The sequence below is a fragment of the Microcoleus sp. S1D4 genome (assembly GCF_036700765.1).
Lineage (GTDB): Bacteria > Cyanobacteriota > Cyanobacteriia > Cyanobacteriales > Microcoleaceae > Microcoleus.
The window spans coordinates 50772-108442 of record NZ_JAUBPP010000017.1 but is presented as its reverse complement, the minus strand read 5'-3'; the positions used below and the strand labels follow the sequence as shown (position 1 = coordinate 108442).

Annotated in this window: 48 protein-coding genes (1 of these 48 only partly in view); 28 read left to right on the top strand and 20 right to left on the bottom strand. The window is 44.8% G+C overall.

Annotated features, from left to right (window positions below; genetic code table 11):
- The 3 genes from QT998_RS18540 to proS all read right to left on the bottom strand — a co-directional run.
- On the bottom strand, positions 1-792 hold the 5' portion of the coding sequence (locus tag QT998_RS18540) for an adenylate/guanylate cyclase domain-containing protein (protein ID WP_333091570.1). Its footprint begins 1266 nt before the window's first position; 792 of the gene's 2058 nt are visible here — the first part of the coding sequence; the start codon lies at positions 790-792; the stop codon falls past the left edge of the window.
- Between the two features lie 151 nt (positions 793-943).
- The gene (locus tag QT998_RS18535; protein WP_333116844.1) at positions 944-3916 is read right to left on the bottom strand and encodes an adenylate/guanylate cyclase domain-containing protein; all 2973 of its coding nucleotides are present in this window, start codon (positions 3914-3916) and stop codon (positions 944-946) included.
- 89 nt (positions 3917-4005) lie between these two features.
- Positions 4006-5811 (bottom strand): proline--tRNA ligase, encoded by a 1806-nt coding sequence (proS, locus tag QT998_RS18530; protein WP_333116842.1) that lies wholly within the window; start codon positions 5809-5811, stop codon positions 4006-4008.
- Positions 5812-5896: 85 nt separating this feature from the next.
- Here proS and QT998_RS18525 point away from each other — a divergent pair, with 85 nt between their 5' ends.
- The 6 genes from QT998_RS18525 (at position 5897) to QT998_RS18500 (ending at position 12417) form a co-directional block, all read left to right on the top strand.
- Positions 5897-6211 (top strand): hypothetical protein, encoded by a 315-nt coding sequence (locus tag QT998_RS18525; protein ID WP_333091575.1) that lies wholly within the window; start codon positions 5897-5899, stop codon positions 6209-6211.
- 260 nt (positions 6212-6471) lie between these two features.
- On the top strand, positions 6472-7446 hold the full coding sequence (locus tag QT998_RS18520; RefSeq protein WP_333116840.1) for a hypothetical protein: 975 nt from the start codon (positions 6472-6474) through the stop codon (positions 7444-7446).
- An 84-nt stretch (positions 7447-7530) separates the two neighbouring features.
- A complete protein-coding gene (locus tag QT998_RS18515) occupies positions 7531-7794 on the top strand; it encodes a hypothetical protein (protein WP_333116838.1) in 264 nt (87 codons plus the stop codon).
- A gap of 367 nt (positions 7795-8161) precedes the next feature.
- Entirely contained in the window at positions 8162-11287 is a 3126-nt protein-coding gene (locus QT998_RS18510) for an MFS transporter (protein WP_333116836.1), read from the top strand.
- A gap of 382 nt (positions 11288-11669) precedes the next feature.
- Positions 11670-12149: an orange carotenoid protein N-terminal domain-containing protein gene (locus QT998_RS18505; RefSeq protein ID WP_333091580.1), complete on the top strand. Its 480-nt coding sequence runs from the start codon at positions 11670-11672 to the stop codon at positions 12147-12149.
- A 106-nt stretch (positions 12150-12255) separates the two neighbouring features.
- Positions 12256-12417, top strand: coding sequence for a hypothetical protein (locus QT998_RS18500; RefSeq protein WP_333091582.1), 162 nt, complete (start codon positions 12256-12258; stop codon positions 12415-12417).
- A gap of 10 nt (positions 12418-12427) precedes the next feature.
- Here the strand turns inward: QT998_RS18500 and QT998_RS18495 are convergent, their stop codons facing one another.
- The 4 genes from QT998_RS18495 to QT998_RS18480 form a co-directional block, all read right to left on the bottom strand.
- On the bottom strand, positions 12428-13102 hold the full coding sequence (locus tag QT998_RS18495; protein ID WP_333091584.1) for an acetoacetate decarboxylase family protein: 675 nt from the start codon (positions 13100-13102) through the stop codon (positions 12428-12430).
- Positions 13103-13435: 333 nt separating this feature from the next.
- Entirely contained in the window at positions 13436-14917 is a 1482-nt protein-coding gene (locus QT998_RS18490) for an S-layer homology domain-containing protein (protein ID WP_333116834.1), read from the bottom strand.
- 180 nt (positions 14918-15097) lie between these two features.
- Positions 15098-16084 (bottom strand): hypothetical protein, encoded by a 987-nt coding sequence (locus tag QT998_RS18485; protein ID WP_333116832.1) that lies wholly within the window; start codon positions 16082-16084, stop codon positions 15098-15100.
- A 4-nt stretch (positions 16085-16088) separates the two neighbouring features.
- Positions 16089-16778 (bottom strand): polysaccharide deacetylase family protein, encoded by a 690-nt coding sequence (locus QT998_RS18480; RefSeq protein WP_333091587.1) that lies wholly within the window; start codon positions 16776-16778, stop codon positions 16089-16091.
- Between the two features lie 80 nt (positions 16779-16858).
- Here QT998_RS18480 and QT998_RS18475 point away from each other — a divergent pair, with 80 nt between their 5' ends.
- The 8 genes from QT998_RS18475 (at position 16859) to QT998_RS18440 (ending at position 21841) form a co-directional block, all read left to right on the top strand.
- On the top strand, positions 16859-17152 hold the full coding sequence (locus tag QT998_RS18475) for a DUF433 domain-containing protein (protein ID WP_333116829.1): 294 nt from the start codon (positions 16859-16861) through the stop codon (positions 17150-17152).
- On the top strand, positions 17149-17520 hold the full coding sequence (locus tag QT998_RS18470; protein ID WP_333116825.1) for a DUF5615 family PIN-like protein: 372 nt from the start codon (positions 17149-17151) through the stop codon (positions 17518-17520). Before QT998_RS18475 ends, QT998_RS18470 begins: the two co-directional genes overlap by 4 nt.
- The gene (locus QT998_RS18465; protein WP_333091590.1) at positions 17513-17698 is read left to right on the top strand and encodes a hypothetical protein; all 186 of its coding nucleotides are present in this window, start codon (positions 17513-17515) and stop codon (positions 17696-17698) included. Before QT998_RS18470 ends, QT998_RS18465 begins: the two co-directional genes overlap by 8 nt.
- Complete coding sequence (locus tag QT998_RS18460; protein WP_333116821.1) at positions 17695-18462, top strand: ChaB family protein; 768 nt, start codon at positions 17695-17697, stop codon at positions 18460-18462. The genes QT998_RS18465 and QT998_RS18460 overlap by 4 nt, the downstream gene beginning before the upstream one ends.
- 224 nt (positions 18463-18686) lie before the next feature.
- Entirely contained in the window at positions 18687-18845 is a 159-nt protein-coding gene (gene rd, locus QT998_RS18455; protein ID WP_333116819.1) for a rubredoxin, read from the top strand.
- A gap of 24 nt (positions 18846-18869) precedes the next feature.
- Positions 18870-20117, top strand: a complete 1248-nt coding sequence (locus tag QT998_RS18450) for an NAD(P)/FAD-dependent oxidoreductase (protein WP_333116816.1) — start codon at positions 18870-18872, stop codon at positions 20115-20117.
- 184 nt (positions 20118-20301) lie between these two features.
- Positions 20302-20979, top strand: a complete 678-nt coding sequence (locus QT998_RS18445; RefSeq protein WP_333091595.1) for a hypothetical protein — start codon at positions 20302-20304, stop codon at positions 20977-20979.
- 88 nt (positions 20980-21067) lie between these two features.
- Positions 21068-21841, top strand: a complete 774-nt coding sequence (locus QT998_RS18440) for a class II aldolase/adducin family protein (RefSeq protein WP_333116814.1) — start codon at positions 21068-21070, stop codon at positions 21839-21841.
- A 111-nt stretch (positions 21842-21952) separates the two neighbouring features.
- Here QT998_RS18440 and QT998_RS18435 read toward each other — a convergent pair whose 3' ends face one another.
- The 4 genes from QT998_RS18435 to QT998_RS18420 all read right to left on the bottom strand — a co-directional run bounded on the left by QT998_RS18435 (position 21953) and on the right by QT998_RS18420 (position 24676).
- The gene (locus QT998_RS18435) at positions 21953-22855 is read right to left on the bottom strand and encodes an Rpn family recombination-promoting nuclease/putative transposase (RefSeq protein WP_333091600.1); all 903 of its coding nucleotides are present in this window, start codon (positions 22853-22855) and stop codon (positions 21953-21955) included.
- A gap of 37 nt (positions 22856-22892) precedes the next feature.
- The gene (locus tag QT998_RS18430; protein WP_333116812.1) at positions 22893-23639 is read right to left on the bottom strand and encodes a HEAT repeat domain-containing protein; all 747 of its coding nucleotides are present in this window, start codon (positions 23637-23639) and stop codon (positions 22893-22895) included.
- 291 nt (positions 23640-23930) lie between these two features.
- Positions 23931-24467 carry a GNAT family N-acetyltransferase gene (locus QT998_RS18425; protein WP_333091603.1) on the bottom strand — a complete coding sequence of 179 codons (537 nt, stop codon included), beginning with the start codon at positions 24465-24467 and terminating at the stop codon, positions 23931-23933.
- Entirely contained in the window at positions 24467-24676 is a 210-nt protein-coding gene (locus tag QT998_RS18420; RefSeq protein ID WP_194009759.1) for a hypothetical protein, read from the bottom strand. Before QT998_RS18420 ends, QT998_RS18425 begins: the two co-directional genes overlap by 1 nt.
- A 135-nt stretch (positions 24677-24811) precedes the next feature.
- Between QT998_RS18420 and QT998_RS18415 the strand changes: the two genes are divergently transcribed.
- Both QT998_RS18415 and QT998_RS18410 read left to right on the top strand, forming a co-directional pair.
- A complete protein-coding gene (locus QT998_RS18415) occupies positions 24812-26182 on the top strand; it encodes an Mbeg1-like protein (RefSeq protein WP_333116810.1) in 1371 nt (456 codons plus the stop codon).
- Positions 26183-26480: 298 nt separating this feature from the next.
- Positions 26481-27839, top strand: a complete 1359-nt coding sequence (locus QT998_RS18410) for a calcium-binding protein (RefSeq protein WP_333116808.1) — start codon at positions 26481-26483, stop codon at positions 27837-27839.
- A 324-nt stretch (positions 27840-28163) separates the two neighbouring features.
- On the opposite strand, the gene QT998_RS18405 is transcribed toward QT998_RS18410, so the two are convergent.
- Together QT998_RS18405 and QT998_RS18400 are read right to left on the bottom strand one after the other, a co-directional pair.
- Positions 28164-29528, bottom strand: coding sequence for an MFS transporter (locus tag QT998_RS18405; protein WP_194070054.1), 1365 nt, complete (start codon positions 29526-29528; stop codon positions 28164-28166).
- 185 nt (positions 29529-29713) lie between these two features.
- Complete coding sequence (locus tag QT998_RS18400) at positions 29714-31726, bottom strand: Eco57I restriction-modification methylase domain-containing protein (RefSeq protein WP_333091610.1); 2013 nt, start codon at positions 31724-31726, stop codon at positions 29714-29716.
- Positions 31727-31877: 151 nt separating this feature from the next.
- On the opposite strand from QT998_RS18400, the gene QT998_RS18395 reads away from it, so the two are divergent.
- From QT998_RS18395 to QT998_RS18380, 4 genes are all read left to right on the top strand, one after another.
- Positions 31878-32120: a CopG family ribbon-helix-helix protein gene (locus QT998_RS18395; RefSeq protein WP_333091612.1), complete on the top strand. Its 243-nt coding sequence runs from the start codon at positions 31878-31880 to the stop codon at positions 32118-32120.
- Positions 32110-32391, top strand: coding sequence for a type II toxin-antitoxin system RelE/ParE family toxin (locus QT998_RS18390; RefSeq protein WP_333091614.1), 282 nt, complete (start codon positions 32110-32112; stop codon positions 32389-32391). Before QT998_RS18395 ends, QT998_RS18390 begins: the two co-directional genes overlap by 11 nt.
- Before the next feature lie 126 nt (positions 32392-32517).
- Complete coding sequence (locus tag QT998_RS18385; RefSeq protein ID WP_333116806.1) at positions 32518-34128, top strand: family 10 glycosylhydrolase; 1611 nt, start codon at positions 32518-32520, stop codon at positions 34126-34128.
- Positions 34129-34399: 271 nt separating this feature from the next.
- The gene (locus QT998_RS18380; protein ID WP_333116804.1) at positions 34400-34984 is read left to right on the top strand and encodes a Uma2 family endonuclease; all 585 of its coding nucleotides are present in this window, start codon (positions 34400-34402) and stop codon (positions 34982-34984) included.
- Between the two features lie 176 nt (positions 34985-35160).
- Here QT998_RS18380 and argF read toward each other — a convergent pair whose 3' ends face one another.
- Entirely contained in the window at positions 35161-36081 is a 921-nt protein-coding gene (argF, locus tag QT998_RS18375) for an ornithine carbamoyltransferase (RefSeq protein ID WP_333091619.1), read from the bottom strand.
- Positions 36082-36307: 226 nt separating this feature from the next.
- Entirely contained in the window at positions 36308-37318 is a 1011-nt protein-coding gene (dusB, locus tag QT998_RS18370) for a tRNA dihydrouridine synthase DusB (protein ID WP_333091621.1), read from the bottom strand.
- Between the two features lie 721 nt (positions 37319-38039).
- On the opposite strand from dusB, the gene QT998_RS18365 reads away from it, so the two are divergent.
- Together QT998_RS18365 and QT998_RS18360 are read left to right on the top strand one after the other, a co-directional pair.
- On the top strand, positions 38040-39632 hold the full coding sequence (locus tag QT998_RS18365; RefSeq protein WP_333116802.1) for a glucose-6-phosphate isomerase: 1593 nt from the start codon (positions 38040-38042) through the stop codon (positions 39630-39632).
- Between the two features lie 72 nt (positions 39633-39704).
- Positions 39705-40418: a response regulator transcription factor gene (locus QT998_RS18360; RefSeq protein WP_333116799.1), complete on the top strand. Its 714-nt coding sequence runs from the start codon at positions 39705-39707 to the stop codon at positions 40416-40418.
- A 183-nt stretch (positions 40419-40601) separates the two neighbouring features.
- Here QT998_RS18360 and QT998_RS18355 read toward each other — a convergent pair whose 3' ends face one another.
- From QT998_RS18355 to murC, 4 genes are all read right to left on the bottom strand, one after another.
- Entirely contained in the window at positions 40602-41096 is a 495-nt protein-coding gene (locus QT998_RS18355; RefSeq protein WP_333091627.1) for a low molecular weight protein-tyrosine-phosphatase, read from the bottom strand.
- A 349-nt stretch (positions 41097-41445) separates the two neighbouring features.
- Complete coding sequence (locus tag QT998_RS18350; protein WP_194009747.1) at positions 41446-41793, bottom strand: YbaB/EbfC family nucleoid-associated protein; 348 nt, start codon at positions 41791-41793, stop codon at positions 41446-41448.
- 62 nt (positions 41794-41855) lie between these two features.
- Positions 41856-42812, bottom strand: coding sequence for a UDP-N-acetylmuramate dehydrogenase (gene murB, locus QT998_RS18345; protein ID WP_333091630.1), 957 nt, complete (start codon positions 42810-42812; stop codon positions 41856-41858).
- Between the two features lie 151 nt (positions 42813-42963).
- Complete coding sequence (gene murC, locus QT998_RS18340) at positions 42964-44517, bottom strand: UDP-N-acetylmuramate--L-alanine ligase (RefSeq protein WP_333116796.1); 1554 nt, start codon at positions 44515-44517, stop codon at positions 42964-42966.
- 1278 nt (positions 44518-45795) lie between these two features.
- Here murC and nadD point away from each other — a divergent pair.
- The 4 genes from nadD to QT998_RS18320 all read left to right on the top strand — a co-directional run bounded on the left by nadD (position 45796) and on the right by QT998_RS18320 (position 50429).
- Complete coding sequence (nadD, locus tag QT998_RS18335) at positions 45796-46518, top strand: nicotinate (nicotinamide) nucleotide adenylyltransferase (RefSeq protein WP_333116793.1); 723 nt, start codon at positions 45796-45798, stop codon at positions 46516-46518.
- A gap of 175 nt (positions 46519-46693) precedes the next feature.
- Positions 46694-47713, top strand: a complete 1020-nt coding sequence (locus QT998_RS18330; RefSeq protein WP_333116790.1) for a type I glyceraldehyde-3-phosphate dehydrogenase — start codon at positions 46694-46696, stop codon at positions 47711-47713.
- A 448-nt stretch (positions 47714-48161) separates the two neighbouring features.
- Positions 48162-49115, top strand: a complete 954-nt coding sequence (locus tag QT998_RS18325; protein ID WP_333116789.1) for a GDP-mannose 4,6-dehydratase — start codon at positions 48162-48164, stop codon at positions 49113-49115.
- Positions 49116-49865: 750 nt separating this feature from the next.
- Complete coding sequence (locus tag QT998_RS18320) at positions 49866-50429, top strand: hypothetical protein (protein ID WP_333116786.1); 564 nt, start codon at positions 49866-49868, stop codon at positions 50427-50429.
- 88 nt (positions 50430-50517) lie between these two features.
- Here the strand turns inward: QT998_RS18320 and QT998_RS18315 are convergent, their stop codons facing one another.
- A complete protein-coding gene (locus QT998_RS18315; RefSeq protein ID WP_333116784.1) occupies positions 50518-54591 on the bottom strand; it encodes an FkbM family methyltransferase in 4074 nt (1357 codons plus the stop codon).
- A gap of 388 nt (positions 54592-54979) precedes the next feature.
- On the opposite strand from QT998_RS18315, the gene QT998_RS18310 reads away from it, so the two are divergent.
- Both QT998_RS18310 and QT998_RS18305 read left to right on the top strand, forming a co-directional pair.
- Complete coding sequence (locus QT998_RS18310; protein WP_333116781.1) at positions 54980-55942, top strand: GDP-mannose 4,6-dehydratase; 963 nt, start codon at positions 54980-54982, stop codon at positions 55940-55942.
- 83 nt (positions 55943-56025) lie between these two features.
- On the top strand, positions 56026-57671 hold a 1646-nt coding region (locus QT998_RS18305; RefSeq protein WP_333218111.1), incomplete at its 3' end, for a sulfotransferase family 2 domain-containing protein.

Here is a 57671-nt window from a genome sequence, read left to right as displayed (position 1 = left end):
GATACAGGATACAATGAAAGATGCTAAAACAGCCCCGATCTGACCGAATTGAATGGTTGCCCAAATTACCAAGGGAAATGGCAAGTATTCGAGGGGATACCCGGAGAGATTACTTTCACTTTTTGAGTTGTAGACGAGCCAACTGACTGTTACTAATAACAGCAGGCATATTCCGGCACTGATTCGATTTACAATTGTTTGACTGCCTGTATTTTGTGGATGGCGTGTGGCTTGTTTTTGGTATATAATCAGCAGCAGGGGAGTAAAAATTACCACTCCCAATGTATCTCCAAGATACCAATTCCAGCGAATTGGCCAATATTCGCTCCACTCAATTAAACCAGTTACACCGAGGCGCAGCGTGCCGAGAGTGGAGTTAATTTGAGTGGCAACTACAGCACCGCAAAAGACTAAATTGACTACATCGATTAGCCGCTCAAGTGAGGGGCGAAAGTTGAGCTTGTGCAGCAAAGTAAAAGCGCACAAAGCTTGTAAACAAGCACAAAAAGCACTAATTGTTGCAAGTGTTAAAGACACATTAAGGTTAATAGTCTCGTAAAAAAATACGCCTAAAGCTATTCCCGGCCAAACTCGCCAACCAAATAATAAAATTGCGGCTTGTGCAATTCCTGCGGGCGGCCAGACGCAGGTAGCTAATTTATTTACGCCGGGGATTGAAACTGCTATTTTTGCTCCTAAAGCGTAAGCAAAGGCAATGGCAGCTATTTTTGCTAAGTATTGCCAATTTATAGATTGAGCAAATCGCAGAAACAGATTTTTGTTTTGGTTCATACTGAGCTTTATATTTTTAACTGGCTATGCCCACAGCCAAGACGATTAGGATCTAATTAATTGCATAAATATGAGCTGAACATTGTTTATTCCTTTTTCCCTCTGTTTTTCCTCTTCCTTCTTCCCTCTTCCTTCTTCCTTCTTCCTTCTTTTACAATTTAATGCCTGTGAGAAAATAAGTGTTCATTTCACCTTTGCCTTTGACTTCGATCGCGCCACGACTTTCAAATACATACTTGTACTGCAATATATCATAAGTTGCAGAAGTGACTTGAATACAGCCCGGTAAGCCGTGGGATTCCATGCGAGAAGCGGTGTTAACGGTGTCTCCCCACAAATCGTAGATAAATTTTTTAATCCCGATGACTCCCGCGACAACTGGGCCGCTGTTGATGCCGATTCTGATGCTGACATCTTGATTTTGGGTGTGGCTGAAATCAATAATTGCCTGCTGCATATCCAGGGCCATTTGGGCGATCGCCTCTGCATGATCGCTGCGGGGCAGGGGCAGCCCTCCAACTACCATATAAGCGTCACCAATGGTCTTAATTTTTTCCAATCCGTGCTTTTGGGCTAGGCGATCGAAGGTGGAAAAAATGTCGTTAAGCAGCGAAACCAATTCCGGCGGAGAAATTTGGGAACTAATTTGGGTAAAACCGACTATATCGGCAAACAATACTGTTACTTCGGCAAAAGTATCGGCGATGATGCTTTGGTCTTGTTTGAGTCTTTCGGCGATCGCTTGTGGTAACACGTTGAGCAGGAGGCGATCGGATTTTTCTTGTTCTAAGCGCAAAGCTGCCTCAGCTTCTTTGCGAGTTGTGATATCTTCAACAGTACCTTCGTAATAAAGCAAATTTCCATGTATGTCGCAGACAGTATAAGCATTTTCGGCAGTCCAAATTATACTGCCATCTTGACGGTAAACTTGAGATTCTAAATCCGATACTTTGCCGTTGATTCGCATTAAATCTATGACTTCAGCGCGCTGTTCTTGATCGACATAGAGCTGGCGATTAATATCAGTTAAATTTGCCATCAACTCCTCGCAGGAACTGTAACCATAAATGCGAATCAAAGCAGGATTGACGCTGAGATATTCCCCATCGGGAGTAGTTTGAAAGATGCCGACGATCGCATTTTCAAAAATGCTGCGGTATTTGGCTTCAGCTTGCCGCAGCGCTGCTTCAGCGCGCTGGCGTTCCCGCGCTTCTACGGCAAAAGTTACAGAGTCTGTTAGAGAAACAGCGAAACTTTGTTCTTCAATAGTCCAATAGCGCGGCATTCCTACGTGTTCCAAACAGAGAACTCCTGCTGTTTCTCCGCCTATTTGAATCGGCGTGTCTAGCATGGAAGTGATGCCCAACGGAATTAGGTAATCTTCCACAAATTCTCTAGTTCTGAAATCTTTTTGCGCGTCAAAAGCAGCAATTGCTCGTTCTTCTTGAAGTGTGTGAAAATAGACAGGATAGTCTGCTTCTGCTAATTCCATACCCTTTGAGTGCTGGTTGGCGGTGCGATCGAACAAATCCAAGCACTCCATCTTAGATTTAGGGCGATCGTACAACCAGACACTCGATCGCGCAACTTCCAGAGTACGGCTAGCAGTCTCAGTAATTTCTTCAAGTGCTTTGGTTAAATCGCCTTGATTCAGCGCTTTATTTTTGGCTAAATCAATTAATGCCGATTTCTGTTTCTGTAGCTGAAGTTCGCTTTGTTTCAGGGCATTTGTCCGCTCTTCTACTCGTATTTCCAGCTTTTCATTCAACTTTTGTAAGGCTATTTCGGCGTTGCGGCGATCGGTGATATCTGTGCCGATGCAGAGGATACCCTGGAGTTCTCCCGCTGCATCAAACAGCGGTTTATTTGCCCAAGATACCCAAATGCGAGATCCGTCACGCCGGATATTCTCATTTTCATAGTTAGTAAAGCGATCGGGATTTTGTAAAATTTCATTATAAACCAACTCTAAGTTATTCCCTTCGTCGTCGGTTTGGGGAAGAATTGTTCCCACTGCATTTTTGCCCAGGATTTCTTTCTGATTGTAGCCAAACAACATTTCGGCAAACTCATTAAAAAAAATAATTTTACCTTTTGGCTCTAATTTGACAATAATACTGTTAGCATTTTCCACCAACTCTCGATATTTGATTTCACTTTCTCGCAGAGAATTTTCGGCCGCTGCGCGTTCGGCTACCGTCGCTGCCAATAACAGCGAAGTAATCGTAACTACAGCCATAAAAGCTTGTAAAAATAAAATAGCCTGACTAATATTTTCTGCTTTGGCTATAAACGGCCCGCCTCCATTAGAACTGCCTAAAATTGCGATCGTTGAGACAACTAACGATGCCAGAACAGCCGCCCGCTGACCGAACTGGAGCGCCGCCCAAATTATCAAAGGAAACGGCAAATATTCAAGGGGATAGCGAGAAATAGAAGCGTCATTTTTCGATTCAAATACAAACCAGCTCACCCCAATTAATAAGAGCAACCATACTCCCCGCCAAATTAAATAATTTTTCGGAAGATATGTTTGTAGTTTTAAACGATCGGCGGTTACTTGAGGACGAAAAAATATCAGGATTAAGGGAGTCAAAATCAAAACTCCCATTGCGTCACCCAACCACCAATTCCACCGAAGCGACCAATATTCTGACAAATCTACTTTACCAGCCAAATATATGGAAAGAGCGCCGATAGTACAACTAATTTGAGTAGAAATTAGACCGCCAAACAAGATTAAATTAACTACATCTTTCAAACGTTCTAGAGAGGGACGAAACCTCAGCCACCGCAGCACAGTTGCTCCAAAACTAGCTTGCAGAATAGCACCAATGTTTCCTCCCAGCCAAACCGCAAATATCTGTTCAGTTGGGTTAACAAAATTGAGTAAAAATATACCTAAAACAATCGCAGGCCAGACTTTTCTGCCAAACAATAAAAGTCCGGCTTGTGCAATTCCTGCGGGGGGCCACACCGAGGCAGCAAACGGATTGACACCTTGAATTGCAAATGCTAGTCTCGCCCCCACGGCGTAAGCGATCGCAACGATAGTTACTTGGGCTAAGTAGCGCCAAATTCGGGATTGAGGGAATCGAAGAAACTGACTTATATTCAGATTCATATCGCACCTTATTACTCGTTAATGTAGGGTGCGCACTGCGCACCTTACCTCTATACGTTGCGCACTGCGCACCTTACCGTTATTAAGGCTTATTTGAGGGCTGCCTCAATCCACTCTTTCAAAGTAGAATTGACTTCCTCAATGAGAATTTCATGGGATTTGTGAGTTGCTCTTTCCACAATTTCAACTTTACCTGATTTCAGCGAACGACCTGTAACAATGCGATAGGGAATGCCGATTAAATCAGCATCTTTAAATTTAACTCCGGCTCGTTCGTCTCGGTCATCTAGTAGGGTTTCAATGCCAGATTGATTGAGTTCTGCGTAGAGTTTTTCGGCGACTTCTACTTGTTGGGCGTCGGAAATGTTGGGGATGCTAATGATGGCGTGATACGGCGCGATCGCCACTGGCCAGACGATCCCGTCTTTGTCGTAGGATTGTTCTACGGCAGATTGAGCCAGCCGCGACACGCCGACACCGTAGCAGCCCATAATTAAGGGCATTTCTTCGCCTTGTTCGCTGGTGTAGGTGGCGCCCATTGCTTGCGAGTATTTGGTTCCTAATTGGAAGATGTGGCCGACTTCGATACCTCTGGCGCTTTGCAAGGTTTGTTCCGGGTTGTGCATTGCCCGATCGCCCTTTTTGGCCGTTCTGACACCTACAACCGTTGCTGGTAGCGGAAATTCTTTGTTCCAATTAGCCCCGACAACGTGGTATCCTGACTCGTTACAACCAGTGACAAAGTTGGTTAGATCGACTGCAGTGCGATCGACCAAACGCAAAAACTTAGAATTTACCTCCTTGCTTCCAGCGATATAATCATCAGCAAGATCCGGAGCCATATAACCCAGAGGCAAAGATTTAGCCGCCCATTTCCCCTGAGCTTCCGCATCAGGAACCGTCAAAAATAAAACAGTTTTAGCTTGATAATTTGGTGCTAACTTCGTCAATTCATTCAGCAACTTTACCTGATTCACATCTTGGTCGCCGCGAATACTTACCAATACCAAAACTGTAATACCGCTGTCATAAACAGCCTGATAAAGTACATTTTTGACAACTTGCGTCGGAGAACACTTCAAAAACTTGCCCAGTTTATCAATTGTGTCAGTTCCCGGCGTTTCCCGCTTTTCAAAAGTTGTAAAGGGCGACAGTTCCGCATCAGCAGGAATCGATACAGCCTTCTCCACATTAGCAGCATACTGACCGTCTTCAGTATAAAGAACTTCATCCTCACCCGCTTCTGCCAGCACCATAAACTCTTGAGAACCAGAGCCACCAATTGCACCAGAATCGGCATCTACTGCTCGGAATTCCAAGCCCGATCGGCGCAGCATATTGCTGTATGCTCGATCCATATCCTGATAAGTTTTTTTCAAACTTTCTTCGCTCGTATGAAAAGAATAGCCATCTTTCATAATAAACTCGCGACCGCGCATCAACCCAAAACGCGGGCGAATTTCATCGCGAAACTTAGTTTGAATTTGATAGAGATGCAAAGGCAACTGCCGATAGGAACGAACCATATCCTTAGCAATTGTAGTAATTACCTCTTCGTGAGTTGGGCCCAATCCCAACTCAGTATCGCGACGGTCTGTGAGAGAAAACATGATACCTTCAGCTTGAGTGTAGGTATCCCAGCGACCGGATTCCCGCCACAAATCAGCAGGTTGCAGTTGCGGGAGCAGGCATTCTTGAGCGCCGGTAGCATCCATTTCTTCCCGCACAATTTGGGAGACTTTTTTGAGAACTCGCCACATCAAAGGCAGATAAGCGTAAATTCCGCTACCGATGCGCCGGATGTATCCCGCACGGAGTAATAGTTTGTGGCTGGGAATTTCTGCTTCTGCAGGGTCTTCCCGCAGAGTGACAAAAAGCATTTGAGAGAGTCGCATAGCTGATTTCCTTAAAATACCGGATGATTGTAATCTCAGATTAACTTCTGATATTATCAGAACTAAGCCAGATTTGATTAAATCTATGAACAAAATTTGGAAAAATTATCAAAAAGGTATGACAGCATTTGATAATTGTCACTCTCCTACTCTGCAATCTCAGTGGATTGCCTTAAAAGATGAAATAGGAGAATTTGTTAGGGAACCTAACTTGAGCGAAACTTGGGATGTTCTTCATGCTGCTGGTCGATTGGTGTACAAACTAATCGGAATTCCTTTAAATTTAGTTGCCTATCCTACTGTTTGCAAACACAGTCAACGTTTCGAGGAATACGGGTGTATTCGCAGCCGACGCAACTGCGAGGGTAAATGCTGCCAAAAGTTGACAGTTGATGGTTAATAGTTGATAATTAATAGTTGATTACTAGAGTTTTAAACAGTTGATATCTGATAATTTTGACGAGCAGATTTAACTGTTTTTAACTGGTTTAACTGGTTCCCAGCCAGAGCATGAAATTTTCCAGAAGCAGAGCCTCCGCTGCAACAATGGAGGCCGAGCCTGCCGATCTGCATTACCAGGTATAGCTTGGTAACGAGTAACGAGTAGCGAGTAGACGAGTAGTGGCGAGGTTTTTAAACACTTGATAGCTGACAATTCTCATGACTAGATTCATCCACGACCAATTCGCCAAACAGTATCTCAAAGAACTATTAACCCCTCTGGGCAAAGTCGAAACCAGCCTCGACATTGCTGGAGAAGTGAGGCAGATTGACGTTTTTTTTGCCCCCAAAGCGGAACCAGAAGTCGAAGCAACAGCCCTCGGCATTTTGGGTCAAATTGCAGCAAAACCCGCTGTATTGGAACCATTCCGCAGTCCTGTTCAAACTGGAGAAATTCGCAGTTGTTTGGGCAAACTATTTGATGTCCACGCCGAATATGAACGAGTCGCAGCCAGAGATAATAGCAGGATTGCAGAGGCAGACTTGCCACAACTCTGGATACTGTCGCCGACGGTTTCCGACGTTATGTTAGCTGGATTTGGAGCGATTCCCGAACCCGAAAATTGGGTAAATGGAGTTTATTTTCTGAGTCCGTCTCTGAAAGCAGCAATCATTGCCATTCACCAACTGCCCCGCACTCCCGAAACGCTGTGGCTGAGGATTTTGGGGAAGGGAAACGTGCAAAAGCAAGCTATTGCCGAATTGAGAGAATTACCCTCAGATAATTTCTTTCGGTTGAGCGCGTTAGAATTGTTGTACAACTTGCGAACGATTTTAGAAGTCCGTCAAGACATAGATCGAGAAGATCGGGAGTTAATTATGGAACTGTCACCCCTCTATTTGCAACGGCTTGAAGATGCAACTCAGCGAGGTATCCAGCAAGGTATCCAGCGAGGTATCCAGGAAGGTATCCAGGAAGGTATCCAGCGAGGTATGGAGCAAGTTCAGCGCACTAAACGCCTGATGGTTGAGAGTCTACTACAAGTGAAATTTGGCGAGATTGATGAAGAATTAACCCAAATAATCGAGCCTTTGATTCTACTAGAAGCCCTCGAAATCACGCGAATTATCCAGCTAGATCGCACTGAATTACTAGCTCGTTTTGATCAGTCGAAACATCCACCGGAATCCTAACTCAGCAGCGCACTATACAATCTGTATGGTGCGCCAAATATCACTTTACTATTTATTAAATATCGAAACTATCAGGAGTTGATTATGGAACTGTCACCCCTCTACTTGCAACGACTTGAAGATGCAGCAACTCGGCGAGGTATCCAGCAAGGTATTCAGCAAAGTAAACGCCAGATTATTGAGAGTATATCACAAGTGAGATTTGGTGAAATCGATGAAGAATTAGCTCAAATAATCGAGCCTTTGATTCAATTAGAAACCCTCGATGATTGCACGCGACTGATTATGCAGCTAGATCGATCGCAATTATTAGCTCGTTTTCAGCCTGAAAGTCAAAGGGAATCCTAAAAAGCCAGCGCACTCTACGATATGTAGGGTGCGCGGCATCCCACTTTACTACTATTGATAATTACTAGCCGTCGCCCCCGCCTCAAACCTGCATTTTTTGGGCGAACTCTACGGCTACTCCTCCCAAATCAACTCATTTCTGACTTTAGAGGGATTTATTTTTCCGCTTCCAGAGCCATAATCAGTAGTAAGGATGACATAACTAAAGAACTGATTTACTATTCATCCTTATTTCACGAATTAGGGCTTCCTTAAGATAAAGCCTGACGAAAAAAACCACCATCTAAAAAGTGTCAATTCCCCTAGTTAAATGTTAGGGGCTAATTTCAATATGCCTGAACAGGTATCAAATTTTAGGAGGTAATTTATGTTTGAAAGTGAGTTATTAATGTCGCTGTACAGTCCCAAATTCAATATTGCCCAAATGCCGGTGCAAAGAGATGTCCCATTCCAGCACCCGGATGTCGCAGGGCTGATGTTTCTAAGTCCTCAGTTTTTCGTGGCATTGATCGCCGGAGTCATTATGGCTTTCGGCTTCCAATTCCTGTTAACAAATTTCTCGATTGCCGCCAAAATATCTAATTGGGACGACGCTTTACCCGATGATGATGACGATTCCGAAAGTTTTGGTACTAAAATTCGGAAGACTGAAGGTCTAGTGGGCGGTTGGATTTTAGTCACAGTTAACATAGCTTTATTTGTAGCTTGTTTTCTGGCAGTCAAATTAACTTCAATTTCCTCGGTAGATGGAGCGGCAATTATTGGTGTTGTCATCTGGGCTGCGTACTTTTTAACCCTGGTATGGCTGGGTTCTAGCGCCGTCGGCTCGATGATTGGTTCCTTGATAAAAACTGCTTTTTCAGGCATTCAAGGCGTTATGGGTACTGCCGGTTCAGCGATCGGCGGCAAGATGGCGGGCGACCAAATGGTCAATACTGTAGAAGCATCTGTGGCTGCTGTCCGCCGCGAATTGAGCTCGGCTGTAGACCCGGAGAGCATTCGCGAAACACTGCAAGATTATGTGGGTTCTTTGCAGTTGCCGAAGTTAGATGTCAAGGAAATTCGCGGTCAATTTGAAAAGTTGCTGGGGGATGCCGATATCAAATCTCTGGCGGGAACCGATGTTTTAAAGAATGTTAACCGCCAGACTTTTGTGGATTTAATTAGCAGCCGCAGCGATTTTTCTAAAGAGGAAATAAATCAAGTTGCTGACCAACTAGAAGGCGTTTGGAAGCAAACATTTGGCAAGCAGCAAGAAAAGAAAGACCCGAATTTAGAGTTAGTTGATTTTCTCAAGTTTGCGGCTCCCGATTTGCTGAAGTCTGACGAACTTAACGCCAAGCTGTCTCAAATTCTGGAAAATCGAGAAAATAAATCGGAGTCCAGTGGAGGCATGAACCGGGCGATGCAGTTGGGTGTGGAAGCTCTGGTGGGCACTGTTTTGTCGCGGACTGATTTGTCGGATTTGGATGTTGAAAAAATTTCTGGTCAGTTGCAGCAACTAACTGCAAAAGGAAAGGAAAAAGCTAAGTCTTTGAGCGAGAAGGTGGGCGATAAATTGCCTGCACTGCCTTTCAATACAGCTAAGGCTGATGTGGAAAATTACTTGCTGAATACTCAACCTTGGCATCTCAACCGAGAAACTATCAAGCAGGAATTTAGGGATGTTATTTACGATCCCGAAGCTTCTCCGGGGGCAGTTTTGCGCCAGTTAGAGATGTTTAATCCTGAGTATTTTGTAGGGATTTTGGGCCGCCGCGAGGGGTTTAGTCAGGAACAGGCGACGGAAATTGCCGAACAGCTTGAAGGTGTCCGTCAAGAAGTTTTGGGAATTGTTCGAGATGCTGCGGGTGAGGAACAGTCTCAAGATTTACGCAGCCGAGTTGAGAATTATTTGCGATCGACTGGTAAGGAAGAATTGAATCCTGAAGGTATCGAGAAGGACTTCCAAGCGCTTTTGGACGATCGCGATGCTGGTTTTGAGGCGTTGCGCGATCGCCTGTCGCAATTTGACCGCGATACTTTGGTACAATTGCTCGGCCAGCGGGAGGATTTCAGTCCAGAGGAAGCAGATCAGTTAATCGGCCGACTGGAAAGTTCGCGCGATCACGTAATTGCCAAATCTCAAGAATTGCAAGAGCAAGCGAAATCGAAAGCGCAAGAAGTGCGGCAAAAGGTAGAAGAGTATCTCCGCAATACTAATAAGGAAGAACTCAATCCTGAAGCGATCGAGCGCGAGTTTCAAACGCTGTTAAGCGACCCGGAAGCGGGATTGAAAGCGCTGAGAGAACGCTTGTCTCAATTCGACCGCGATACGCTGGTGCAACTGCTGTCGCAGCGCCAAGACCTCAACGAAGAACAGATAAATGGGGCGATCGACAAAATCGAATCCGTGCGCGACAACATTATCCACGCACCGCAAATAGTGGCGGATAAAGCTAAGGAACAGTACGAGGAAGTTACTGGCAAAATTGGTGAGTACCTGCGGAATACCAACCTGGAAGAACTCGATCCTGAAGCCATCAATCAAGATTTGACCAAATTGTTTGAAAATCCGAAAGAAGGCGCTTTGGCGCTGCGGGAAAGGCTGTCTCAGGTCGATCGCGAAACCTTAGTCAAGTTGCTTTCGCAGCGGGAAGATTTGAGCGAAGAACAAATCAATCGGACGATCGATCGCGTGCAAGATTCGATTCGCAGCATTGTGAAATCGCCCCGCCGCTTGGCATCTCGCGCTCAAAAAACTGTCAAGGATTTCCAAGGAAGTTTGGAAAATTACTTGCAGAATACCAACAAGGAAGAACTCAATCCCGAAGGTATCAAACGCGATTTGCAGTTGCTATTTAACGAGCCGGGAATGGGGATGCAAAGTTTGGGCGATCGCCTGAAGCACTTCGATCGCGGTACGCTGGTAGCCTTGCTGTCGCAGCGGGAAGACATCTCCGAAGAGGAAGCTAACCAAATTGCCGATCGTATCGAATCTGTCCGCAACGAATTTGTCGAACAACTTCAAATGGTGCAAGACAAGTTCCAGTCGGCAATTGACGGTATTTTCGGAAAAATTCGGGATTACCTCAATTCGCTCGATCGACCAGAACTCAACTACGAAAGCATCAAACGAGACTTCCGCAAAGTATTTGACGACCCGCAGGCCGGATTTGACGCGATTAAAGAGCGTTTAGGCGAGTTTGATCGCGGTACTTTAGTAGCGGTAATTAGCTCTCGCTCCGATATTTCAGAAGGCCAAGCTAACAAAATTATCGACCAAATTGAAGGAGCCAGGGACAGCGTGCTATCGCGCTCGGAACGCCTGCAAGAGCAAGCCAAAAAACGCATTAAAGATATCAAGAAAAAGACCAAGCAGCAAGCAGAAGATGCGCGCGAAGCCGCAGCAACTGCTGCTTGGTGGCTGTTCGGTACAGCTCTAACTTCTGTGGTTGTTTCGGCCCTGGCTGGAGCAATAGCAGTCGGCGGTATTTCGGGTTTGTTTAGCTAGAATTTCAACAAGTTTCAATCAAAATTCTCCTGATTCTAGGCTGGCTGTGTGCCAGCCTATTTTTTTGGGAATAATATCGTATTCGCTCCAACGGCAAAAAATGTTCGAGCGATCGCACCTATGTACTCAAAAATGAACAAAAACTGAATTGCGCTCGATCGAACTTGACGCTCTCAATCTAATTGACCTGAGACACACCGCATCATCCTTTAGTTGTAAACTTCCTACCACCTTCGGAGCCGCCACCACTAATTACTGTCGGGTTCATCTCTACCTTCAGCAAGATTCTAGCCTCCCTATTTATTTGCTAATTTTTATTCAGTAGCAAAACAAGTTTTTGCCATAAACAAACAGAGCAATACATATTATTTTGGAGACTGACATGACATTTTCTACTACCAGCGCCTACGACCAAGGAAAAGCCGATATGCAGAGCTTGAATGTAGACGATCAATTAGGTTTGCTGTGGTTTGTTTACACCGAAATGGGCAAGTCAATCACGCCAGCGGCTCCGGGTGCTGCCGGTTCCGAAATTGCTGAGGGTTTGTTCGAGCAAGTCAAGCCGCTGCCCAAGGAAGAACAACTGCAAGTAATGCGCGACATTGCCTCAAAAGCCAATACTGAAATCAGCCGGATGTACGGCTCAATGAGCCCTGAAACCAAGCTGGCTTTTTGGTACTTCTTGGCAGTAGGAATGGACGAAGGAACTATTATTCCCGTACCTTCCGACTATAAACTTCCCGAAGCTGGAAATGCTTTATTAGCAAAGATTAAGGGCATGGATTTTCAGCAGCAAATTGATTTCCTGCGCGGTACAGTTTTAGAAATGGGTGCTGAAGCCGCTTCAGGGGCTGGAATTTAATATCAAATCCTCTCTTCATCGGAGTAGTAAATTCACGGTTGACTGTTGAATGTTGACTGTTGAATGTTGAATGTTGAATGTTAACTGTTAACAGTTAACATCATGTATGAGTGCAACCGGAATTGATTTAATTTCAGTACAATCAGCACGAGCAATCAGAAACCAGTTTTTTTTGCCAACATACTGCATCAACGCTTTTAATGGTGCAAAAGGTTGGTTTAATATTGACCTGCAATTCCTGCGTAAAGCGGGAATTGCAGGTCAATAGCAATTTCCAGCTAATAACTGAATTCAGCAGCTATGTTTCCCACAACTTCCGGCGCACCTGCTATTAAACGCATATCTTCACAGGCCACTGTAAGCAAGGGCTGACCTAAGTTTAAACTAGCAAAATGACTTTCTTCAGTTACTTCTAATTTACCTTTAATCAAACCGATTCGAGACTGAAACTCTCCTTTGAATATTAGCAAATTTCTGCGATCGGTGCTGAAAACATTTCCGCTAAAAGGTACTGGTAGTGCTAAACTTTGCTGACTGTAATTGAGACTGCACAGTTGACGGTTTGCTTGGCTAACTGTAACTCGGTAGCCTAGCGGTGTTGCTTTTACCGCATCGTTACCTTCCCAACTAAATTGAGCTAATTCTTTAGGGAGTCCCCAAATTGCGCGCCCGCCGGCTACCGAGTTAGGGTTGTCTACGTAGATGTGGGAAATCCAAGCGCCCCATTTTCCTGCATAATTGGCGATCGCGCTTACGACAATTAACTCATTGTACTCCATCACTGAACCCAATCCGTAGGAGGATATATAAACTCCACCTAGGGTTTTTCCGGGCAATACAGAGACTATTTCTAACTCAGATGGAACCAAGGGACGCACCCGTGCGACATCTATTAATTGTAAAGTCTGAACAGCATAACCTTGCAAATTCCAAGGTGCAGGTGGATATACCATTTTCAGGGATTTTATGTGGGATATTTTATACTTATTTTAGCTCAACTTCTAAAACAGCAACTGGTTTTGGTATTTATTTATAAAGTTTTTGGAAAATTATTTAAGTCTTAATGTTTGTATTCTCAAAAAGTACCAGGTAAAAACCTTTGCCGAAAATCAACCCTCAGATAGCATTAGCGTAGAATATCGCCGTCATGATGTTGGCGGAACTTTCGAGTGTTGCCTTCCTGGGGGGGGAAAGTCTTGAAAGTTCCCTTCCTTAAGGCGAAAACATGAGTCGTTCAACCTCAACCCCTACTCCCCTTTTAAAAGGGGATTTAGGGGGCTCTTTATCTACTTAGTCGCATATCCCGTACTCACCAAAAACTCGCGCAATTTCGCAAAGAATTGATTGCGATCGCGCCCTTGATAAACTTTGTCCAACAATTGCCAACCTTCCGCCTCCTGGCCCGCAACATACTTACTAGCCATGAAAGCGGCCAACACCCCTTTTACCTCTGCATCTTCGCTCGATCGCTTTCTAGATTCCAGCCACAGTTCAGCAGAATTCGTGTATACTTCCACGGGATACTGCTTAGTAACATCTTCCATTTTACCTTGGTGGTACTGCCAAATTTGCAGTGGCAACCGAGAATCCGCATAATTTGTAAAAGCCTCTGCAAATCGCCCGTCTAGACTCTTGAACTCCGGGATATCATTTTTGCCAAAATCGACAATTTCGTAACTCACATTGCCCCAAAAATGCTTGATGTGAGTGTATTTTTTGGCTGCTGAGTCGTAGCGGTAAATAAACGAATAATTGCAGCAGCGGACACCGCTATTGATTGAGACTAAATCTGCCATCACTTCCGGTTCTTTGTCGCCGTCAAAATCGCGGATTCGCACCGATAACAAACGCCCTTCTGATACTTCTTCGTTGGCTTTTTTGTCGGGATTGTCTACTAGAGAACGAGTCGGAATTAGCACTGGTTCGTCTAATAAAGTTTGACCGTCTCGGATGATTTTGATGCGGATATTTTTGGCATTTTCTCCTTCTTTGACGAAAGAAACTTCTGCCCTAATATTCCCAGATTCCGAGGTTTCTGTGGTTCTCGCCGGGCCGACATTCGTTGGGACTTGGGCGATGTATTGCGAGGGAACTAAGGCTGTTTGTCCGGGTTTGGCGATCGCCTGACACAAGAAAGTTGCTACTTCGGCGCGGGTTGCATTGCGCGTTGGTTCTAGCTGTTTGACGGCGGGATAATTGACTACAAGTTGTTTTTCTGCTGCGGCGGCGATCGCATTTCTTGCCAATTCTGGAATTTCCGGCGCATCTTCAAAAGTCGCATCCAAAATCTCAGCCGCTGGCCCTGTAGGCGTATATTTCAAGCCGCTGCTTAATGCTACCAAAACCTGCCAGCGGGGAATGTTAAGAGTTGGGTTAAAAATACTGCCGCTGTAACCGGATAGAAAACCCGTCTGATAAGCTTCTCGAATTGGTTTGTAACCCCAGTAGTTCGTGGGAATATCTGCAAAGTCGATCGGATTGCGGACTGTTTTTGCATCTGGAAAAGCCCTACGCAGCATTGCCGCAAACTCAGCGCGACTGACTGGGCGGTTCGGGCGAAAACTGCCGTCTTCGTAGTAGCCACTGATGATTTTTTTGTCTGCTAATTCTTCTATGCAACCTTGGGCCCAATGGTTTTTAACATCCTGAAATTTGGCCTCGGCCAATGCCGGGGCTACATTCAGGCCTGGAAACACTAAATTTCCGATGATTGTTCCCAAAGCTGCGACTAAAGCGATGACAGCTTGACGTTTGTGCGATCGAACCATAGAACAGCCTCCTTTGTCACCAAATTTGCGATCGAAACTCACGCAAGGTTTACATAGTATACCAGTCGCCAAGGCCCTTTGGTCATTGCTCCCTGAGCGTAGTCAAAAAGGTTCAATAACCATAAATGCTTTAACAACCTTGGCGGTTGCTATATCAGGTATTCCAACCCGATCGAGCGCTTATTTAGAATCCAAAGTCATCTCCATCAACATTTTTGTTTTCATTGTTAATTCTTCGGGATTTCCTGCAACTTTAATAATCATTTCAGAATTAGAATTGATAGAGACGACAGAACGAACAGGCATTAATTGATCCAGTCGCATTATAACTTCTCCCTGACCCTGAGACGCAAAAGATTTTATGGCCATAGTAGAGCCAGCAGGTAATTGGGGTAAAGTCAAATTTTGGGGATTTGCTTGTTGTTCTACGCTAGTTTTGAGAGTAGCAACTCCATCTTGCAAGCCAATCAATTCATAGGTAGCAATTTGATTCAGATTCATGCCACTGACATTAGATGGAAAAGAGATACGCCATTTAGCGCCTTTCCCAACTGCTTCTGCCGGCAGAGGCGAGGCAAGCTGTTGTAAAGATTTAGACATATTTTGAACCATTTGTTTGGTGTTGTTGTCCGCTTCTTCCGGCAAAGTAAAGCTACCTCCTTTACTCGCGCCCCGACTATCCATGATGAAAGAACCTTTCAATCCAACTAACTTTTTAACTGCCGCTCGCATACTATCCAGGGCCGCAGTTGGCAAATTTGGAGTATCAGCAGCAATATCTGCACTAGCGTATAAAAAATCGTAGTGAATATCTCCATTGGTATCAATTTTGGTGACTTTTGTGTCTATATTTAAGACCATTGTCGGAACTTTATTCACCTTCGTACTTCTGCCGGCTGCAGACACTTCCATCTCCATTTTTACAGCCATAGCAGTCGTTTGTTTGACACCTAAACTTGGTTTTAAACGCAACTGTTGTCGGGGTTCGACTCCGGAATTTAGTAGTTCGACTTGAACGGGTTTTGCGTCCATCCTAGGCTCGGATACGTCACCGGCTGGCTGCTGGACGATAAGTGGAATCTCAGCACTGAGGGACGCAGGAGAAAGCTCGATCGCCCATCCGGCACTTGCCAAACAAAGAGATGTAATAAACAGTGTTTTTTTCATTGACTTAATTTCCGGTTATTTGAATATTTGCCTGTTGCCACAGTCGATCGATTGTTACAAATTTGTAACCTTTATACAAAAGCAATGGAATTATTTTATCAGCAGTAGCGGCAACATCTTCGCCGCCGGAATAGCCGTCGTGGAGTACAATAATTGAACCGTTTTCTGTTTGCTGCACGACGCGGCTAGTAACTTTCATCACCCCCGGCCGCACCCAATCTTCCGGGACGACACTCCACATTACGGGACGATATTCCCACTGCTGCAATAACTCTAATGTTCGCGGCGTAAAAATGCCGTTCGGCGGCCGCACGTCCCGGATTAATTCTGGGTCTAAATCGCAAGCTTTGGCAATTGCTTTTTGCGTGTCTTCTAAACTTTGTTTTAGTTCGTGGGTTTTGAGTTTGGCAAACGATATGTGCTGGTAGCCGTGGAGGCCGATCCAGTGTCCGCTATCGTACACTTCTTTAGCCGTTTCTGGATGCCTGTCAACGCAAAAACCCAACCAGAAAAAACTAGCTTTGATGTCGTATTTATCTAAAACTTTTAGCAGTTGAGGTGTGTGCTGACGGTGCGGCCCGTCGTCAAATGTGAGGGCAATTTCTCGGCTGCTGCTATCTCCCGTCCACAGACATCCGGGAAAAGCTGTTTTGAGAATCGGGTGAACGACAGGAAAAAAAGGTGCTAGTGGCATTGGTTAATGTTGCGAAAGTGCGATCGGGTAGAAATGAAGCTGCGTTACAATAAAATAAAGTTAACTCAATCGAGGTAAATATGACAACTGCCGTTGATATTGGAACGCTAATTGTCAGCACGTCTGGAACTTGCGGCGGCCGTCCCCGCATCGCCGAAACTCGAATTACCGTAGAAAATATTGCTATTGATTTCAATGCTGGGCTGACTCCAGAACAAATCCTTGATGAAAAACCGCACTTGACTTTAGCACAAATTTATGGTGCATTAGCCTACTATTATGCGAACAAAGACCAAATCGACGCGGATATAGCAACAGAAAATGCTGAGTGGGAGCGCTTGGAAGCAGAATCTATGGTAGGTAATTTATCGTGACTCAAATTCGTTTGTATCTCGATGAAGATATTCAGAAACAAGCTCTGATATTGGCTCTGCGAAATTCTGGAATAGACGTATTGACTACCTCCGAAGCTAACAGAGTCAGCTATTTAGATGAAGAACAGCTAATTTGGGCAACTGAGCAAGGGCGAGTCCTTTACAGCTTTAATAGGAGAGATTTCAGCAGTTTGCACAGTCAATTTTTAGCGGAATATAGAAATCATGCAGGAATCATTCTTGCACAACAACAGCGTTACTCAGTGGGTGAACAAATGCGAGGAATTGTGAATCTGATGGCTACTAAATCAGCAGAGGAAATGATAAATAACTTGGAATATTTGGGGGCTTATATCAGAGATGAATAAGTCTCTGTCAGAGTTGAGCGATCGCCAATTACAAAATTCCTTAACTCTTTTGATAGAGCCTCAAACTATCTCCGATCGCATTCACCTCTCTCTCAAGATCGATGCGATCGCCCTACAGTCTCCTCCTATACTGAAAACCAGCACAACTAATCAAAAAATTATCAAGGAGAAACAATGACAGAGGAATATCTAGCAGAACGCACAGTTTCAGCCGTATTTAAGGAAGAAGAACAATTAGACGGCGTAATTCGGCGGTTGCTTGATCGCGGAGTCTCCCGCGACCACATTTCCGTAATGGGCAAAAACTTTCAGTCCAAAACTAAAATTGCCGGCTTTCTGACTAAAAAAGATGTAATTTTAGGAGGCTTGCGAAGCGGAGCGATTTTTGGTTCCTTATTCGGTTCTTTTTTGGGTTTGCTAACTGGCGTGGGCGTGCTGTTTATTCCCTTTGTCGGTGCAGTAGTATCCGCAGGCCCGCTGGGTGCTGTACTGTTGGGTGCAGCTAGCGGCGCGATCGCAGGTTCGGCCGGTGCGGGTCTAGTTTCCGCTTTAGTCGCTTTGGGAATGCCGGAAGACAAAGCAACTATCTATCAAACCCGCGTTGAAGCAGGCGAATTTCTCGTGATGGCAGAAGTTCCCGCAGATAAATCGGGCGAATTTCAACTCTTGCTAGAAAGTGCAGGTGGCGAAGAAGTTTCAGTTAACGAAATGACGCTGCCGCGCGCCGTCAAAGGTCGCTGCAACAGTCCGGCAGATTTATCTCCAGAAGTGCGATCGCACCTGTCGGAAGCAGCACAAAAAACCTTTATCGAATCCTACAACACCGCATTTGACGAAAGCAACGACTCGATACAAGCGGAACACACCGCTTGGAACGCCATTCACCAGCAGTACGAAGAAGATGAAAAGGGCGTTTGGACTAAGCCTTTAGCGAAAGTGTAGTCTTCCAATCGCAGTAAACTAATAAAAAATACACTCCAGCCTCTAGAACTGCGGTTCTAGAGGCTTTAACGATTTTAGATTTTAGATGTTTTAATTGTGAAAAACTTATTTTTTAATCATTTGAGAATAGCTGAAAATCTAATAATTTTTTGAAAGTGGTATTGCATTAGGTTGCGTTATCAACTACAATCTACAGGCTTACAATCTAAAATTGAGTTAAGCAAATGCAAAAATTCGTTTGTACGCTTTGCGCTTACGTTTACGATCCAGAAGTAGGCGACCCCGACGGAGGCATAGCTGCCGGTACTGCCTTTGAAGATATCCCCGACGATTGGGTGTGTCCCACTTGTGGGGCGGCAAAATCCGATTTTGAACCAGAATAAGCGAGAAAAAATTTGTCCGATCGAATGCTCAAAATTACAGTCATTGGCGGCGGTGCTGCGGGTTTTTTTAGTGCAATTACCTGTGCCAAAACCTACCCGCAGGCCCGCGTCACTTTACTAGAAGCCGGCCGGCAACTCCTGGCAAAAGTTCGCATCTCTGGCGGCGGGCGCTGCAATGTGACTCACGCTTGTTTTGACCCCGGTATTTTAGTGCAGAATTACCCCAGAGGAGGGAAAGCTCTGCGCGGTGCTTTTACTCGATTTCAACCCCGCGATACTGTTGATTGGTTTGCCAGTCACGGTGTGAAGTTGAAAACAGAAGAAGACGGGCGAATGTTTCCGACCACAGACGATTCGGGGACAATTGTTAACTGTTTGATCCGGGCTGCTGAGGATGCAGGCGTAAAAATTCGCACTGGTGATGCAGTCGTTTCAGTAAAGAAATTAATGGGGAACGGTGCAGAAGACGGCCGCGGAGACACTGCCTCTATGTTTGAAGTTGAGTTGAAATCGGGGGAAATATTTAAGTCCGATCGCATTCTGCTCGCTACAGGCAGCAATCCGTCGGGTTATAAGTGGGCAAAAGAGTTAGGTAATACTGTAGAACTGCCCGTTCCTTCTCTATTTACTTTTAATATTTCTGATAGCAGAATCAAAGATTTAGCCGGAATTTCTGTTCCTAATGCTAAGGTAAAATTGCCTGGTGCTAAATTAGAACAAAGCGGGCCTTTGTTAATTACTCACTGGGGTTTAAGCGGGCCTGCTGTGCTCAAACTTTCGGCTTGGGGAGCGAGATTTTTGCACGATCGCCATTATAAAACCTCTGTGCTGATTAATTGGCTTCCCCAGTACAATGCGGAAGTTTTGCGACAGCAACTGCTAGCGGTTAAGTCGCAGTTGTCCCATCGATTGATTGTTTCTAGCTGTCCGTTTCCGGTGCCACGTCGCCTCTGGGAACGCTTGACAAGTTCGATCGGCATTGATGAGCAAAAACGCTGGGCCGACTTATCCAACAAAATCCTCGATCGCCTCCTGCAAGAACTCGTTCAAGGCGAATATCAGATTGCAGGAAAAGGCGCATTTAAAGAAGAGTTCGTCACCTGTGGCGGTGTCAACCTCAAAGAAGTTGATTTTAAGACAATGGAAAGCCGCCGCTGTCCCGGACTTTTCTTTGCGGGCGAAATCTTGGATATCGACGGCGTGACGGGCGGTTTCAACTTCCAAAGTGCCTGGACTACGGCGTGGTTGGCCGGGAACGCGATCGGCAAATGATACGATTTTAGATTTTAGATTGGGGAATATTTGTTCTGTAAAGGTTTGGGAGTTGCGATCGGGCGATCGGCTTGCCAATATTAAGTTTTGTGTTATTTTTGAATTAAGGCGCACCAAATGTGTGTCCACTTCAGCTTGTAGACACAATTCGCAGTTTTGCGTCCTTCAACATCGGGTGAGATACATGAAAAACTTGAATCTAAAAACCCTAAAGTTCGATCGCAACCTTGACAGCCATCTTGACTCACCTTTCATCGAAAAAAATGGCTTGCTGGAACTCAGCCCCAAATTTATCACTCCCGAATTTTTAACAACCTGGACGTTTGAAACACACCTGTACGACGAACAAGTTGCGATCGACCACTTTGTCATCACATTTCCTAGCCGCACCGAACTCGAAAAATACGCCGAATCTTTCCGCCATTGCGGTGCCAAAACAGTCGAAGGCCCAGACTTATTCCCGATCAACTTTTGTGCGGAAAACATTAATGTTCCCTCCGATTTGTGGCTGCATTTAATGACCTTATTAATGCCAGCGGGCGGCTTAGTAGTATTAGATGCGCCCCACGCAGCCGGCGACCAAAAAAACCGCTTTCAGCAAGAAAGAGGATTAGAAGCAGTTCACCACGTTGCGCTTCGAGTCGAAAACGTGCAGAATGCTGCTAAAATATGGCAAAATAAAAACTTTAAACCGCTATCAGAGCGTCCTCTAGACTACGGCTCATTAACTCAGTGGTTTCTGCAAAACCCTGCCGGACAAATCATCGAATTAATCGAGCGCCACCCCGGCAATAACGCCACCTTCGACTGCAAAAACATCGCAGGTTTGCGCCTGAGTGAAGATAAAGTCAGTAGTCATTAGTTAGTAGTCATTAGTTAACGGTTAACATTTAACAGTCAACAGTCAACAATGCCCAATGCCCAATGCCCAATGCCCAATTCCCAAATCTATGGTTGCAATAAAAATCCCCAAAGTCACCATTCAACCCCCAACATTCAACTCAATTGAAGAAGAACGCCGCCACCGCAAACAACGTTTAGCTGCGGCATTCCGATTATTTGCCCGCTTCGGATTCAGCGAAGGAATTGCCGGACACATCACCGTCCGCGACCCCGAACACCTCGACCATTTCTGGGTCAATTCTTTTGGAATGCACTTTAGTTTAATTCGAGTCAGCGATCTAATTTTAGTCAACCACAAAGGCGAAGTTGTTGAAGGAAATAAACCCGTAAACGAAGCAGCATTTGCCATTCATTCCCAAGTACACAGCGCCCGCCCCGACGTAATCGCAGCAGCCCACGCTCATTCTCCCTACGGCAAAAGTTGGTCGAGTTTGGGCCGCCTGCTTGACCCGTTGACGCAAGATGCTTGTTCTTTTTATGAAGACCAAAGTTTATTTGACGATTACACCGGAGTTGTTTTGGAAATCGAAGAAGCTAAACGCATAGCCAAAACTTTAGGTGAGAAAAAAGCCATTATCTTACAAAATCACGGACTGTTAACAGTAGGTCAAACAGTAGATGAAGCGGCTTGGTGGTTTATTGCAATGGAACGTTCTTGTCAAGCGCAGTTAATGGCCGAAGCAGCGGGAAAACCAATTCTCATCAAGCCAGAATGTGCGCGTTTAACACAGCAGCAAGTAGGATCTCACCGCATGGGATGGTTTAGCTTTCAACCGCTGTATGACATGATAGTGCGTCGGGAACCCGACTTATTAGATTAGAAACTCGGCGGTTGAAACCGCTATTACACAAACACAGTCCGCCTGCGGCGAATCAAGAATGAAGGGGGTATTAAAGCCGGATTTAGTATCAGGACTGCAAAATTTATAAATTCATCCTGACACGGATTCCAGCCAAGCTATCAAATCTTCTTGACTGGTAAAATCTAACAAGATTTCTCCTAAATCCTCTAATTGTTCGAGAGATAACTGTTGGATGCGAGCTTGAATTTCCGGCGCAATTTCACCAGTGCGCCGCACGAGTAGACGCAGGATTAATGCTGTTTGCCCCTCAATTATGCCTTCTTTGCGACTTTTAATAATAGCACCGCGCTGGTCTTCAAAAAACATTTCCCGCTTTTCCACTTCCTCTAATTCCTTAAGGGTTAAATTAGTTCGGCTGGCGATGGAAAAAGCTGTTTTAATTTCGGGAATTGATGCAAATTTTTCAGGCATTTCATCGAAGAGGGGAGCATTTTTGATAAAATAAATCCAGCTTTGAATTAGGTTTTCGACTTGTTCTAGTTCTTTGTTAAACTTGGGAAGTTCGACAAACACTAATTCGATTTCTCTGTTATAATACTCGAAGTTTTCTTCGAGTTCTTTAAATACAAAATGGGTGAGAAATTTTTCTGTATTTTCAAACAGAATAAAATCTGTAATTGTTAAAGCAATCAGAGGATTTAATTTAGAGTATCCTTCCCTGGGTCTGAGTTGAGTTGCGTAGGTTTTGGCGGCATTGTACACTACCCGTTTAGTAAAAGCTTCTACATTTATTACCTGCATTTCAATAATTACAGTTTTGTTGCCTGTAATTTTGGCTTTAACATCCAGGTAAGTGTCTTTTAATCCAGTAACGCTCGGCGCGGCGTAAGGGTCAATAATTTCTAAGTCTTCAATTGTTGGCTGTGCGTCGTAGAGCATCGCATTGAGGAAGCTAATCAAAATTTCCTTGCTCTGGGGCGAACCAAAGATTTTTTTGAAACCAAAATCTGTTTTAGCACTGATGAAAGGCATAATTAATAGTGGGTAATTGGTAATGGGGGCGTTTAAATCATAAAAGTCCTTCCATTTCTAAATCTTCAATTATCTGCAATCCGCGCGGGTCGCCAACTCGCAAGAGCGAAGATTTCGCATCTTCGCGCACGCCCATATCTTGATCTTCTTCTAATGATTCAATCAGAGCGTCGATCGCCCCAGCGTACACTATATTATTCGGCAATTCGCGGGCCAGTTGCCCGATCGCCCAAGCAGAGTTGCTCCGCACAGCAGACACAGCATCTCCCCGCAGCGATTCAATAAGCGGCGGAATCGCTGCAATCACCACATAGTAACCAACTTTTGCCATTTGACCCAGAGAACTCGCCGCCCACAAACGTACCGCCGAAATATCAGTTCTCAAAGCATCAATTAAAGATGGCAAAGCGCGGGGATCGCTGCAATTTCCCAGGGCCCAAACTACCCCTTTGCGAACGTAACCGTTCCAGTCGCGGTTGAGCTGAAGAATCAGCGGTTCCACAGCATCGGGACTTGGATTTCGCCCCAAAGCATAGGACGCGCTTACCCGCACCAAGGGGCAACCGTCTCTCAACAAATTAATTAAATGCGAAATCGCGCGATCGTCCTGCAGTTCGCAAAAAGCCCGCGCCGCAATCATCCGGTGCTGAGGTTCCGGGGATTCCAGCAAAGGCAGCATTTCCTCTGGATCTGGCAGCGGGGGTTCGGATTCGTCAAATTGATCCAAAGGGCTTTCCAGTTCCGTCTCAATATCAAGGGCGTTGGGGTAGTCGTTATTGTTCATAAAAAAACTTTACCGCACAGAGGATGCTCCGGGTGCAACTCAGTCATCCGCCAGCATTCAGCAGTCAATAATTGTAGGGTGCGCGCGGAGTACCTTACCAAAAACAAATATAGCCTTTCTCAAAAGGTGAGAACTTGAGATTTGAGATTTGAGATTTGAGGATTGAGGGGTCGATCGGTCAATATCTCATATAAGAGTTCGAACTGCTGTTACCTAAGTTTGCAGTCAGGACTTCATTCCCGATCGTTTGGATGACTAAAGTCTTGATTTTCAACCAGTAAAATTCATCTTTCACAGAGATTTGATCATCCAGACGGAATGGCTCTCATAGCCTAATTTTTGATATAGATTCATGGCAGGCTGATTGCTCAAAAAAACTTGCAAACCAATTTGCCGATCGCCCCTGGAACGTGCCCAATTTTCAGCATGAATCACTAAAGCTGCACCGAGTCCCTGACGGCGGTGTTCCGGCGCTATGTATAGCAAAAAAATGTGACCGTGGCGCAATCCAGTGGTTTGGTCGATCGCATTTCCCAGCCACAAACATCCGACAACCGATTTGGAATTTGGCGCTGGAGATTTGGGATTGAGATACTGCGAGGGAAGCACGGGCAAACTTTCTTGCTCTTGGGGGCTGTTTTTCAGGCACTCTATCCACCAAAGCGGCGTCTGGTTAGAAAAATACTGTTCGACAGTTTGAGACAAATGTCCCAATTCCCCATCCGGGTAAAGCTCTCGGTAAGTCCGGTGCAGGAACTTTACCAGTTTTGCCCGATCGAGTCCCGATCCCGATCGCAGCGCGTAGCCCGGTATTAGTTGAGCAGACATCAACGGACTCGGACACCGAGAGCGACATCATTTAGGCCCAAGAAAATTGGATTCACCACTGCTGCTTGCTTTTGGGGGATCTCTTCCTCAATCGGTGCCGGGGCAGCCATGTCAGCCGGCAAAAAGATGCGAGCGCTGACTGATACCAGAGCTACGAAAAATATTAATATCGCTATAAAGGGAGCAATGTATTGACGAATGATAGCCATAACCGCAAAAACTTAATTCTTGAGTTGATTTTATCAATTGTACCATACAAATCTTGTCAGCTATAATGCTGCCATTGGACAATTAGCTCTCAAAAAGAGCGATCGCCAGTACCAACAAACACAAAATATAAGATTATGAGTGCCTCGCCAGCAGTTTATGAAGCTCTAGCTAAGTCAATTGTTTTTTTGAATCAAAAGCCCAACGCGCAGAATGACGTGGCGCGTTTCCTGGATACTAACGGCTACTATATCGATCGCATATTCGACGACCGAGAAACTGGATTTTATGCGATCGGCTTCGGTTCCTCCGACTCCCGAAATCCGCCAGTCCTCGTATTTAGAGGTACAGATTTCATCGACGGCGATACTATGTTTTCCGACTCCCGCGACATCGGCTTACCAGAATTTGAAAAAAACAAAGATAGCATCAAAAGCTGGCTCACAGAAATCGGTCAAGATACTGCTAAAAACCCCAGCAAATTATTGCCCGATATCGTCGGTCACAGTTGGGGCGGAGCGATCGCTCAAATCACAGCCACCGAATACACATCTATCACCGGCGACATATTTACCTTCAACTCTCCCGGAGTCTCAACCACTACATTCAACGCTTTTCGGAAAAATCTCAGCAGAGTTGGCAACAAAAATGTCAATCACTACATTGTCAGCGGAGATTTCGTCAGCTTGTTTGGCGAAGCATTTATACCGGGAAAAGTATTTATCCAAAATTTTACAGATCCGAGCATTAATCCCTTAACTGTTTTGGCAAAACATCGAACAGAAAATTTATTAAGCGCTCCGCCCGCAGATTTTTTCCAGAGGCAAATTTCCGTCGAAGACTTAAACCAACCCGACTTTGCTTATAACGACAACGACTCAGATTTTAACGAATTTATCGCAGCGCTAAATTTTGCCCTGCCCAGTGTGTCAATAGCAATGAGAAAGAGATCGGGTGTAGAGAGTTTGAGAACAGCACCAGAATTTTCTTTTGTGCAGTTAATCAGAGAAATACAATACGGTTTAGCTCCTCTGCAATCGAATTATTTATTGGGCGACATTCGCAACAATACTGCTACCGGTGGCAAGGGCGAGGATACCATGCTCGGCAGCAGAGGTAACGATACTCTTAGAGGTAATAGAGGTAATGACAGCATCACCGGTGATGAGGGTGACGACTTCTTGTACGGCGGCAGAGATAACGATTATTTGGAGGGTGGCGACGGAAACGATTTGATGTCCGGCGAGTTTGGCAACGATATTTTGATCGGCGGTGCGGGGCGCGATCGCTTTGTATTGGAATCCGGCGGCGGAGGCGATGTAATTGTCGATTTTAAAAAGGGTGAAGATTTAATTGCACTATCGCGGGGGCTAACTTTTCCTCTAATTATAGTCCGCCAAGGTGGTGAGGGAGCTGTAATTTCTATCCCAATTACTGGCGAAATTCTGGCTACTCTCACAGGCGTGTCGGCTAGCGAGATTACTCAGTCTGATTTTGTGCAGCTTTAGTACGAGAAAAATTTGTAGTTTTGGTATAGCCTTTCTCAAAAAGATGAGGTACTATCCGGCATTGAGCATGGGGCATACCTCACTTTTTTGAGAACCGCTATATCGTAAAAGCGAACAAACCTTAGCAAAAAATATGACGTATTTTTTGCTAAGTTTTATTGGCTTTTTTGGTTATGATTTTACAATTTTATAACTACAAAATTGGATAAATTAATATTGTTAATTAATCAAATTTACAGTAAAATCAATTAACCAGGTTAAACACTAATGCCCAATTCAAATACAGGAAATAAAAAATATGCCTTCCTCCCCCGCCGTTTACGAAAATTTAGCGAAACAAGTTGCTTACATAGATGACAACCCCCAGTTTCAAACTGTAGTTCAAACTGGTTTGAGCGCTGCCGGCTACCAAATCGATCGCACCTTTGACGATCCGACAACTGGGTTTCACGCGATCGGCTTAATATCCACCACCCCAGACAAACCGCCAGTTCTCGTATTTCGGGGCGTTGACCAACCGCTCGACGAAGTTGCCAACACAGACCCGCGAGGCATCGGTTTCAACCAATTTGAAGCCAACAAACAAGCCCTAGGAAATTGGCTGACAGAAATCGGTCAAAATACAGCCAAAAATCCCGGCCGCTTGCCACCAGACGTTCTCGGACACAGCTTGGGCGGTGCCTTAACCCAGCTAGCCGCCAGCGAATTCACATCTGCGATCGGAGATGTGGTGACATTCAATTCTCCCGGAGTCGATCAAAGCACAGTCAATACTTTTACACAGAAAGCCGGTACCAGCAAAAATGTAACTCACTACATTGTTAGCGGCGACTTTGTGAGTTTGGGAGGAGAAGCTTTTCTGCCAGGAAAAGTGTTTTTACAAACATTTACCAACCCGATTATTAACCCGCTATTAGTTCTAGAAAAGCACACGCAAACAGGTTTATTAACAACTCCTCCTCTCGGTTTTACTCAAACAGAAATTTCTGCCAACCAATTGAGCAGCCCAGAGTTTACTTTTACAGATTCAGATTATTTAGAACTGCTAGCTGGCGTAGACTTTGTGCTGCCAGAATTGGGAGCTGCCCTGCAATCGCGCAGCACCTTCGAGCAATCGAGAAACGCTCCGGGAGCATCCTTTTTCGGAAACATTCTGGCCATCCAAAATGCTCTCAACCAATCTCAACCTAATTATTTATTAGGCGACGATGCCAACAATACAGCCACAGGTTTTGGCGGCGACGATATTATTATTGGTAACGGGGGAAATGACACTCTCATCGGCAGTCGCAACAATGATATTATCAGCGGTGGCACCGGCAACGATCAGCTATTTGGCGGCAAAGGAGATGATAATTTGGATGGGGGAGATGGGGACGATACACTTGTTGGTGGAATTGGTGCCGATATCTTAATTAGTGGCCTTGGACGCGACGTATTAGTGTTAGGAGCCGGCGCAGGTACAGATACAATTATAGACTTTCAACAGGGTCAAGATTTAATCGGTTTGACCAAAGGTTTGACTTTCAACCAACTGAAAGTTACTCAAGGCGATGTTTCAACAACGATCGAAATTGCCAGTAACGGCGAAGTTCTTGCCAGTATTCCTGGCATTTCAAGGAGTCCGCTAACAGCTAGCGATTTTATTGCGATTTAGTTCGCGGCTGGCCATACAGATATTCGGTAGGGACACAACATTGTTGTGTCCTTATTTTATGAACGCAAGCGCACATAATTTATACTCCAATACGCTTGGGATAAGAATAATCTGATTTCCTTTCACAAGTCGGGAACTCTCATAAATGCGTGAAATGAAATTCGTCGGAAAGCGCTAACCCAAGCGTATTGATTTATATTCATTCCATGATTACAAACATCAATATTCCTCTAGGGAGGGGTTCACCGAAATCTCCAAAAGTAGTGCAGACATTGGTAAACCCGACCCGCCCGAATATTATAGTTATAGCGATCGCACTTGATATTAATCGAAATCGTCCAGTCCAGGTCTGGGCATGGATGCTAGTTTTTTCTCATCTTCTAGGGGCAGAAAGAAAATCGTCAGCATACCGGGAATCACAGCCAGCGCGCTCATCAAAAAATAATTTTGATAGCCGAGACTCGCCTGCAAGTAGCCGCTAAAAACGCCCGGAATCAGCACTCCAGCGGCCATAAAAGCCGTTGTAATTGCATAGTGGGATGCTTCGTATTCAGGGCGGACAGTCCGCATCAAGAACACTGTATAGGCAGCTACGCCAAGTCCGTAAGTAAATTGCTCGATCGAATTTACGGCATAAGCCCATTCAATCCCCGGTTGATTGATAGCCAATAGCCAATAAAGCACGTTAGTCGAATTTTGCAGAATAGCCGTCGGCCACATCCATTTTTTCAATCCTTGTTTGGCAATTAAATAGCCGCCCAGCAACCCTCCTATTAACAGAAACATTACCCCTAAAGTACCGGATAATAAGCCCATATCCGACGTAGAAACTGCTAATCCTCCTTTCTCAACTTTATCCATCAAAAATGGAGGAGCCATTTTAAACGTCAAGGCATCGCCCAAGCGAAAAATCAAGACGTAAGCCACAATCCAACCTATTTTATCTTGCTGAAAATAAGTTTTAAATGCTTCAATAAAGCTGGTTCTTTGTTGAGGAGTGTCGGATTCCAGAGCGTAATTGCGAGGATAGGGAAGATACCACCGCTGAAAGAGATATATCAGCACAAACATAATCGCACAAATGCCAAAGGCTGTCGCCCATCCGTAGTTAAGCGCCGACACGCTAAAATCCGAACCGAAAAGTGACAGCGGAATGTTTTGATATATTTTGGTGTCGCCTGTATTTCCGGTCACTAAATGGTTTTCGGCCAGTTTCCCGGCTAAGAACACCAATAAACCGCTACCGGCAATGACAGCACCTCTATAAGCCGTGTTGCGAACCCCGACAAATAGTGCTTGTTGGTCTTTATTTAGAGTGTTTAAATAAAATCCGTCAATGGCGATGTCGTGAGTAGCTGACACAAAGGCGATCGCCGTAAAGATCACAAGTGATATAATAATTGGTGCAGGCGTTAATACACCAAAAGCCAGGAAAGCAAACAGAAAAGCACAAATGATTTCGGTGGTTAAAATCCACTTGCGTTTGGTGGAATACAAATCAACTACTGGGCCCCACAAACCTTTTAAAACCCAAGGAAAAGACAACAGACTTGTCAATCCGATCAATTCGTTGCTGGTTCCCATACCTTTCAAAAAAATCACCGACATTAAATTAACGACGGTGTAAGGGAGACCTTGAGCGAAGTATAATACTGATACCCACAATCCAGCGTTATGCTTTTTTTCCATTGCAGAGATATTTTACCTAGTTACTTATTTGATTTACTGAGTGCGATCGACAATTCCGGTCAATTCAACCCCTGGCATCACAGTATATGCCATTCCGATGCCAGCGGCAGCCATATAAATAGTGCATTTTAGCATCATTCTGGCTCAAAACTATTTTCATTTTTTGAATAAGCCTGCAAAAATTTTTATCCGTTAAAAGAAACGAGGTAAGCCCGAACATTCTTGTTCCAGTCATAAGTGCCATAGGTTCGCAGCAGTTCCAAAGCACTTTCTTCTATCTGATATGCAGTTTTTGGACTATTCACCGGACGTTCGGGACTGTCAGGATTAACAACAATTAAACCTGCATCTAGAAACTGATGCACAGTCTGGCGGCGCACAGTTTCCCGCGTATTTGGTGCATATTTTTTACTGTACTCCTCCTCCATAAATTCCATAATTGGTGTGATTCCCCGAAGTGGAGATTTTGCCAATTCCCAAGCATCCTTTGGCTTGAGGTCAAGCAAAGCCAGAAGGGTTAAGGCGGAACGTTCGTTAAGCTGACCTTTGGGAAAACCCAGCGCTGCAAGTATTTCTAGAGATTCATCAATACGGTTCTTGATTGTCATTGGGCTATTTTCTAACGGATTGGTCGCCTTCAGCAGTTGTGTCTCGACAAGTCGATCGAGTTCCCGCTGTGTAGGAAATATTTCTCTTATTTGAGCGCCAAGTAAAAGTAATTGCTCTAGATTAGGATACTTCAAATTGCGTAAATCCGTAGCATTAACTTGAGTGTGTCCGTTGAACAGTCGGAAAAACCCATCTACCAAACTCGAATTTAGATAAACAGTCAATCCCCGCGCTAGAGTGAGGTCTAATCCGCGTCCTTGTTGGTGAAAGTAATTTAAATGGTTTTCAAAACCAACGCTAGAATTATTAATTTTGTCGGAATCCCAAACAACTGCAACAATTCGCTTTTGTTCTTCCTTTGACGAAAAGCGCTTGGTCAAAACATAATGTTCGTTGGGTACGAGGAGTGCAGCAGTTTTTTCGGTAATTGCTAAAGCTTGGTGCTTTTTGGTGGCGGTGGGATATTCAACAAACCCAGCCGATAAATGGGCTGGATAAATCAGTGGAACTGCATCTTTTTCTAGTTCTAGCCGCAAGTCAGAACCAACGCGAAAATCTACAACTTTTCCGGTGGAAACTGTCAAACCTAATTCTTGTAGCGTGCAAGTAAATTGAGCCATTTGCTCAACTAATTGCTGGCTGAGGGCATCGGGCAAAATCCGAATAAATTGCTCGGAATCTTTGGGGTTAACTACATCAGTATATCGTATATTATGACACAAAATTAGATCGGCATCAGCACTGTTACTTGAGGTAATCGTTACAGTATCTGGCTTTTCTATTTGTTTGGTAGCGCGCACAATAATTGTTTCTTGCAAAACAGCATCATCGCGAAATATTTTCTGTCGCGATTCAAAGATATGTATTTGGCGTAAAGCCATCATTTGTAGGAAGACTTTACGAAAATCTCGAAAGTATAAACCGTTGCAACAACTGCGGGGAGTAATTGACACTAATTCACCGTTTGGTTTGAGCAAGCTAGCGGCGGCAATCATAAAACCAGTGTAGAGATTGCCGGTTTCTACTCCTATAGAACGCAGCCAGGTACGCACTTGGGATTTAGCTGGGATTTTAGCATAGGGAGGATTGATGATTGCATGGGTGAATTCCAGTTTTTTTGAGTTTGTAAATAGATTGGAATTCAACATTTCAGCAGTTTCTTGAATAAAGTCTACTCTGCAAATTTTACTGGTAAAAATTATGCCAAAGTTCTGACATTCAATTCTGCACAATTCTAAGGTTTGTTTGAGGTAGTCAATCAAAATAATATCAATTTCATAAGCTGTTACCTGCATGGTTTGCGGTTTGTTTGGGCGCTGGCAAAGCTCGCAAACAACGGCTGCTATAAGGGAACCAATACCTGCACCTGCATCTAATAATGATATATCGGGACACTTGAATTCAAACATTCCCGCCATCAAACTTGCTGCGGAGCAAGGTGTCAAGAATTGTCCTTTTTCTCCTCTCTGGTTTTGCTGCAATTTTTGGGTTGCTTCTAACCGCAGGAGGTCTACTCGATCGAGTAAATTGCTGGCTGTTGTGTTGCTGTCGCCCGGAATGGCTAGGGTTGGAAATTGTGGTGCTATCATTTGTTAAGAAAAGTGCGTTAGTGAAGCCCGCCCCTGCGGGGGCTACGCCAACGAAGAGGATCGCCAGTTTAGTTTATTTTCGTCCCAAATTGGGATCTATAGGCTATCATGGTAGCATTCTAATCTCTTCCCCTAACAGCAAGAGGCAGCCATGAATCAAGAAAATGTGACGTTTCCAATTGATAGCGAAAAAAAAGAGGCGCTGAGGGCGATCGCTACTGTTATGGATCGGGATCTCAGTTATGTTTTGAATGAAGCCATCGCTTCTTATCTGGAGATTTATCAATGGCTGCTCGATGAGATTAACAAAGGGGTTGCCGAGGCCGAAGCTGGAGACTTTGCCGGCGATGATGAAGTCCAAGCAGTTTTTGCCAAATTGACTAATGAAAATTAAGTGGCTGCGACAAGCTTTGCGAAATCTAGAACAGGCTCACGCATATATTGTCAAAGACAATCCAGAGGCAGCAAGGCAATTAATTTTAAGGATTCAGAGTGCTGCAGGTCAACTCGCAGAGTTTCCTTTTACGGGCAGAATTGGTCGCGTAGAATCTACTAGAGAACTTGTCATTTCCAATACATCTTATCTGATCGTCTATCGAGTAAAAGAAGAAAGCGTAGAAATTCTCCGAGTCCTTCACACATCAAGAAAGTATCCAGAAAATTAGGTGATGTTTTCGATCGCCACTTGAGCTTATTTTCTTCTAAACTTGCACCGATGTGCGAAAATGTCAACCGGACTCTCAGACCAAAAGTCCGTAAAAGACAGTTCAACGCTCTCTCACACATTGTTCATGCGTAAACACAAAACATTCTTTTTGTCAAGCTGGTTCGCGATCGGCTTAACAATTAGTTTTCTGCTGATTCCCGGCTGGTTCTCAAACCTCCCAAACCGGGCGATCGCCACACTTCCCCCACAAAGCGCCGAATTTCGGGCCTTCTGGGTGGACGCATTCAACCCAGGTTTCAAAACCCCTCAAGAAGTCACAAAGTTGATTGCAGACGCGCAGAGGGCTAATGCCAACGCGATCGTTGCCCAAGTCCGCCGCCGTGGCGATGCTTTTTATACGAGCGCGATCGAACCCCGCACCACCGATCCCAATGTTCCAGCCGGTTTCGATCCCCTCCAAGATTTGATTGACAAAGCCCACGCCGTAGGTATTGAAGTCCACGCTTGGATGGTGACGCTGCCGGTAGTTTCTGGCGGCAAACTTCCCGCCGGTCATGTTTGGCAACAACACGGGCCTACTGCTTCTGGTAGGGATAACTGGGCGATGCTGACTTCGAGTGGTGAAGTTAAAGGTTTCCTCGATCCCGGCCATCCAGACGCTTTAGATTATACTGTTTCCGTGTATTTGGACTTGCTGAAGCGCTACGATGTGGACGGCGTACAGCTAGATTACATCCGCTACGGCGCGCCGAATTGGGGCTACAATCCTACTTCGATCGCCCGTTTCAACCAGCAAAACGGTCGATCGGGCAAACCCGCACCCACAGATCCCCTGTGGATGCAGTGGCGGCGCGATCAGGTGACAAATTTAGTGCGAAAGCTTTATGTAGAAGCGCTGGCGATTAAACCGCGCGTGAAAATTACTGCGGCGACAATCGCCTGGGGAGACGGCCCGAAAAGCGATCGCGACTGGATGCAAACGCAACCTTACAAAGAAGTTTTGCAAGATTGGCGCGCTTGGCTGGAAGAAGGTATTCTCGACATGGCGATGCCGATGACTTACCAGCGCGAATACAAGCGATCGCAAAAACTCGCCTATGACAACTGGATCGAGTACGCCAAAAACCACCAGTACAACCGCCAAATTGCGATCGGCCCCGGCAATTATCTCAATTACATCGAAGACACCCTCTCGCAAGTCCGCCGCGCCGAAGCTCCCTCAGCCCTTGGGAATCACGTTGCGGGTACTGTCCTGTATTCCTACGCTAGCAGCAACCTGTACACCAACGTCGAACTGCGATCGGGCGGCAACAGCAGAGATTTACCCCGCCAGCCTTGGAAATACCTGCCGAAAAGCAACGATCTATTTTACACCGCCCTCTCGCAGCCGAGTCAATACGTTGACGGCGCTACGGGCAGAACAATTCAAACTCAGCCGGTGTGGGCCATGCCGGCAGCGGTTCCCGATATGCCTTGGAAGTCGCGGCCTACTGCTGGGGCGATCGCCGGAAATTTGCAGCAGTGCGAACGAACTTGCGACGGTGCGAGTTTGACTTTGCAGGCAATCGATGCTAGCAGCAAGGTGCGGCAACTGCGTGCCGATGGTAAAGGATGGTTTGGGGCGATCGAGCTTTCGCCCGGTTCTTATCAGTTGAAAGTTGACGGAAGTCAAATTCAACAAACAGTTAATGTTGTCGCCGGTGAAGTTACAAAAGTTAATTTCGCCAGTTTGTAGTTTGTGGGGTTCCCAGCGCATACCTTACTAATTTTTTGATTGATTGCAGATATGTAGGTTGGGCAGAGTGAAACGCAAGTTCATTCTTGGACTCAACCTACATTTTTTTTATTAACCGCAGAGGGCGCAGAGGGCGCAGAGGGAGATCGGAGAGAGGCAAGGGTTTAATCAGTTACGGGGCAATTCTTAGGTCGGTGAGTGAAGTAGGATTTACTCAGAAGTGTTAAAATTAAATTATCCTGGATTGAAGTGCGCTATTGTCGGTGAAGCTATGTTAATCACAGAAGCCCCTTTCACGCTCCGCAAATGGACGGTTAAAGAATATCAAAAACTCGGAGAAATCGGGTTTTTTCACCCAGAGGAACGAGTTGAATTAATTTCAGGAAATATTCTCAAAATGAGTGCCAAAGGAACTGCCCACACTTCTGCCACTAGACGCACTGCGACGCTTCTGCGCGATATTCTCGAAAACCTGGCTGCTGTCTATACTCAAGATCCGATCGCCCTCGATGACAATTCCGAACCAGAACCTGATATCGCCGTAGTCAGAATCGATCCCTTGGATTACGCTACTCACCATCCGACTCCTTCAGAAGTATATCTAATTATCGAAGTGGCAGACACCAGCTTGGCTTACGATCGCGAAATTAAGGCCAAAATCTACGCGCGATCGGGAATTGCGGATTATTGGATATTAAATGTAAATGAGCGACAACTTCATGTTTTTCGAGAACCGACTGAAGACGGGTATCAAAGCGAAATAATTCTGGGGGAAAGCGCGAGTATTTCACCGCTGCAATTTCCTGCTTTTAATATCGCAATTCAGCAAATGTTGCCGCCAATTATACTCAATTAAAAAGCTTACTGATTTTTTTTATTAACCGCAGAGGGCGCAGACGGCGCAGAGAGGGAAGAGGAAGACAAGTATTTAATCTGTAGGTGTGAACCAGGGGTTTAAACCCCTGGCGGACTGCCGAACTGGCGACATATTTACTGGGGAGATATTTCAGGAATGAAGTCCTTACTACAAACTTAATCGCTTTCTAGAATTCCCGCCAGCAAAGCTTGCTGAGCGTGCATCCGATTTTCTGCTTGCTCCCAAACGCGCGATCGCGAACCTTCAATCACCGCATCCGTAATCTCTTCATCCCGGTGTGCCGGCAAACAGTGCAGTACAATTGCATTGCGATCGGCAAACTCCAGCAATCGCTCATTTACCTGATAAGGCTCAAACAAGGGAATCCTGATCTTAGCTTCTTCTTCCTGTCCCATACTCGCCCAAACATCAGTATAAATTACTTGAGCATTCTTAGCCGCCGCTTCCGCATCAGAAGTTACTGTAACTTCTGTTTTTCCATTAGCAATTGCCTTAGCCTTTGCCACAATTTCAGGATTAGGACGAAAATCTTCAGGACAAGCAATTCTGACATTCATTCCCGTCATAGCACAGCCCAACATCAGGGAATTAGCCATGTTGTTGCCGTCGCCAAAATAAGTTAATGTCACTCCTTCCAGCCTGCCAAAACACTCTTTAACTGTCATTAAATCCGCCAAAACTTGACAGGGATGTTCATCATCTGTCAGTGCATTAATTACAGGAATTTTGGCATAATTTGCAAAAGTTACTAAATCCTTTTGATCGAAAGTCCGAATCGCCAAAATGTCTAAATATCGGTCTAAAACTCTGGCTGTATCGACTAAAGGTTCGCCACGGCTCACTTGCGTAACGTTCGGATTGAGGTCAACAACTTGCCCTCCCAACTTGTACATTGCCACCGTAAAACTCACCCGCGTTCGAGTTGAAGCTTTAGAAAATAACAAGCCGAGAACTTTAGTGCGTTTCAGCTTGACCATTCCCGATTTTAAACTGGCTGCTAGATCCAGCACATAATTTAATTCGTCAATACTTAAATCTGCCAGACTTAATAAATCTCGCCCTTTTAATGAATCCATACTTTCCCCATACACAAATTTCTAGCTGTGTCTTAAATCTAAGCCCGCTTGCGTCGGGTTTTGTTTCTGTTACCGCTGTTTTACTCCGCCCAAAAACGGAGATCTATCCACGTACAAGCGTCGTGGATAGATCGAAATTTTAGACTTTTGTTCCAGATATTAGATCCATCTGTGGAGTAAATCTAAAATCTAAAATCTAAAATCTAAAATCGACTGTGGATCTGGTTTATGCGGGTAATTGTTCGATCGCGCGATCGATCCAATCGCAACCTTGCTCCACCGTTTCTACCACCGCCAACACGCCCCGCAATTCCCCAGCGCCTGGGAAACCTTTAGCATACCAGGTTAAGTGCTTGCGCGCTTGAGACACACCGCTTTGACCTTTATATTCCCACAAAGCCCGCAGGTGTTCCTTAGCACATTCGAGTCGTTCAATTGGTGTCGGAGGTATCTTTTCCACACCAGTTTTCAAGAAATGATCGACTTCTCCCACCAAAAAAGGATAGCCCAAAGTCCCCCGCGAACACATCACTCCGTCAGCACCGGTTTCTTGAAGACACCGCACCGCAGCTTCCACTGAAAAAATATCCCCGTTACCAATTACAGGAATCGATAAAACTTCCTTAACGCGGCGAATCCATTCCCATTTTGCCGGGCCGGTGTAACCTTGCGATCGAGTGCGACCGTGCACAGTAATCATTTTTGCTCCCGCATCTTCCATCCTCTGAGCAAATTCCAAAATATTAATTTCTTGGTCAGTCCAACCGATGCGAGTTTTAACAGTCACAGGAACATTTACAGCTTCCACCACCGCCCGCACAATTGCCTCGGCCGTTTCCGGGTCTCGCAGCAGCGAAGAACCGCCACCGTTTTTAGTAATTTTGTTCACCGGACAGCCCATGTTAATATCAACAGTATCCGCTCCTTCTGCTACGGCTTTCTGCGCCGCTTCTGCCAAGAAATTCGGCCGGCAGTCAAATAATTGAATGCTAATCGGGCGTTCGTTTGGATCGATTTCCATAATTTTTGGCAATTGCTTCACGTAGTGCAAACCCGTAGCGTTGACCATTTCGGTGTACATCATCGAATCCGGGGCGTAGCGGCGCACCAAACGGCGAAATACTAAATCAGTAACACCTGATAAGGGCGATTGCAGGACGCGGCTTTTTACTTCCAAATCGCCTATTTTGAGCGGAGTTGCTAATCTTTCTTTTAATTCTGGAGATAAAGTAAGCATAGTCGATCGCACTTTAATTCTAATATCTGTATATTCTACTACAACTAAGATATTTTTTCAGTTATTAGCCAAATCTTGAGCCGAAGATTGAGCGATCTCATTTTCAGTAGATTATCCCAAATAACCAAGGAAGGTTCGTAGTGCGGACTTAAGTCCGCTCTTAAGTTGCGTACTCTGGTAGGCGCGCTAACAGTTTTTGTAATGGTAATCGACCAGACATGACATGATATCATTGGCAGCAAATCACTTGTGCTACTGTCATTACAAAACTAATCTCAAGCAATCGCTCTTGCTTGAGATTAGTTTTCTCAGCAGCCGCACAGTTTTGCAATCGCGGGTATGGAGGCGGACATTAGGACACCGAAAAGAATACTTAACCAGACTGCAATATCTACTTTACTGCGGGCGATCGCCCGAATTCGAGTATTGTCAAACCAGAACCCAAAGCCGAACCCAGACAACACTTAAATCTATTTGCGGCTATCGCTTGACTTTATATCTATCTATGGGGCTTAGCCATCAATGGGCGATCAACCTACCAAAAATGCCGCCCAAGTCATATTTTTATTGTTGAATTCTGCCGAACCCAGCCTTTTGCCTTCCTAGGACAAATGCTTAAATTTTATTGGGATTCTGCAAAAACTATACATAACATCGTTTTAAACTACAATTGGTTGATTCCCGACGACGATCGAACATTATAAAAATTTTAGAGAATTCTATGGACGCCAAAGCACTCTGGCAACGCTACCAAGACTGGCTTTACTATCACTCTGGATTGGGACTTTATCTCGATATCAGTCGCATGGGATTTGACGACGCTTTCGTAACAGCACTCAAACCCAAATTTGACAAAGCTTTCAAAGACATGGCAGCTTTGGAATCAGGCGCTATCGCCAATCCCGACGAACACCGCATGGTGGGTCACTACTGGCTCCGAAACCCCGATTTGGCTCCCACTCCAGAATTAAAACAACAAATAATTGAAGAAATTGCACAAGTCGAAGAATTTGTCAAGAAAGTTCAAAACCGCGAAATCAAACCGCCCTTTGCTCCGCAATTTACCGACATAATCTCGATCGGCATCGGCGGTTCCGCCCTCGGCCCCCAATTTGTCGCCGAAGCCCTATCCCCAGACATCCCGCCCCTAGCAATTCATTTTATCGACAACACAGATCCTGCAGGGATCGATCGCATCCTCAACAAAATCAAAGACAAACTCAGTAGCACCCTAGTAATTACCATATCCAAATCCGGCGGCACCCCCGAACCCCGCAACGGCACCATCGAAGTTCAAAAAGCCTTCGCCGCCCAAAAACTAGACTTCGCCAAACAAGCAATTGCCATCACCGGCACAGACAGCAAACTAGACAAATTAGCAAAATCCCAAGGCTGGATTGCCACCTTCCCCATGTCAGACTGGGTGGGAGGACGCACCTCAGAACTCTCAACAGTAGGACTTTTGCCCGCAGCTTTGCAAAACATCGACATTCGGGCGATGCTAGACGGCGCTAAAGTCATGGACGAAGCTACCAGAATTCCCGAAATTAAAAACAATCCCGCCGCCCTTTTAGCGATGAGTTGGTATTTTGCCTGCAACGGACGCGGCGAAAAAGATATGGTAGTTTTGCCATACAAAGATTCCCTGCTATTATTCAGCCGCTATTTGCAGCAATTAGTCATGGAATCTATAGGCAAAGAAAAAGATTTAGAAGGCAACACAGTTCATCAAGGAATCGCAGTCTACGGCAACAAAGGCAGCACCGACCAACACGCCTACGTCCAGCAACTGCGCGAAGGCGTACCGAATTTCTTCCTCACATTTATCGAAGTATTGCAAGACAGGCAAGGCATTTCCCCAGAAGTAGAAACAGGTGTTACTTCGGGAGATTATTTGTCTGGTTTGTTGCAGGGAACTCGACAAGCTTTGCACGAAAATCACCGAGATTCAATTACTGTCACAATTCCCCAAGTCAACCCTCGGACAGTAGGAGCATTAATCGCCCTCTACGAAAGAGCAGTAGGTTTTTACGGTTCCTTGGTGAATGTCAACGCCTATCACCAACCGGGCGTGGAAGCAGGCAAAAAAGCTGCCGCTGCTGTATTGGATTTGCAAAAACAGGTACTGCAAGTGCTCACAGATGCTCATGCACCTCTGTCTGTAGCAGAAATAGCCAAACAAGCCGGAAAACCAGAGCAAATCGAGACAATTTACAAAATTCTGCGACATTTGGCAGCCAACGGGCGCGGCGTAGCTTTGGAGGGGAAATTAGCGCAACCTGCTACTTTAACCGCAAGTTATAAAGAAAATTAAACAGTAGAATTAAGAATTAAAAGTGAGTAATTTCACTTTTAATTTTTCATGTTTAATTTTTAATGTCTCCCCATGCCCCTGACGATTCTGGTTGCTGACGACGATTTCGCGACTCGCCTGTCGATTACCGATTATCTGGAAATTAACGGATACTCTGTAATTCCTGCTGAGAACGGCAAAGAAGCTTTAGGGTTGGTACAGGAATTTCAGCCCCACTTGATTGTCACCGACATTACAATGCCCGAAATGGATGGCTACGAATTTGTGCGGCGAGTTCGGATTCGTCCCGCTTTTCGTTTACTACCGGTGATTTTTTTGACCGAACGCACGAGCACTGAGGAACGGATTCGCGGCTATCAGATGGGGTGCGACAATTTTCTGGCTAAGCCTTTTGAACTACAGGTGTTGGGGGTAGTGATTCGCTCTTTGCTCGATCGCTACGCTCTCATTGCTCAGGCATCTTCTCGTTCGGAATCAGAATCTACGTCAACAGAGGCACGCCACAGAGCCACCAACCACCCTGAAGCCAATTTTTTAACTCAAAAGTCAGAAACTGGCGATGGCTATTCTCCCCGCCCAAATTCTCCGAATTTAACGCAGCGAGAGCAACAAGTGCTAGATTTGCTGACAGAAGGTCTTTCTAATATTCAAATTGGCGATCGGCTGCACCTCAGTCCCCGCACCATCGAAAAGCACGTCAGCAGCTTGTTCAGAAAAACTGAAAGCAGCAACCGAACAGAACTCGTTCGCTTTGCGATGGAACACCATTTAGTCAGTAATTGGTAATTGGGAATTGGGAATTGGGAATTGGGAATTGGTAATTGGGAATTGGGAATTGGGAATTGGTAATTGGTAATTGGGAATTGGGAATTGGGAATTGGTAATTGGGAATTGGGAATTGGGAATTGGGAATTGGGCGAGCGCGAAGCGGAGGGATTGGGAATTGGCCAAACAGGGCATTGTTAATTGTTAATTGTAATTGTTAATTGTTAATTGTTCCTGACTGATAACATACTCCAACAAACCCTGCGAAGCGTCCATCAGCAAATCAATTACCCGATCGAATCCATCCGGGCCGCCGTAGTAAGGATCTGGCACTTCTTTCAGGTCGTATTTCTGGCAAAAATCGCACATCAACCGCACTTTATCTTGATATTTTCCCGCGTTGTCGAGAGCAAGAATATTCTGATAATTGTCCCGATCCATCGCCAGAATCAAATCAAAATTTTCAAAATCTTTCCTTTGAAATTGACGGGCTGCGCCTAACAATTCAATCCCTTGCTTCCTCGCAGCCAATGTCATGCGGCTGTCAGGGGCGCTACCAATGTGATAGCCACCTGTTCCGGCGGAATCGCAGGTGATACGATCGCCCAAACCTGCTTTTTCGATTAAGTGATCCATGATATTTTCTGCTGAGGGCGATCGGCAGATGTTTCCGAGGCAGACAAATAGTAATTTAGTCATTAGTTATTAGTTATTAGTTATTGGTTATTGGTTATTGGTTATTGGTTATTAGTTATTGGTTATTGGTTATTGGTTATTGGTTATTAGTCATTAGTCATTAGGAAGAAGGTTTTTTTCATCTTTTTCCCAAAGTTTCCTACTTCATAGAAATTAACCAGTCATTAGCTATCAAGTCGTTATACCAATTTCATAAAGTAGCGCTAGATATTACCACCCAACCCCCCCGATGCTTTGGGGGGCTAGGACTTCATCAGCACATCTCTAGAAAAATGGTATTACTCAACATAAATCACTAATGACTGATGACTAATGACTGATGACTACTGTCAACTGCCAACTGACCAAGGGCTTAGAAACCGGGGAGATTCAGTCCGCCGGTCAGTTCTTCCATTTTCTCCCGCATCGTAGCCGTAGACTTAGTGTAAGCATCCTGCATCGCCACGGTGACGAGTTCAGAAACCACATCAGCACCTTCACCGAGGGCATCCGGTGCAATTTCGACTCGGCGGGGTTCTTGGTTGCCGCTGAGAAAAACTTTGACCAAGCCGCCGCCGGCAGTTCCCTCAATTTCCATTACATCCAACTCTTCTTGAAGCTTTTTAGCTCCTTCTTGAACTTGCTGAGCTTTTTTGAAAGCTTCAGTCAGTTCCTTCATTTTGCCCAGGCCGAAGCCAAATCCTTGTCCTGATTTTGTCATAATTACTTTGTGATGGTGTGTGGGCTGGCAGTTTGCCGCTTTCGTATTACTTCAATGATGCCTTAGAAAGGGAACTCTCCCAGTATTCTAACTTCTGGCTCCAACAACAGCGACCACCGCTGCTCGACTTGCTGTTGAACGTGGCGGATCACTTGAAAAATATCATTTGCCGTTGCTGACCCGCAGTTAAGAATAAAATTAGCATGGCGCTGAGCTACTTGTGCGCCACCGATCTGATATCCCTTCAGTCCCGCTTGTTCGATGAACCAACCTGCCGTCTTGGGGCCGGGGTTACGGAAGACTGAGCCACAGCTCGGTAAGTGGTAAGGCTGAGTTGTCCGCCGCTGGCTGAAATTTTCATTAGTGACGGCCATTACTTGCGATCGGTCAAATCCCGGCTGCAACTGAAAAGTCGCTTCTGTTACCAGCCGATCGCCCCCTTGCAGCACCGAAGTCCGGTAGCGGTACTCCAACTCTTGGGGAGTCAAAATTTCCACCTTACCGGAGGGGGATAGCAGGCGAGCCTTGACCAGAATATCAGCAGTACAGCCCCTGTGAGCGCCTGCATTCATCACCACAGCCCCTCCCACGGTGCCCGGTATACCGACAGCCCATTCTAGACCTTTCCAGCCCCGTTTAGCCGCCAACCAAGCAAGGCGGGGAATTGACTCCCCCGCCCCGGCCGTAACTTGACCTGCTTCTGCATTGAAATGCACTTGCTTGAGGTAGCGAGTGGCGACGACCAAACCGGACAAACCCCGATCGCTCACCAACAGATTAGAACCCGCACCCAACAGAGTCACCGGCACCCCTTCATCCTGTGCCCAGGCAAAACTTGCTTGCAAAGCCTCCATGCTGCGGGGAGCGACGTACCACTGGGCAGGGCCGCCGACTCGAAAAGAAGTCTGGCCAGCAAGCGAAACTTGGGAGTTAATCTGACAGTCAGTTCCCCGCAAAGAAATAGGAGAATACACTCGCCGATAGTCCTTAACAGAGGAGTCATTCGAGATTGTCACCATCTTGAAAATCCTTAAAAATACCTTCGCTCGAAGACGTGGTTGAAAATTCATTTATCGGTGGCCGGGCAGCCATTTTGAGCGAGTCGCCCTCATCGAGCAGTGTCGGTAAAACCTGCACCGCCTTGGATGTCGATCGACTCGCAGACGCGGGCTAATTTGGGCGCGAAGCTTCTTGATAAAAAGCCATCACCTCTGGAATAATCTGATTCAGATTACCAGCACCCAAAAACAGAGCCAAATCCCCCGGTTGCAGATTTTCGGTTAAAAACTTACTTACCGACTCCAAGGAAGGCGCAAACACAACCTCTGGGCCTGCTTTAGCAATCAAATCAGCAACCTGCTGCCCGCTAATTTTTCCTAAATTCGGTTCCCCAGCACTATAAATATCGCAAGCCACAACCAAATCTGCATCCCCAAAAGATTGAGCAAATTCTGGCAAAAATGTCAGAGTTCGGCTGTAACGGTGCGGTTGAAAAATAGCAACCACTCTTCGGGATTTCTGATTTTTTTCGCTACCTTCGATACGCAAGCGAGCCGCCGCCAAGGTGACGAGAATTTCGCTCGGGTGGTGGGCGTAGTCGTCCACAAACAAGATGTCATTGTGAAAACCCCGCACCTCAAAACGGCGGCGAGCACCTTCAAAGCCGGAAATCGCTTTGGCGATCGCCGAAAACTCCAACCCCAACAATCGACCCACTGCTACCGCCGCTAGTGCATTGCTGAGATTGTGTGTCCCCAGCAACTTCAACTCCATTTCCCCCAGGAAAGCTCCTCGCTCCCAAATACCAGCCTTGGTGCTTTCGGCACCGTACTCCACTCCCGAAACCGTGTAGTCAGCACCGCTGTCCGGATTCAAACTGTAGGTGACATTGGGGGCGAGGCAGTCTTTGACGATTTTGTCGTCAATGCAGCCCACCAAGGTTTGACAGTTTTTCGCAAACACCTTAAATATGTCTATCACCTGGTCGAGAGTCTCGTAATGGTCTGGATGATCCAGTTCCACATTTGTCACTATGCCAATTTTTGCTACCAGCTTGACAAGAGAACCGTCGGATTCATCAGCCTCGGCAACTAAGTAGGGGCCTTGGCCGACACGGGCATTGCCTTCCCAAGCATTTACCTCGCCTCCTACTACGATCGTCGGGTCTAGACCCGCAGCCATCAGCATGAAGCCGATTAAGCTGCTAGTAGTAGTTTTGCCGTGAGTCCCTGCTACAGCTATGCTTTGGTAATCTTTAATTAAGGCGGCCAACACATCCGATCGATGAAAAATCGGACAGCCCAAATCTAGAGCAGCTCGATATTCGGCATTTGCAGGGTGAATTGCCGTCGAACATACTACTTGAGGCAATCCCCCATTTGCTGGGGCGTCCAAACCGTTGCCGTTCAATTTGAGAGCTTTGGCTGTCGCGACGGAAGTCCCTACCGCACCAGCGACCGAGGATACTATATTTTCGGGTGTCCCGCGATCGGAACTGCTACCGTTGATAGCCGTTTGAAAAACTTCAAAATTGCTGGCGTCTTGACGCCAAAAAATGTGAGCTCCCATTTCTTGCAAGCGCTCGGTGATGTGACTCGATTTAATATCGGAGCCGTACACGGGCAACTTGCGTTTAGCTAGAATGTAGGCAATGGCTGACATCCCAATTCCACCAATGCCGATGAAATGAAATGGTCTACCGCTGAAATCAACAGAACTCGGCATCTTCGCTCCTCACACACCACGCCACGCCAATAACACGCGATATCATCAAAAAAATGGTTAGAAACCCCGTCCCTTCGGCAAGCTTAGGGCAAGCTTTATAGGACGGCTTTATATTCCCTTTCGGGAAGGAGGAGTATGGTTGCTCCTCTGTGGAGATATGGTTGTCTCCAAAACTCCCTTGCGGGGTAAAGTTAGCTTGTCGGCAAATGTTTTCTGAGCTTTTTAGACTTGCAGCACTGTTTCTGTTACCTGGAAACGATTTAACTGCAAATGACACTCTCAGGGGATTTCGCACTCTCCAGGGTGTCGTGACTCAAAAAACCTAGACCAAGGGAAGTATACGGCCCGTCAGGACAGCTCGTAAGAATCTTACAAGCCTCATGCCGTCAGGGCTGAGGTTCCTGACATCAAGAATTGTTTTTTTCAGGATACAGTTCGCTAGACATTTTTGTACACAATTCTCTGCGCTTCCCTAAATTTCGGGATTTGTAGAGAGGTTTGTCTTGTATCCTATTTGACTTAGTACCGAGTAGTTTTCCGGAACAGTCACAAAAGAGAAAATTGCAAATCAGAGAGAATGGGGTTTGGGCCAGGATCGGCTGACTAATTTTGGGCGGTTGCACAGTCCTGCATTCTTTCTATTTCTATCCGCCTGCTGTGCTGGGATACGGCAGCAAAAGCCCCACAATCTTTTTACGAAGATTGAGGGTAAAACCCATCAGGATTTACAAACACTACCACGTATGGCACAACTTCGCTCATTTTTTAGTGTTTGATCTGTTGGTACGTTCAACAGTTGACAGTTGACCGATCGCGCTTTTGAGATTTTCTGCGAGGGAAATTAATTTTTCCGTTCTCTTTACAAGGAACAGGCTTTAAACCCATTTTTTCTATTAAGTATGCTAAGTATAGTTTTTAGAAAGATGAGGTACTATGTGGCATAGGGCATAGGGTATCGGGCTATCCTCACTTTTTTGATAACCGACCGCTATACCCTCCCTTTTGGCAAAACTCAATCTGACATGATGTTGCCCAGACTGAGCTATAGTAGGTTTCTCACTTTGTTTACAGACACAAGTAATGCTGGTGTCTGGGAGCGGACTTAAGTCGGCACTACGAACTAATCCGCGATCAGACTATTTGACATACCTCCTCGTCCTAAAGGAGCGAGGATTCCTTGACGCTTCACTGCAATGCGCTACCGAAGTAGTATAACTGGTCAAAGCCTACAAAAATAAAATTTCGGTAAAGTCTGTATTAATCCTAATTTTGGGAAATATGGAAAAAGTAGCGATTTTGGGGGGGACTTTTGACCCGGTTCATTGCGGGCATTTGTCGATCGCCCAGACGGCGGTGAGTCAATTTGGGATCGATCGAGTCATTTGGGCGATCGATCGCACCCCTCGTCACAAGTCGCACAGTGTTTTGGCAAGTTTTGACCAACGGCGGGAAATGGTGGCTCTGGCAACGGCCCAGCGGTCGGATTTTGGACTTTTGCCAGTGGATACCAATCCCTCTGGAACTTCTGCTATTGACACTTTGTTATATTTGCAAAAAATCTATCCGGGCGATCAGTGGTACTGGATTATTGGTAGCGACGCGCTCCAAACTCTCCCCAAATGGCACCGGTGCAGCGAAATTGGCGGGTTGTGCGACTGGTTGGTGGCCCCGCGTCCGAGTCAGAAAAATCGGGATCGAGAAAAAAGCGGGGAAATTGGCTCCTTTGAGTGGGGGGATAGCTTGTGGGATACAGCCATTGATGGGGATGACAAAATGCAGGATCGGACAAAAGCTGTTTGCTGTAAAGTTGCTCAACAGATGGCTCTGGTGAATGTGGAAATTCGCTGGGAGGTGCTTTCCATGCGTGCGATCGAGATTTCGTCGAGCCACATCCGCCGCTGCTGTGCCGAAAATCGCGATCTCAGTTACTTAGTCCCGGAAGCTGTACGGACTTATATTGCGACTCAGAACCTTTACCAGCAACCAGCAGCCGAAATCTGAATGCCTTTGGCATGGGGATTTCTGGCGAGTTCAAAAAAGTTTAGGCTTTTTTGATACAGACGAAAAGTTAGAAAGGATCAGCCTTTGCGATATGATCTTGTCTCATAAGTCAATTCTTAAATTTTTCCAAAATTTAAGCCTGAGCTAAGGGCTGCAATCGTTAGGAGGTAATAAGGTGATTAGAGTCGCGATCAATGGTTTTGGACGTATTGGGCGCAGTTTTGCGCGCTGCTGGTTGGGCCGAGAAGATAGCCAGCTCGAACTCGTAGCAATTAATGACACTTCCGATCCCAAAACTAATGCCCACTTGCTGAGATACGATTCCATGATGGGAACGTTGAAGGGTGTGGACATCAGTACGGATGAAAATTCGATTATTCTCAATGGCAAGACAGTTAAATGCGTGAGCGATCGTAATCCGCTCAACCTGCCTTGGAAAGATTGGGGTATTGATCTGATTATTGAAGCAACCGGTGTCTTCGTTGATCAAGCGGGTGCATCGAAGCATATCACAGCCGGCGCAAAAAAAGTGCTGATTACTGCTCCGGGTAAAGGGCCAGAAGTAGGGACTTATGTGATGGGAGTCAACCACCACAACTACAAGCACAATGACTACACAGTCATCAGCAATGCTAGCTGTACCACTAACTGTCTGGCTCCCGTACTGAAAGTGCTTAACGACAATTTTGGCATCATCAAAGGCATGATGACCACTACCCACAGCTATACTGGCGACCAGCGCTTGTTGGATGCCAGCCACCGCGACTTGCGGCGGGCGCGGGCGGCAGCGATGAATATTGTGCCGACTTCTACCGGAGCTGCTCAAGCTGTGGCTTTGGTGATTCCAGAGTTGAAGGGTAAGTTAAATGGCATCGCCATGCGGGTGCCGACTCCCAACGTGTCGGTAGTTGATTTTGTGGCTCAGGTAGAGAAAAAGACTTTTACCGAGCAGGTAAATCAAGTTTTCAAAGAAGCAGCCGAAGGCTCGATGAAGGGGATTTTGGAATACAACGATTTGCCTTTGGTTTCTTGCGACTATCGCGGAAATGATGCTTCTTCAATTCTAGATTCCAGTTTGACGCTGGTGATGGACGGCGACATGGTGAAGGTGTTGTCTTGGTACGACAATGAGTGGGGCTACAGTCAGCGGGTTGTTGACTTGGCTGAATTGGTCGCCGAACGTTGGGAAGGTTAGAATCCTGACTTCTTTCCGGCAGTCGGGCAGGGGTTTCAACCCCTGCCTCAAGGCTAAAGTCTCTTAAGAGGACTCAGAAGAAGATTTTTAAACTTACTTTTCGGGTATGTGAGGTACATAGCAGAGGTAGGGACACGGCATTGCCGTGTCCCTACGGGGATATTGAACGTACCTCATAAACCTGCAATCTGCTGTATTAGTCTTCTTAAAAGGACTCAGAAGAAGACTTTTAAACTCATTAGTCCTCATAGCGAGGACTTTAGCTATTAGACTAGACAGGGAATTCATTCCCTGGCGGACTACGGAGTGGCGGACAGTCAGCTTAAGTTGTCACCAATGAACTCTGCCTGGAAATGACTTAACTGTCTTGAACTCTTAGTCTGCGGAGGCAGACTTCGTTTGTTTAGGAGCGGTTTCAACCGCCGAATCATCAAGTTAAATAATTTATATGAAAAAAGCGTTAATTTGTGGTATATCCGGTCAAGATGGAGCTTATTTAGCGAAACTGCTTTTGGAGAAAGGTTATGAAGTTTGTGGCACCTCTAGGGATGCCCAAATGTCGAGTTTCCGAAACCTTGCCAGTTTAGGAATCCGAGACAGAGTAAAACTAGAATCCATGTCTCTCAACGATTTTCGCAGTGTCTTGCAAGTCCTAGCAAAAATTGGGCCCGACGAAGTGTACAATCTAGCAGGTCAAAGTTCCGTCGGTCTGTCTTTTGAGCAACCCGTAGAAACTCTCGAAAGCATTGCTACAGGCACGTTAAATCTGTTAGAAGCAATTCGGTTTACAGGCGGAAAAATTAAACTTTACAATGCCAGTTCCAGTGAATGTTTTGGGGATACCGGAGGCATTGCAGCGGATGAAAATACGCCCTTTCGCCCCAGAAGTCCCTATGCGGTGGCGAAAGCAGCGGCATTTTGGGAAGTAGCGAATTATCGGGAAGCGTACAATTTGTTTGCCTGTTCTGGTATTTTGTTCAATCACGAGTCGCCGCTGCGGCCGGAGAGGTTCGTCACCCAAAAAATTGTATCTGTTGTGTGCCGAATTGCTGCGGGCAGTTCCGAAAAACTGCATTTGGGAAATATTTCAGTGCAGCGGGACTGGGGCTGGGCCCCGGAATATGTGGAGGCGATGTATTTGATGTTGCAGCAGGATGAACCGGACGATTATGTAATTGCTACCGGTGCGAGTTATCCTTTGGAAGAGTTCGTACAGACAGCGTTTGTGGCTGCGGGTTTGGATTGGCAGGAACATTTGGTAACGGATGCTAGTCTCTACAGACCGACGGAGATTGCTGTTGGGAGGGGAAATCCGGATAAGGCGAAGGAAAAATTGGGATGGGAGGCAAAATATAAAATGCCTGATGTGGTGCGGATGATGGTGGAAGCGAGGCAGATTTGAGGGGAAATTATCAGGTGAAAATATGGAGGCAGAATATACGACAGCTAAGGAGTGGTATAAGGCTAATCGCCGAGAGTTGAAGAAATATCGGGTCAGTGGATAGCTTATACTAACCGAGGGGTGATTAGTTGCGATCGGGATTATCGAAAGATGAAGGACGGGATTCCGACTGATACACCTAAATTGGGTTATTTGCTCGATCGTATACATGAAAGCGAGTTTATTGAACCAGTCAGGTTTTATCCTGTCAGGATGAGGTCTTTGAAATCTCACGATTGGCAGCCAAGATATGAATTGCATATAAAAGTTCTGAACTCGGAAAATGTTCAAATACTGGATCGATATAATTTAAGCTAATTTTAGCGCTCGCACGAGCATCATGCTCTACGGTAATACACTAAGTTAGGTTTTGAGTCAATGACATGGAGTAGTACGATCAACATTTCCAGTATATTTGATGGTTGCTGCTGGTAAAGAACTTATTTATTATAGGTAAAAAATTATTCCCTAAGCTAGAGTACCTAGCGCTTCGCACAAATCCCGGGTCTATAATAACTGGTTTTGTGGGAATATCCTCAGAACTAAAAAAAATTATAACAGACTTTTTGGTTGTCACCCTGTGAGCTAGCCTAATCGATTTTAACTACCACTGTAGACAAAATTGAGAGTTAAAATGCTATCTGAATATGTTATCGTATCACAAATACTAATTAGCAGGTTTAGAATGAAATGGGTATACTAAGAATGGGAATGCCAACAGAGCTAGTAAGCAGACTCCAACAAGCTTACAACATACAACTGTTGGTCGAGACAGGCACTTATCATGGCAACACAGCACTTTGGGCAGCAGATCATTTTAAAACTGTTATAACCATAGAAGCATCTCCAGAAATATATGCACAAGCAGTTGCCACACACAGCCAGGTTAAAAACGTAAAATTTTTATACGGCCATTCAAAAGATCAACTAGCCACTCTTGTACCATCAATGAATGAACCTTGTATCTTTTGGCTAGATGGTCACTGGTGTGGAGGTGTCAGCTACGGCGAGGATGATGAATGCCCGCTTCTTGAAGAACTTCTAATTATTAACAACTCGACTCACGACCACTTTATACTTATTGATGATGCCAGACTATTTCTCAACCCTCCCCCTCCTCCTCACCGTTCTGAACAGTGGCCAAATATAAAGGCTATCTTCAATTTATTAGCAGCACAGAAGAGCAGATACACAACTGTATTTGAAGACGTTATAATTTCAGTTCCTGAATCTGCCAAGTCAGTAGTTGCTGAATATTTACTATCGTCAACTTAGCTTTTAATCGCAATTTTTCGAAACATAGACTTAGTGCAAGATGAGGTTGATAAAATTTAGTAAAAATATAAACCTCATTTCGCTAATCTTACTGCATTCTAACAGCCTCTGCTAAAGGATAACTATCCCACGGCAAGAACGGAATTAATTTTTCACGTTTGCGACAAGGACGGTAAAACAACTTACCCTCTTTATTAAGTAAACAGGTAACAAAGGAAAAAGAACTATTGGAAATCGCTACCATCTCGCACTGACTCAACAAATAAAAATCAGGATAAAAACTAGCTGGTGGCAAATCTATACCTAGTTCTTTTACTGTTACTGGTTGAAATTCGGCAAAATCATCGATAACTTCCTCTAGTGAATCACTAGCGACAAATAAAACAGGTTGCTCAATATTTTCCCATATATCTCTCAGCCAGTCTTTGTACCATTCAGTAGGGGCTGGATAATAATACAGGTTTTCGTCAAGAGAGAAATCCTTAATATCGCCACGCCGTAAGTGTATGCCTATCAGTGTCTTTCCTCTGGAATTCAAATTTTCCAAAGCAACTTTCATTGTTGCTTCAACTTCCTGAATGGGCTTAAACAGAGATCGAAAATACTCCTTGTGGGGAGCATAGAAAGTAGTCCTGTACTGAAAGAAACCCCAAAAATCAACATTTTTACATGGATCTTTTTGATACGGTATCTGTGCTGGCACAATGGGATGTCTTTCTTCAACAATCGGTAATTGTCTGGAAATTATTGGATCATTGTGGCCGAAAAGATACTGCCCAATCCACTCAGGGGTTTCTACTCGTAGATTATGTTGCTTGGCATAGATTTTCAAAAACGCATACTGAAATATCTGATTGCCGAATTGGCCATTTATACCAAGGGTAGACATGGTAATTAAAGGCTTTTTCACATAACAAGCATCTCCCCAAGTAGGGTTATAAGGTGTCGTAGTTGCCCTCCTTTCAAAACCATAGGCTTCTAAAAAGTCGTCAATCTGGTCAATTAAGGCGCATCCTTCATACAGTTCTTCATAATTAACTTCTGTATTAATTACTTCAATATATTTCAACAAGTTAGTTGCACCTTGGAAAGCCAGAAGCTCTGCACCTTGAATATCAATGTTTAATATATTAAAATCTGAAGCCTGTAGCTGCATTTCTTCTAAGAGGGTATCAAGGGTTTTGGCTTCTACTGTTAATTTGTGAGTTACTTGGATGGTGGGGTATATATCTCCATGAACCTTCAACGGTAAAATGGAGCTACTCATCTCATTGTTGGTGACAATCAACTCGACTGTGCCATTTTGATTGCTGATTGCACAATTTACTACTTGCACCTCCAACATTCCAGCCATTCGTTTTTTGAGTCTTTCTGCTACATCAGGGTTAGCCTCAATAAATAATACTTGCTTTATTCCCATTTCTTGGTATGTTTTTAACTCCTCACCTTCATGCGCTCCCACATGAATAACTCCACTAGGGAGAACTGAATGTTGCTTACAAACCTGAGAAATATCAAGCATCGCTTCGGGCGGTTCACCTAAAACTGTTGAGCGGAATCTCTCATTTACGGCTAAGAAATTGCTGAATTGAAAATCCTCGTGATTAGGTGAAAAATTGGGCAGGTATTCTAACTGGTCTGGCAAAATTTTAAAAATTGAATAACGATATTGCGATAGCAAAGCAAAAATCTGCTCTAAGGTTGTGCCAGCATCAAGGTATGTACCGCCATACTCAAACTGGATATAATCTATTCTCCCTGATTTCAATAAATTTATCGCGCCAGACAATACATCTAGTTCCGCTCCTTCTACATCTATCTTCAAGAAGTTAATCCTCTTGATTCCCAATCTGTTACAGTAACCGTCAATGGTAGTTGCCAACACCTCCACACTTTGAGGAGGCTGAAGACGATAAGTGCTTTCAACATCAAAGCCCCGACGGTAGATTGTACTCCACTGAGGCGCATCAGGATAATAACAAATTTTAGCAAGTCCGTCGGTTTTAGAAACAGCACAGTTATTTGGGATGAGCTTTCCCGAAGGATTTTTGGAGGAAATGTTTTTAATGAGTTCCTGGTAAATTTTAGGCACTGCTTCAAAAAGGTGTACTTCGATATCAGAAACAGCATTTAAAACTTCTTCAGTCCATCCCCCTACATTAGCGCCAATATCAAAGACTGTTTGACCTTGGTTAATAAATCTTTTGATAACGTTGAATTCGCCAGTTTCATTAAATACGTTCACATTCACCTCTTGTCCTAAGTCAGATAACCGTCGCCAGTCATTAATTACTGATACCGCATCTCCATGATTGACAATTTTTTCCCACATTTGGTTGTAGTCATCTATGACTTGCTGTAACTTTACCTGTTTTTCTTCAAGGACAGCATGATCAATCGCCATTTGCGTCAATTTTGGCTTTAAGAAGTGTCTGTATTGACGGATATTCTTTTTTAGATAATCTGGTATATCTTTACCTTCAACATCTCTAATGTCGTAATAGTATTTGCCAAGAGAGTCTTCATCATGGGTAGGTCTTGTTACATCAAAATTGATCAAAGGAATTCCTGTTTCTTTAGAATTATCTGCCTCTGCATGAGCAAAACTCTGCAATTTGTACCTGGTTGATTTGGCACCTCCAAAATAACTCAAATGCCACCCCCCCTTCTCTATGTAAGGGTGTTGAAATCCTTCCTTTCTAATATTTGCTGCTTTCCAATTTGGACTCCAAAAACCTTCGTCAGACCTCCTAACTTGGGTGGCAGTTCTAACTTTAAAATCTTTGTATTTACAAGCTACAGTACCACACCACCACTGAGTCTGAAAAGCATCTAGATTATTATGATACAGATCATGGGTAAAGATGACAAAATCATTATCTAACAACAGATTTATAGCATCTTCTATTTTTTCTTTTCTGGGTATTTCATCGACATCGCTGATTAAAATAATGTCTTTATCGTTGCATGGTATAAGTCTCAAAGGTCGAATGATACAATCCCTTTGATGATTCTCCAAAGGCCACCTTTCGCCATTGATAACTTCTGGCATATCATCGACAACATAATGAATAATTTTGTCCTGATATTCAGCAAATTCATGGATAAACTGTTGGTAGTATAAGGGTTTAGGGTTTCCACTATGAGTCTTGGTTGCTTCTACTAAAATAAACTTATCTACAACATCTTTTAATTCTTCAATTCTGATTTTCAGAATATCCAATTCATTGAAAAAGGCAAAACAGTCATAAATTTGAGGGCGTTTTTGATTAGCTTGCATATTATCGGGATTGAGTTTAAAAGCCTTGTAGTAACAGAGGCTAGCCTCGGTTGCGTTTCCCTGAGCTGCTAGTGCTTCTCCTAAGTTATAGTAAGATTCGTCAGAGTTGGGACTCAGTTCAAGAGAATGACGCAAAGTATCGATCGCACCTTCTAAATCCCCCTGTTTAATTAATAATTCCCCTAAGCGATAATGAGCTTGCACATCATCTGGATTTAACTCAGTAATGTGGCGATAAGTCGCGATCGCCTCTTCCCACTGCTCTTGTTTCACCAATGCCTTCCCTAAATTCAACCAAACTTCCGAGTGATCTGGTTGAATCTCTAGGAGCTTGCGATAAGCCTGCACATCATCTGGATTTAACTCAATCGCACGACGATAAGAAGTGATCGCCCCCTCCAAATCTAACTGAGTTCGCTGTTGCAGCAATTCCCCCAGTTTATACTGTATCCAATCCGTCTCTGGTTCAAGCTCACTGGCACGGCGATAAGCCGCGATCGCCTCATCTAGCTGACCCAATTTTTCTAAACTATGCCCTAACCCATAGTAAGTCCCGAAATGTTCGGCATTGAGTTCAATGGCTCTGCGGAAAGCAACAACCGCTTCCTCCCACTGTTCCTGTCGATCTAAAGCATCCCCCAAGTGATGATAAGACCAAGAAAAATCCGGGTTGAGTTCTATGGAGCGCCGGAAAGCTGTGATCGCCTCATCTAGTTGACCTAATTTTGCTAGAGCTTCCCCTAAATTGTGGTAAGACCAGGAGAGGTCAGGATTTAGCTCAATGGCATTGCGGTAGGCTGCGATCGCCTCCTCCAGATTCCCTGACTCTAGAAGTTGATTCCCATTATTCAAATATATCGTCGCAGTTTCGTTTGTATTCATTTCACTTTTAATTTTATATTTTGAAATAATTATATTCTCAGTTTGACTCTCAGTTTTACCAAGGCTGCCTTTGAGTTTAATTGAATCATGCCAGACAATATAAATTTATGGACTTGACAAAGATGCAACACTTTGCTAATCAAATCAATAAACTCTAGCTCTCTGGTCGTTTCTAATTTCAAACTTTGTACACGATACCAGACTAGAGGCGCTTTGGCAAAGTTCCTGACTTAAAACAAATTGACACATCGTCAAACATACTAGGGAACACTTGATCCCAATGTCAAGTCAACTAGCAAAATCCGCCTTCAGTGTGCCTGCATATGTACTAAACTGAGCAAGCACCAAACAGGCGGCAGTCATTCAGAGAGTTTTTAGAGGCAATTCTATGAAAAAAGCACTAATTTGTGGTATATCCGGTCAAGACGGAGCTTATCTAGCCAAATTCCTCCTAGATAAAGGCTACTCAGTCTGTGGCACATCGCGAGATGCCCAAATGTCAACCTTCAACAACCTCACGCGCTTAGGCATCCGTGACTCAGTAAAGCTAGAATCCATGTCCCTCAATGACTTTCGCAGCGTTTTGCAAGTGCTTGCCAAAATTGAGCCAGATGAGGTGTACAATTTAGCAGGTCAGACTTCCGTGGGACTGTCCTTCGAGCAACCAGTGGAAACCCTAGAAAGCATTGCCACCGGGACACTGAATCTCCTAGAGGCAATTCGATTTACAGGGGGAAAGATTAAATTATATAATGCCAGTTCTAGTGAGTGTTTTGGCGACACTGGAGGCAAAGCCGCCGAAGAAAGCACCCCATTTCACCCTAGAAGTCCCTATGCAGTTGCCAAGGCAACAGCGTTTTGGGAAGTCGCTAATTATCGGGAAGCCTATAATTTGTTTGCTTGTTCTGGTATCCTGTTTAATCACGAATCCCCTCTGAGGCCAGCCCGGTTTGTGACCCAAAAAATTATTGTATCAGTAGCTTGCCGGATTGCCACGGGTAGTCCAGAAAAGCTGCAATTGGGTAATATTTCTGTACAGCGGGACTGGGGTTGGGCTCCCGAATACATGGAAGCAATGTATCTGATGTTGCAGCAGTCAGAACCCGATGATTATGTAATTGCTACTGGGGAGAGCCATGCCTTAAAAGAATTTGTTGCCCAAGCGTTTGCCACTTTGGGATTAGACTGGGAGGAACATACAGTTATAGATACGAGTCTGTACAGACCGACAGAAATTGCACTTGGCAAAGGCAACCCCGCTAAGGCCAAGGAAAAATTAGGTTGGCAGGCAAAATATAAAATGCACGATGTAGTAAAGATGATGGTGGAGGCAAAGCAGGCTAATTTTTAATAGACGGACAGAATCTATACTAAGGATTCTGTTATACCCAAAGTTAAATTTTGTTAAGTTAAGTACAAATAGGAGAAATGGGAATGAGTAAGTGGAAAAAAAGTTTTAGCTATAAGGGGAAAGAACTCCTTTACAACCGCATCCGATATAACAATCCATCGGAAAGAGCAGTAGAAGTACCGATAGGGTTCGAGTTTTTGGTCAATGTTCCCAAATCCGCCCGCGTCTTAGAAGTGGGAAACGTGCTATTCTATTATGAAAATTCCCTCAGTCAGTATACGGGAGTTATTTCCAGAAAGATTGTAGATAAATTTGAAATAGAGCTAGGTGTAGACAATGAAGATTTAATGTTACTTAGCTCTGAACAAAAATATGATGCTATAGTTTCTATTTCAACAGTAGAGCATATAGGACAGGGTGTTACCCCCGTAGGCACTTATGGTGAAGTTACAGAAGAACGAGATTTGGAAGCGCCTCTCAAGGCTATAGCTAAGATATACGATCTGCTCACTACGGGTGGAACTGCCTTAATTACCGTTCCTTTTGGAACCCTGACAGATGGTGAGTGGTATATTCAGTTCAGCGGTCAGTACCTAAGTCTTTTAGAAAAGTACGGAATCCCTAAAGAAGCAGTTACTACAAATTTCTTAAAATTAGTGGATCGAGATCCGACCGAAGATAGCGTTAAAATGTTGTGGGAAGAAGTCGATGCTATTGAAGTTAGTAATGTAGAGTACAATTATCCATTTACAACAGCTAATGCGATTGTTATTATAGAGATTTCTAAGGTTTCCAACGATTTCTATTTAAACTTAAATGTCGAACCTACGCCTTTGTTTTACAATAAGCCTTATGGGGAGCGGATAGGATCGGGTCAAGACATGGTGCAATTGCGCCAAATCCAGGCAGAGTTAGAGCAATACAAGGCGCAATTGCATAAAACTCAGGCGAATGTGGAAATAATCTCGGTTCATGTGCCAAAAACAGGAGGAACAACGTTCTCTCAAATTTTAATTGATATTTATGGCACTGAAGCTATTTTCATGGATTATTTGAATAGGCCCGCAAGTCAAATATATAAACCATCCGATTTGCAGCCAAACATTAAAGCTATTCACGGTCACTTTCACCCCGATAAATACAATGGTTATTTTCCGAATGCTAAAAGAGTAATCTGGTTGAGGAACCCCGTGATTCGATTAATATCAAATTACTTTTATTGGCGATCGCAAGAGGAGGGGGTTCCACGCAATATGGATGTCTTGGGAATCGTAGAGTTTGCTGAGATGGTGCAAAATACAGCAACTAGCTTTATTGGTAAAAATCAATTGAGTGATTTTGATTTTGTCGGAATTATGGAGTTTTTTGAGTCCGACTTAGAAGATTTAAGAAAGATAATGAAATGGTCAGAATTTACTATTTGTCATGACAACAGCAATATATTTCCTAATTATAAATATCAAGTACAAAAAATCTTAGCTGATAACGAAATTCTCAATAAGTTAGCACAGAGCAACAGTCTCGATATGGAACTGTATCAAGAGGCTCTGAACTTGCGAGCAAAGCGTAGGAATGAATTAGGTGGATTCCACCAGCTTCTACAACTTAGTGAACAGTCTCAATCTCAACTGCACCAAACTCAGGGGGAATTGGAACAGTCTCAATCTCAACTGCACCAAACTCAGGGGGAATTGGAACAGTCTCAATCTCAACTGCACCAAACTCAGGG

Coding starts and splice junctions, on each gene's coding strand:
- QT998_RS18535 (WP_333116844.1), bottom strand. CDS start 3,916: ATGAATCTGAATATAAGTCAGTTTCTTCGATTCCCTCAATCCCGAATT.
- proS (WP_333116842.1), bottom strand. CDS start 5,811: ATGCGACTCTCTCAAATGCTTTTTGTCACTCTGCGGGAAGACCCTGCA.
- QT998_RS18525 (WP_333091575.1), top strand. CDS start 5,897: ATGAACAAAATTTGGAAAAATTATCAAAAAGGTATGACAGCATTTGAT.
- QT998_RS18520 (WP_333116840.1), top strand. CDS start 6,472: ATGACTAGATTCATCCACGACCAATTCGCCAAACAGTATCTCAAAGAA.
- QT998_RS18515 (WP_333116838.1), top strand. CDS start 7,531: ATGGAACTGTCACCCCTCTACTTGCAACGACTTGAAGATGCAGCAACT.
- QT998_RS18510 (WP_333116836.1), top strand. CDS start 8,162: ATGTTTGAAAGTGAGTTATTAATGTCGCTGTACAGTCCCAAATTCAAT.
- QT998_RS18505 (WP_333091580.1), top strand. CDS start 11,670: ATGACATTTTCTACTACCAGCGCCTACGACCAAGGAAAAGCCGATATG.
- QT998_RS18500 (WP_333091582.1), top strand. CDS start 12,256: ATGAGTGCAACCGGAATTGATTTAATTTCAGTACAATCAGCACGAGCA.
- QT998_RS18495 (WP_333091584.1), bottom strand. CDS start 13,102: ATGGTATATCCACCTGCACCTTGGAATTTGCAAGGTTATGCTGTTCAG.
- QT998_RS18490 (WP_333116834.1), bottom strand. CDS start 14,917: ATGGTTCGATCGCACAAACGTCAAGCTGTCATCGCTTTAGTCGCAGCT.
- QT998_RS18485 (WP_333116832.1), bottom strand. CDS start 16,084: ATGAAAAAAACACTGTTTATTACATCTCTTTGTTTGGCAAGTGCCGGA.
- QT998_RS18480 (WP_333091587.1), bottom strand. CDS start 16,778: ATGCCACTAGCACCTTTTTTTCCTGTCGTTCACCCGATTCTCAAAACA.
- QT998_RS18475 (WP_333116829.1), top strand. CDS start 16,859: ATGACAACTGCCGTTGATATTGGAACGCTAATTGTCAGCACGTCTGGA.
- QT998_RS18465 (WP_333091590.1), top strand. CDS start 17,513: ATGAATAAGTCTCTGTCAGAGTTGAGCGATCGCCAATTACAAAATTCC.
- QT998_RS18460 (WP_333116821.1), top strand. CDS start 17,695: ATGACAGAGGAATATCTAGCAGAACGCACAGTTTCAGCCGTATTTAAG.
- rd (WP_333116819.1), top strand. CDS start 18,687: ATGCAAAAATTCGTTTGTACGCTTTGCGCTTACGTTTACGATCCAGAA.
- QT998_RS18450 (WP_333116816.1), top strand. CDS start 18,870: ATGCTCAAAATTACAGTCATTGGCGGCGGTGCTGCGGGTTTTTTTAGT.
- QT998_RS18445 (WP_333091595.1), top strand. CDS start 20,302: ATGAAAAACTTGAATCTAAAAACCCTAAAGTTCGATCGCAACCTTGAC.
- QT998_RS18440 (WP_333116814.1), top strand. CDS start 21,068: ATGGTTGCAATAAAAATCCCCAAAGTCACCATTCAACCCCCAACATTC.
- QT998_RS18435 (WP_333091600.1), bottom strand. CDS start 22,855: ATGCCTTTCATCAGTGCTAAAACAGATTTTGGTTTCAAAAAAATCTTT.
- QT998_RS18430 (WP_333116812.1), bottom strand. CDS start 23,639: ATGAACAATAACGACTACCCCAACGCCCTTGATATTGAGACGGAACTG.
- QT998_RS18425 (WP_333091603.1), bottom strand. CDS start 24,467: ATGTCTGCTCAACTAATACCGGGCTACGCGCTGCGATCGGGATCGGGA.
- QT998_RS18420 (WP_194009759.1), bottom strand. CDS start 24,676: ATGGCTATCATTCGTCAATACATTGCTCCCTTTATAGCGATATTAATA.
- QT998_RS18415 (WP_333116810.1), top strand. CDS start 24,812: ATGAGTGCCTCGCCAGCAGTTTATGAAGCTCTAGCTAAGTCAATTGTT.
- QT998_RS18410 (WP_333116808.1), top strand. CDS start 26,481: ATGCCTTCCTCCCCCGCCGTTTACGAAAATTTAGCGAAACAAGTTGCT.
- QT998_RS18405 (WP_194070054.1), bottom strand. CDS start 29,528: ATGGAAAAAAAGCATAACGCTGGATTGTGGGTATCAGTATTATACTTC.
- QT998_RS18400 (WP_333091610.1), bottom strand. CDS start 31,726: ATGATAGCACCACAATTTCCAACCCTAGCCATTCCGGGCGACAGCAAC.
- QT998_RS18395 (WP_333091612.1), top strand. CDS start 31,878: ATGAATCAAGAAAATGTGACGTTTCCAATTGATAGCGAAAAAAAAGAG.
- QT998_RS18390 (WP_333091614.1), top strand. CDS start 32,110: ATGAAAATTAAGTGGCTGCGACAAGCTTTGCGAAATCTAGAACAGGCT.
- QT998_RS18385 (WP_333116806.1), top strand. CDS start 32,518: ATGCGTAAACACAAAACATTCTTTTTGTCAAGCTGGTTCGCGATCGGC.
- QT998_RS18380 (WP_333116804.1), top strand. CDS start 34,400: ATGTTAATCACAGAAGCCCCTTTCACGCTCCGCAAATGGACGGTTAAA.
- argF (WP_333091619.1), bottom strand. CDS start 36,081: ATGGATTCATTAAAAGGGCGAGATTTATTAAGTCTGGCAGATTTAAGT.
- dusB (WP_333091621.1), bottom strand. CDS start 37,318: ATGCTTACTTTATCTCCAGAATTAAAAGAAAGATTAGCAACTCCGCTC.
- QT998_RS18365 (WP_333116802.1), top strand. CDS start 38,040: ATGGACGCCAAAGCACTCTGGCAACGCTACCAAGACTGGCTTTACTAT.
- QT998_RS18360 (WP_333116799.1), top strand. CDS start 39,705: ATGCCCCTGACGATTCTGGTTGCTGACGACGATTTCGCGACTCGCCTG.
- QT998_RS18355 (WP_333091627.1), bottom strand. CDS start 41,096: ATGACTAAATTACTATTTGTCTGCCTCGGAAACATCTGCCGATCGCCC.
- QT998_RS18350 (WP_194009747.1), bottom strand. CDS start 41,793: ATGACAAAATCAGGACAAGGATTTGGCTTCGGCCTGGGCAAAATGAAG.
- murB (WP_333091630.1), bottom strand. CDS start 42,812: ATGGTGACAATCTCGAATGACTCCTCTGTTAAGGACTATCGGCGAGTG.
- murC (WP_333116796.1), bottom strand. CDS start 44,517: ATGCCGAGTTCTGTTGATTTCAGCGGTAGACCATTTCATTTCATCGGC.
- nadD (WP_333116793.1), top strand. CDS start 45,796: ATGGAAAAAGTAGCGATTTTGGGGGGGACTTTTGACCCGGTTCATTGC.
- QT998_RS18325 (WP_333116789.1), top strand. CDS start 48,162: ATGAAAAAAGCGTTAATTTGTGGTATATCCGGTCAAGATGGAGCTTAT.
- QT998_RS18320 (WP_333116786.1), top strand. CDS start 49,866: ATGCCAACAGAGCTAGTAAGCAGACTCCAACAAGCTTACAACATACAA.
- QT998_RS18315 (WP_333116784.1), bottom strand. CDS start 54,591: ATGAATACAAACGAAACTGCGACGATATATTTGAATAATGGGAATCAA.
- QT998_RS18310 (WP_333116781.1), top strand. CDS start 54,980: ATGAAAAAAGCACTAATTTGTGGTATATCCGGTCAAGACGGAGCTTAT.